This window comes from Alkalihalobacterium alkalinitrilicum, assembly GCF_002019605.1.
Lineage (GTDB): Bacteria > Bacillota > Bacilli > Bacillales > Bacillaceae_F > Alkalihalobacterium > Alkalihalobacterium alkalinitrilicum.
Window position 1 is genome coordinate 262494 of record NZ_KV917368.1, and the last position, 56628, is coordinate 319121.

Here is a 56628-nt window from a genome sequence, read left to right on the forward strand (position 1 = left end):
AAATTAGTACATGGTCGTTATGATCACAGTTTACTGAACGATTTTACAGACGATTTTAATAATCAAAATTCAGAGCAATTTCCAACAACAGAAGTTGTCGCACGTACAATTTGGGAAAACCTTCAAAAATATCTCAACCAATTATCAAATAAGCCAAAGTGTGTCCAAGTCGTTGTTCGAGAAACACCAACGAGTTACGTTGTATATCGTCCTAAAAAAGGTGATTTCGATGACGAATAGTATTCCAGTAATTGAAATATTTGGTCCTACCATCCAAGGAGAAGGGATGGTTGTTGGACGTAAAACGATGTTTGTAAGAACAGCAGGTTGTGATTACCGTTGCTCATGGTGTGATTCTGCTTTTACTTGGGACGGTTCTGCTAAAGACCAAATTAAACAAATGAGTGCAGAACAAATCTTTGAGCAGTTAATTACGATTGGTGGCAACCGCTTTGACCATGTTACTATATCTGGTGGAAATCCAGCTTTATATTCTTCAATTTGTGAATTAATTGATGTGTTGCAAAAAAACAATATTCAAATCGGACTTGAAACACAAGGAAGTAAGTGGCAAGAATGGTTTACAAAAGTGGATGACTTAACGATATCTCCGAAGCCGCCAAGTTCAGGCATGGAAACGAATTTTGATATCCTAGATGAGATTATTGAACAGCTACAAAAGAGTAATAGAATTGCATCTAACGTCAGTATAAAAGTCGTTATTTTTAATAATCAAGATTTTGATTATGCAAAGAGAGTACACGAGCGTTATGAAAATGTACCGTTCTTTTTGCAAGTTGGAAATGAAGACTTAGGGGATGAAAATCCAAATCAATTAATGAAAAAACTGATTAACAGTTACGAACAACTAATTGAAAAAGTTATTGCCTCTGAAGAATTGAACGATGTAAAAGTATTACCACAACTTCATACGTTATTATGGGGGAACAAACGTGGGGTTTAAAGGATTACGCATGAGAAAGGATATCTCGTGCGTTTTTTTTTTTAGTTTAAATTCATCAGAAAATAGTGTTTAAAACGTGACTTTCTATTAAAAAGTGACGTTTTTTTTCATATTGTATGTTTTTTTGCGCTCTATGAATAAGTAAGGAGAGGATAATTTAGTAGTAGAAGCGAAAGTATAAAAGAGTAGATTGTCGAATGGAGGTTTATAGTGAATACGCTCTTAAATGACTTACAAGTTTTTTTTCTAAACCTTTCTTTTGTCTTCTTTCTTTATTATACCTATCATAAGTTTATTGAAAGAGAAACTCACCGGGTTTCTCATGAAATATTTATAGGGTTAATCTCAGGAATCTCGATTATATTATGTATGTCATTTACGATTTCTCCTACTCCTGATTTTAATTTTGACATGCGCCCAATTCCTTTTATTATCGGAGCACTATATGGTGGCCGGAGGGTGGCCATTTCTTTATTAATTATTTTATTAGCGTATCGATATTACATAGGTATTGGCGATGGTTTTTATGCTTCTGTCATTATCTATTCAATTTTCTGTATATATTTACTGTATCAAATTCCTCGTTTTCAGAGAGTAGCAACGGTAAAAGGAAAAGTAAAACTTTCAGCGATTGCTTCTTGCTTTGGTATATTGTTATTAGCTAGTGTTGTAATGCTCTTTTCACCACCTTTAAATAGTATTCAACTTTTATCTTTAGTCGTTTTATACAGTATTCAGCTATTCGGAATCGTTTTTTTCGTAAACCTAATTGAACGGGCAAGAATGGAACGTTTAATCATTGAAGAACTCAAAAAGTTAGAAAAGCTAAAGATTGTCAGCGATATAGCAGCAAGCATTTCTCATGAAGTCCGGAACCCATTAACGGTAACAAGAGGATTTGTTCAGCTATTGAGAGAAAAAAGTATTCCTGCTGATAAAAAAGAATTGTATATTAATCTATCTCTTGAAGAGTTAGATCGGGCTGAAGAAATTATTACAGACTATTTAACATTTGCGAAACCTTCTCTAGAAAATATCCAAGTACTAGATGTTCAGGAGGAACTTATATATGTTATAAAAGTTGTCACACCGTTTGCGACAATGAATAATGTACATATTGTTTTTGAATCAAATGATGAAGTTTTGATTGCAGGAGAAAGGCAGAAGTTTCACCAATGCTTGATTAATATTGCAAAAAATGGAATAGAAGCGATGCCAGATGGTGGTGAGCTCTCGATAAAAATACAGAAAAGCGAAGATCAAGCTCTTATTACTATTAAAGATATAGGGGTTGGGATGACTGACGAACAGCTTAGTCGTTTAGGAACACCTTACTATACTACGAAGAATAAGGGAACAGGACTTGGAACGATGGTTGTTTTCAGTATTATCAAGGTAATGCAAGGTGAAATAAAAGTGAAAAGTAAAGTAGGGAAAGGAACAAGTTTTATGATTCACCTACCTTTAGTCAAATAAATACTCCGCATTTAATTTTTTGAAAATTATTAAAAATAGTATATTATAGTCTTATAGATAAAGAAGCTATAGAAAAAGGATATTCGAATTTTAAAGGAGGTTTTTTTATGGGGAATAGTGAGATTACCTTACCTAAGTTAATAAAGGAATTTGAGTTTGAAGTAGAGAGAGGGAAAATTGCAGAGTTTGCAATAGCGACAGGAGCAGAGAATATTGAAGTATTTATGAGTAAAGCGGCTGCCAATAAAGCTGGATACCCCGATGTCCCTGTGCCATTAACATTTGGCACTGTACCTGAAATGTGGAAAGGTCTTGATTTTGAAGATATGATTGATGATCTAAATTTAACTTTAACTCGTGTATTGCATGGCAGTCAGTCGTATACATATCACCAACCTATATTTGCTGGCGATCAGATATATGGGAAGACGTTTCTAGTCGGAAGTAAACAAAAGAAGGGACTTTCCATCTTTTCATTTGAAACGATGTTCTACAACGATAAAGAAGATTTGCTATTAGAATGTAAGTCCGTTGTTATCGAAAGAGGTGAGGGCAGATGAATAACGTAAACAAGAGTGAGTTCATTATGATTACCCGTGAACAACTTGTCCGTTATGCGGGAGCATCTGGGGATTTTAATCCTATTCATACGAATATGATATTAGCGAAAGAAAATGGACTTCCAGATGTAATTGCGCAAGGGATGTTTATTATGGGGTTAGCAGGTACACAACTGACAAAATGGTTTGGTTTGCATAAAGTGAAGCAGTTTGATGTACGGTTTACATCGATGACTCTACCAGGTGAAGAAGTTCAAGTAACATGTACTTTAAATGAAGATCAAACTTCAGGCGAAGTTATTGTCTTTAATCGAAACGAAGAGGTAAAACTTAAAGGTTTTATTAAACTAGCGTAGAAGTATAGTGACTTAATTTTTGAGAGGAGGTTATCAAGTTGAAAAAAGTACATATCCCTTCAATGGTAAAAAATAATCAAAAAATCCGCAAACGCAGGAACCAAATATTAGAAGCGTCGATTCAACCGTTTAAAGAAAAAGGATTTCACAGGACAACTACAAGAGAAATTGCAGAAAATGCAGGGATGAGTTTTGGTGCTATATACGAATACGTAGAAAGTAAAGAAGATATTTTATATTTGTTCTTTGAAGCACTCTATGATCAGCTTAATAACATACTAAAAAGTAGAGTAAGTGATCAGTTTAAGGGTCTCGAACGATTAAGGTCTTTTGTAAAACAATATTTTCAAGTTATTAATGAAATCGGTCAAGCGACAAGCATTATGTATAGTGAGTCACGTTCATTACCGAAACCTTATTTAGAGTATGTTCTTACGAAAGAAAATGATTTTGTACAATATGTTATGGACATTTTTTCAAAGTCGCTTGAAGAAGAAAACATTTCATTAGATGAGGAAGAAATTTATTTACTGACACATAATATTATCGTTCAAGGACATATGTGGGCATTTAGAGGTTGGGCATTGAAAGATCGTTTTACACTAGAAAAATATACAGATGTGCAAACGAAAACATTAATTGGAAGTATTTCAGCGTTGACGGAATAGTAACGATTGGGAGCTCATACGATGGGCTCTCTTGTTATGTTTTCTATGCTTGAAATAATGAAAAAGTAAAAACCATAGGCTTGCCATGACTTATAATCGAATACTTTGGTTTTAATTTATTGTAATAAAAGTGTGCTAACACATGAGTTTTGTAGGATGGGAATAGATAGACAAACAATAATAATGTATGGTGGTGTCGTTTAAATGAGAGTATGTTCGTTTCTACCAGCAGCGACGAGTATGATTGCTGAATTAGGTCTTGAAGAGTATTTATATGGAGTGACTTTTGAATGTCCAAGTGAAAAACCCAGGGTCGTTCGTTCACACCTTGAAGGAAGAAAATTATCAAGTTCAGAAATTAATGAAACCGTAAAACAATATATGAATGATGATAAAAACTTATATTATGTCGATATGGAACTTCTTCAGAAAATTGAACCCGATATTATTTTTACACAACATGTATGTAATGTTTGTCAAATTGGAACGAGTTACGTAGAAGAAGTAGTAAAACATTTGCCAAAACAACCGAAAATAATACCACTTATCCCTCATCGGTTAGACGAAGTTTACAACAACTTACTTATGATTGCTCGAGAGTTAAACGAAGAGGAGAAAGGACTAAAAAGACTTGAAGTTCTTAAAAGACGAACGTCGAAAATCTCAAATAAATTGCAACACCAAAACCTTACACTAAAAAAAGTGATGGTGATGGAATGGCTGGAACCTATATTTAACTGTGGACACTGGATACCAGATCAAATTGAACTAGCTGGTGGTTATGATCCGCTTGGGAACCCAGGTGGACATTCACGCCCAATTGAATGGAACGATGTTTTAGCATCCAATCCAGAAGTTCTCGTCATCGCACCTTGCGGCTTTACTCCTGAACGAGCAATGAAAGAAATTGAATTACTAGAAAAACAAGAAGGTTGGCATGACTTATATGCTGTACAAAATAAGCAAATTTATATTGTTGACGGAGATTTGTTTACCCGTCCAAGTACAACATTAGTAGATGGTATAGAATTACTCGCAGCCCTTTTTCATCCACAACAATTTAGCATGCCTGTGGCGGTGCGGGATAAGGTAGTTTCCTATTATAAATCGTAAGGCTTATATTTGAATGATTACTAGAACAAAAGAGACAGGTGAACAGAAAAACATTTACAGTCAATGATTAAAAAAACAACCCTCAGAAGGTTGACAATCGTACCCCTGAGGGATTTCCATCTAAAAAAACAGTTTCGGTTGAGGTAAGTCGATCATCTCTATTTCCTTCTTTTGAGCTGTAGTATCAATTGTTAAAGAATCGCAGGATGTATCAAACTCATATGGTATCGCCTGCTCGTATGGAGGGGGCATTAATTTCGCATTTCTATATTCAAGATAAGGTATATCGATCGATTGACCGCTTGAATTGTAATCCTTCCTAAGTTCGTTGACAACGATTTGCCCGATTTGCCTTCCTAAACGTAAACCTTGTTCATTGTCGATTGGGAAATGAATTCCTGCATAAAGCCTTGATAAGGCAGCTTTTTCAGCGAGAGCATCTAGTGAGCATCTAGTTTTTTGCTTTCAGCTGGAAAGAAGTAACTTAAAATGACTGAGGCTGCCCCTGAAACAGTCGCGTGTCCAGATGGGTATGCGGGATGTTTTGGAGTACAAAAAACAGTTGCTAATTGTGGGTCCAATTGATTTGGCCGTGCTACATTCAATCTGTATTTGATTTCCCATGTGATAATAAAAGCATCATTAAGTCCTGTAAATAATGCTGAAAGTATTCGAGCTGCTCGAGGGGCTGAAACACCATACGTATCAATTAACCGATCGGCAATGGGTAGCCATTGTTTTGGAGGTGCTCCAGACCCCCAATATTTTGCAATTGCTATTCGTTCGTCGGTTATATGTGCTAATTCATGTTGAACAACTTTTAATTGCTCTGTCCAATTAATAGTATTTGGGTCTCGAAGAGCAAACCTTATGTTTCTTCCATCTAATGTTTCAAAACCCCCGCCTTTTTTTCTTCTAATAAAATTCGTTTTCCAAGAGCCTGCATATCGTTCAACTGGATTGTCCGGTGGACGACTCTCACCAGCATATGGTACGTCTGTCCACTGAAGGTAACCTCGTTTTCTCGTTTTCACAATCTCACCTCTTCTTGATTATATAAATAAGTTATGTATATCCAACTACATTTGTCTAAACGCCGTGGGAAATTAGGTAATAACACAGAAAAACGAAACCGAATTTACCAGTCTCGTTAAGGGTTCAATTTTTCAGTTATCTTATCTGATGACTCACTTTTAAAAAACCATTGATAATACATTCTAGAAAGATAAAATGTTACTCCTAATGTAAGAAAGCTATAATACCATTCCCACCTAACGTATTTTATTAGGTTGGTGTATTTTTCGGCAATTTTGTAAAAAGTACTATACACTCATTATTTATTTCCGAAACAACGATGTTTCATGAATGAATACCCCGAAGAGATGGTAAAATAAAAAAACTTACAAATAATTACAATTAACTAAAAGCTAAATTTTGAAATTCTGAAAAATGAAAGTAGGGGAAATATGCATGTTATATTGGCTACTATTTTGATATTACTTAATATAAAAAATAAGACATGGAAGAACGTTAACAAGCATTATATTAGCGTCTTATATGTAGCTTTTTTTAATTTACTTTATTACTACATCTGTAAGCATTTTATCCTTTGGGATTACAAGTCGAATTACTTAAATGTAAGGTGGGTTCGGGGAATTCATCTATTTGCCATTATGCCTTTATTAACTTTGTTATTTCTATCTAATATGCCCAATAACTTGTTTAAACAAGTGTTTTATTTAAGTAAATGGATATTAACTTCAGTTGTGGTTGAATGGTTTGGGTTGAAAAAGTTCAATGCGATTTATTTTTTACATGGTTGGAACTTAGCTTGGTCTTCCTTGATGTATTTATTAATGTACATGTTTAGCTATTTAATATTAATAAATCCCGTTTTAGTTGGTATTCTGTCGGCTTGCTCTGTCGTTATATTAATGGTAAAGTTTAAAGTTCCATTTCGATCCGATTATTTAATGGGGCCTATCATTTTAGCTATAAGAAAATGGAATGTAATAAAAAAAGACCAAAACTTAATGGGTTTAATGGAGAAAAATCAATAGATAATAAAAAAGAAGACGCCCATTAGGACGTCTTCTTCGCGTATTGAGGCGATAAACTGCACTCCACATAGTGCATTACCAGTTATGGCGTGTTTATCGACTTACACAATGAGCTCATCGCTTTTCTAATATAGCATTAATATTACAGAAAGTAAACAAGTTTTTATGGCCATATGAAAAAAAGTGCCTTATAAGGAATTTATATTAATAAGTTATATCTTTTAACTCATCCGTTTTCAAAGGATTGTCAAATTAAGTTATTTAACTTTATTTTATGTTTGAAAGTTTCAATTATAATAAAAGAGGTATTTTATAAAGATAAAAAGAAATAAATTAATGAGTACTTAGTGAAAAAATTGTACGAGGGGAGAACTAGATGCAAGATATAAAAGATACGGTAAAAGAAGTTGTGTATGCTATTTTACCCATTACACTTGTAATTGTTATCTTACAATTTACTTTGATATGGTTGCCTATGGAAGTGTTTTTTCAATTTTTGGCAGGCGTTGTCATGGTAAGCTTAGGTTTAATATTATTTTTATTAGGTGTACATATTGGATTACTACCAGTAGGGGAAATGGTAGGATCAGCATTACCAAAAACGAAGAAAATTGGTTTAATTCTCTTCTTTGGCTTTCTACTCGGTTTTGTCGTTACAGTTGCAGAACCAGATGTCCGAGTGCTTGCATTACAAATTGACCAAGTATCGAACGGTGAAATTTCCCGAAATATCTTAGTTTACTCCGTAGCACTGGGTGTTGGGATATTTGTAGCATTAGCAATGTTAAGAATCGTTTTTAATATTTCAATTAAGTGGTTACTCTTAGGTGGCTATGGTCTGGTATTTTTATTAGCAGCGTTTACTCCAGCACATTTTATACCAATATCATTCGATGCTGGTGGGGTTACAACTGGTCCTATGACCGTACCATTTATATTAGCTCTTGGAGTAGGAGTGGCCTCTGTACTAAGGGGGAAGACGTCTTCTAGTGATAGTTTTGGATTAGTTGCACTTGCCTCAATTGGTCCGATTTTGGCTGTTTTGTTATTAGGGGTGATATACGGGTGAAAATTAATGTTTTCGAAGGTTTTGGCCATGTGCTGTTTGAAGTCACGTTTGCCTTACTACCATTAATTATTTTCTTTCTTATTTTTCAATTTTTCTTTTTGAAATTAGAGAAACAGAAAATTATTAACATCGGGAAAGGCTTCATTCTTTCATTTTTTGGGCTCGCTCTTTTTCTACAAGGGGTTCATGTTGGTTTCTTTCCTGCTGGAGAGTTGATCGGCGAAACGTTAGGCAGTCTCTCATATAACTGGGTCCTTATCCCAATCGGATTTGTACTTGGCTTTGTTGCTACATTCGCCGAGCCAGCTGTACGAATCTTAAATCATGAAGTTGAAAAGGTGTCTGGTGGTTATATCTCACAAAAAGTGATGCTTTATACGTTATCGATTGGTGTTGCTGTTTCCATTGCTGTTTCGATGGTTCGTATATTATTAGGAATTCCTTTATGGTATTTTATTATTCCTGGTTATTTAATTGTTATTATTATGATGTTCTTTTCATCAAAGACGTTCACATCGATTGCATTTGACTCTGGTGGTGTTGCTACGGGACCGATGACGGTTACTTTTATTTTAGCAATTGCTGTTGGGGTAGCTTCTGTAATCGAAGGAAGAGACCCACTTATTGATGGATTTGGTATGATTGCACTCGTTGCGCTATCACCCATTTTATCGGTATTAACATTAGGTGTCCTCTATGAGCGTAAGGGAGGTAGAAGTAAAGATGAAGTTAAATCTGAAGCATAAGCTAATGATTACTGTAGTTAAAAAAGGACAAGCAAAAAATATTGTTAAAGCGACTAAAAAAGCTGGGGCAGAAGGTGGTACAATCCTGCTTGGAAAAGGAACTGGAATTCATGAAAATAAAACATTTTTAGGAATTCCAGTTGAACCAGAAAAGGAAATTATTTTGACACTTGCTTCGACTAATATAATGAACAATGTTGTAAATACGATTGTTACTGATTGTAAAATAAATGAGCCTGGAAAAGGTCTCGGTATGGTTATTGATTTAAAGCATGTTGGTGGGATCTGTCACTTATTAAATGTACCAATAGAAAATAATACAGTACGAGAGGAAGAGAGGAATATACCTATGCCAGAACAAACTATTCATTATGAACTAATCGTTACTATAATTAACAAAGGTGATTCCGATAAAGTTGTGGAAGCCTCAAAGAAAGCTGGTGCAGAAGGAGGAACAATCTTAACAGGTCGAGGCACGGGTATCCATGAACAAGCTAAATTCTTCAATATATTAATTGAACCTGAAAAGGAAATCGTACTTACGTTAATTGACCGTGAAAAGACAGATGATGTCTTAACGATGATTATGAAAGAAGCTCATTTAGATGAGCCTGGTAAGGGAATTGCGTTTGTCTTAGATGTCGAACGAACCGTTGGAATTAATCATATATTAAATGAAATGGTCAACGAGAAGTTCGGTCGATAAAAAAGAGGGAATGTAAATAGAAATCCAGTCAGTGAGTCAACTGACTGGATTTTTTTACACGCTTTTTATTAGACAAATGTCCAGAAGAGTGTGTACATGGATTTAGTCTGGAAAAACTTCTAAACCTAAGACAAAGTGAGCGAATAAAAACACAACGGTCATTAAAATGATAGAAATAACAATGCTACGAATGGGGTCCTTTATTTCAGGTGGCAATTTTTCTTTCTTTTTAGATTCCATTAATTCATCTCCTATATTCAATTTCTTTTCAAATATTTTGGAAAGACGATAGGGAGATGAATGTACTTTGAAATTTAATTGGAAAAAGGGTACCGATGATTTTACTTTTCTGTACATCGCCTAGAAATAGATCATGGGTTGGTAAGGAAAAAGTGAAATTTTCCATCGAATTTGGAAAAAAGAAAGATATTCTTCGTAAATCTTGTTTATTTCCAGAGCTACCTGTACTCAATTCAAATGAGCTCGGCGATGTATATGAATATACTTGATCATTTTCATCCATTACATGGTGATCATGACCGAGGTGTAAAGAAATGACCAAATAGAACAAACAAAAAAATGTAGTTATTTTAATGATATTTTTCATATAAACACCATCGATTTTTTATAAAATAGTATAAGTGTTTCCATAATAAAAAGCAACTTTGATAATAGGGTGTTTTGAGCTAGCAATGATGTTTGTTTAATTGCTATTCAATTGATAAAAAATCGAGGTTTAAATCTTTGTAATGTTACATAGTTATATAATATAATAGGGTTATGTTACATTTGTAATTTGGAGGAACCGATGCAATATGTAGAAGCGATTCAAGATAAAACTAAGATAGATGAAATGAAGAAAATATTACTAAATCAATCTAAGAGAGATTATCTTTTTTTTGTATTCGGTATTAATACTGGTTTAAGAGTAACGGAATTATTACAACTTAAAGTGCAGGATATTTTAACAGAAGATAAATCTGTGAAGGAATACTACGAATTTAATGATGAAAAAAAGAGGTACATTTATCTTAATACTAAAGTTAAAGAAGCAATAGAGCTGTATATGGACCATCACAATACAAAAAAGGAAGACTTTCTTTTTAAATCAAAAAAGGGGAATCAACCGATTACTCGCCAGCAAGCGTATCGAATTATAAATAATGTTGCAAGATCTGTTGGGATTGAGCAAAACATTGGGACACATACATTACGAAAAACATTTGGTTACCATGCTTATGTAAGAGGAGTGGCGATTTCAATCTTACAAAGACATTTCAACCACTCAACTCCATTAGAAACGTATAATTATTTAGGAATTGATAAAAACAAAATAGAGAAAAAAATTAAAATTGACGTTAATTTATAGATAGTATAGAGAGGAGAAACATAACGAAATGGGAGGTACCTTTAATCTAGACTATTTTATTTTGTTAACCGCACTTTTACTCATTATTGGTGTGTTAACGACGAAGTTTTCTACACGAATTGGCGTACCAGCGCTCGTGCTTTTCATACTCGTTGGAATGGTCGCAGGAAGCGATGGTCTCGGACTCATATACTTTGATAATGCAAAACTCGCTCAGTTGATCGGTATTTTAGCGCTAGTCATTATTTTGTTTGAAGGTGGTTTGCAAACGAAATGGTCAAATGTTAAGAGAGTCGCAGTTCCTTCACTTTCATTAGCTACTTTCGGTGTAATTATTACAACGGCTGTTGTAGCTGGAGCGGCTAAACTTGTCCTTGATGTGTCTTGGTTAGAGGCGTTATTATTTGGTGCGATTGTAGGGTCAACCGATGCTGCAGCTGTATTTGCCGTTTTAAAAGGGCAAAATATTAAAGCGAGAATGGGAGCCACTTTAGAAGCTGAGTCAGGTACGAATGATCCGATGGCCGTTTTTTTAACGCTATCTTTTATTCAATTAATTCTCGCAGATGAACCCAATTATCTATTATTAGTTGGAAGCTTCTTCTGGCAGATGGGAATTGGTCTTGTGATTGGGTTGGCCTTTGGAAGGCTCGCAACTTATGCAATCAATCGAATAAACTTAGACTCGAGTGGTTTGTATCCCGTATTTGCGCTAGCATTTGCTTTGTTAACTTACAGCGTTACTGCTCTTATTGGAGCGAGTGGATTATTGGCTGTTTATGTTGCGGCACTAGTCATCGGGAACTCGGAAATTACGTATCGTCATTCCATTTTCCGATTTAATGAAGGTTTTGCGTGGATGATGCAAATTTTAATGTTTGTTATCTTAGGATTACTCATTTTCCCAGGTCAGCTTTTTGCCGATTTAATCTTACTTAAAGGGCTGTTAATTTCATTTATTTTAATTATAGTAGCCAGACCTGTAGCTGTGTTTATTTGTACAATCGGTATGAAATATAATTGGAAAGAAAAAATCTTCTTATCTTGGGCAGGTCTAAGAGGTGCGGTACCGATTGTTCTAGCGACGTTCCCGATGATAGCTGGGCTTGAAAACAGTCAGATGTTCTTTAATGTTGTATTTGCCGTTGTTTTGACGTCGGCTCTTGTCCAAGGATCATCCATTTCTTTCTTTGCAAAAAAATTAGGTTTAACGGGTCCACCTAAAGCGAACTCGCCACATTCATTAGAACTTGTGTCGATTGGAAAGGCCAATGCTGAAATTATTGAATTTGAAGTGAATGAAAAACATCAAATTAATGGAAAGAGAATTATGGAAGTAACATTTCCGAAAAAGGTATTAATCAATGCTGTTATTCGAGAAGGTGAGTTGATTACGCCACGAGGAAAAACGAGGTTGAAATCAGGTGACATTTTATATATTTTAACGTCAAGAGAAAGTAAAGCTCCATTAACCAAAATGTTAAATGTAGAAGTTATAGAAGATGCAGAGGAATAGAAGAAGAGTGAGTGCCGTAAAGGCCCACTCTTCTTCTATTGAAGATTACAGAAATGACAATAGGAAGCCACCGATGGCACCAGTTAACACAATGACCCAAGGAGGCAGTTTCCAAAACACTAGCATGCTGAACAAGACTGCTGCAAACGCGAAATCGATTGCTGTTAATATCGAATTAGTCCATATCGGGTGGTATAAGGCTGCAATTAAAATGCCGACAACGGCAGCGTTGACACCCATTAAAGCCCCTTTAATTTTCGGGTTGCGGCGTAATGAAGCCCAAAATGGTAAAGTCCCTAAAATGAGTAGGAAGGCGGGTAAAAAGATCGCCACTGTTGCTAATAAGCCACCTTGCCAACCGTTAATAACGGCTCCAATGTAAGCGGCGAAGGTAAATAAAGGTCCTGGTACCGCCTGTGCTGCACCGTAACCAGCTAAAAACTGTTCTTCCGTTAACCAACCTGTCGGAACAAATTCGCGCTCAAGTAAAGGTAAAACAACATGCCCACCACCAAATACGAGGGCACCAGAACGATAAAAACTATCAAACATTGAAATCCAATTGATCGCGGTAGCCTCCCGCAAAATAGGAAGTAGAATCAATAAGCCGAAGAAAAGGGTTAAACAGCCGTATGCAAAACGACGAGAAATCGGGAACTTCTCACTAGATGGTGGATCATCCATTGCCTGCTGTTTATATAGTAAGTACCCGACAAAGCCAGCTAGTATGATAATGGCTACTTGTGTAAATGCCGTTTGCCAAAGTAAAGTAAGGACAATTGCAAATAAAGCAATCGTTCGTCTATGTAGATCTGGAGTTAAGTTTTTCGCCATCCCGAGAATGGCATGTGCTACGACTACGACTGCAACGATTTTTAAACCGTGGATCCAGCCATAGTCTCCAAAACCTAATTGATTGAGGACGACAGCAAAAATAATGAGCGCGATAACAGAAGGAAGAGTAAATCCAATAAAAGCTAAGATTCCTCCTAATAATCCAGCACGCATTACTCCAATGCCGATCCCAACTTGGCTACTTGCAGGGCCAGGTAAAAACTGACACAAGGCAACGAGGTCTGCATAACCTTTTTCATCCATCCATTTTCTTCTTCGAACATACTCGTCGTGAAAATATCCTAAATGAGCAATAGGTCCTCCAAATGATGTGAACCCTAGCCTAGTTGAGACGAGTAACACTTCCAAGAGGGTATTAAGTTTGCTTTCTTTTTGATTAGACATCATTTCCCACCTATCTTGTTAATCTTTAATTTCTTTGAAAAGTTCATACGCCTTGTTTCTTGCTTCAACGAGTACAGCTTCACCTTTTTCCGTCGTTGAGTAATACTTTCTAATTTTCCCCTCAACATTTCGGTCCTCTTTAAACAATAGACCGTCCTTTTCCATATTGTGAAGGATAGGGTATAATGTTCCTGCACTTATGTTATATCCATGTTCTTTCAGTTCCTCGAGCATCCATAAGCCAAAAATCGGATGTTGCTTTGCATGATGCAAAATATGTATTTGGATAAATCCTAAAAATAATTTCCGTAAAATTTTATCTTCCAATTGTGATCTCCTTTCAGTTTAGGTGTCAATATCGAAAAACGATATTATAAAAATAACAAAATTTTAGTAAAGAAACAATCCGTGTGACTAATAAAACACAGTAAATTTACATTATTAATAAGAAATTAACAAAGTTATATGACCATTAGAAATTAATGAAAAATTATCTATTACAAACTTAAAAAAAGTCCAAATAAACGGTTAGTCATCGAAAGAAAAAAAGAGTGACGTATGTTACCACCTTTGGTATGATGAGTATGTTGATAATGATTATGATTATCAATTAGTTGCTACTAAAGGGTGGATGCCAGATGAAGAAGATCTACTTTTGTAAAGAGAACGACGTATCCAAAAAGGTACTTAAAAATTTAAAAGAAATGTTTCCCGAATTAATCGTAAAACGGAAAGGCTGCGTGGGAGAGTGTAAAACGTGTAAACGTTGTCCTTTTAGTTTACTTGACGGGAAAAAAGTGATTAAATCTGATACGGATGAAGAACTATACAAGAAAATAAATAAACAAATCTTAAAAAAAGCCAAGTAATATTTGAGTTTGATTTTTTACTTAACTTATTTGTGAAATAGTTGACGACAGTGTGTGCTGTCGTTTTTATTTCGTGCAAAAAACTTTTTAATTAGGAAAACCAAATGAAGGATGGGATCGTCTATTATGTTGTATGGAAATGAGGTGAAACTAGAATGGATGAGACAAACGCAGTACTAATTATAGATACGGATAAAGATAAAGAAGCAGTGCTAGATTATTTAATGATGGAATATGGAACAGATATAGTTCGTTTAGCTTATACATACGTGAAGGACATGACGCTAGCAGAGGACTTAGCACAAGAAATTTTCATAAAATGCTATAAAAGTTTACATACTTTTAAACATCAATCGAGCTATAAAACTTGGCTTTATCGAATTGGTAGTAATCACTGTAAAGATTACGTAAAAAGTTGGCATCACAGGAAAGTAACCATCGCTGAAAAACTATCAGATTTACTTACAACATCGAATAATATTGATGAAGAGATCATCAAAAAATCAGAAGACGAAGAATTAGTTGAAGCTATTTTTCGACTAGAAGTAAAGTATCGAGAAGTCATCTACCTGCATTATTACGAAGAGTTTTCGATGAAAGAAATTAGCCAAGCCATAAAGATAAATGAAAATACTGTAAAAACAAGATTAAAACGAGCGAGACAATTATTGAAGGAAATGATGAAGGAGGGATGAACATGGAAGATCGATTAAAAGGATTAAAAAAAGCGTTGAAACATAACGTATTTCATAATGTTTCTTTCTCTGAAGAGCGTCGTCAGGCTGTTAAAGAAACAATTCAAGCGGAAAAAGATCCATTCAAATGGGATGAGACGACGGTACTCGTTCTGTTGAATACCATTAACGACCGATCGTTAACAGGATTCCAAATAGCAGAGAACATGAGTGAAAAAGACGATCATACCTTTAAAGATCAAGAGGGAAGGTTATATACACTGCTCCATCGACTTGAACAGAAGAGAATTCTTCGTTCTGAGTGGAAAATAGAGGATGATAAAAATAGAAAATATTATTCTCTTTCCTCCATAGGAAAAAGAATTTTAGCTAGTAAGGCAAAAGAAGAATCGGGCAAGTCGTTCGTACTGAAAGAAGTGCTTGAAGGAGGCTCAGCGTGATGCCCGAAAATCGCGAGTTACTTCAATCCTTTATAAAAAAAGTAAAAACAGAAATAAAATCAAAAGAAGCGCAAGCTTTAGTTGAACAAGAATTATTAGGTCACATCGAGGAACAAAATGATTCTTTGAAACGGAAGGGGCATACGGAAGAAGAGGCTTGCAAACTAGCGATAGAACAAATGGGTAACCCTATTATGCTTGGGCAAGAGATGAACCAATTGCATCGACCGAGAGTAGATTGGTCTCTTTTCTTTCTTTTTACGGCAATCATTGTGATGAGTTTAATTCCAATGTATACACTTTCAACAGTGATTGAAGGGTTGTTTGAAAGGAAAATGGTTTTTAATGTAATTGGAATCGTGATTGTGTTAAGTGTTATGCTTTTTGATTACCGAAAGCTAGAACGATTAGGGGTTTTCTTATACGGAAGTACTACCTTACTCCTTATTTATATTTTTTTTTATGGAGCAGTGGTAGCTGGGAAAAAGTTTTTAGTAATAGGGAATTTTAGTCTAGATATAACATTCACTCTATTTCTTTTATATGTAGCATGGTCAAGTCTGCTTCAACAACTTCAATTTAAGCGAATGTTTATGTTAACGATCTTGTTTTTGGCCCCAATCGGACTTTATATCATAAATGGTTATTACATTTTTTCGATAATGTATTTTATCGCTGTACTTGTGATGCTGAATGTGAATGGCCGTAACAATTTAGTACATAAGAAGTTTATCTGGCTGTCGATGATTGGGGCGTTCATTTTGTCTAATATCTATTGGGTTATTGCACCCCCGCATCAAAAAGAAAGATTTGTAGCCTTTTTAAATCCAGAACAATATCGGGATACTTGGGGGTATGTGACGAGCATAACTAAAGAAATGATTGCGGGGGCTGGTTGGTTTGGTCAAGGGAATGTGTATGAACAAGTAAGAAGGTTACCAGAAGCTCACACCGACTTGATTTTTCCTTATATCATATATGTTTTTGGTTGGGGAGGAGGAATTCTATTAACTTTTTTATTAGGTTTATTAGTATTTCGTATCGTCAAAGTTTCGTGCAAAACGAAGCATTCTTTCGGAAAAAACATAGTCATTGGTGGGGGAATACTTCTTGCCTTTCCTATACTTGTAAATACTTTGATGTCTTTAGGCTTTTTACCAGTCGTTAGCATTCATTTACCGTTTATGAGTTATGGAGGGACACATTTACTCTCCAATTCCATCATTGTTGGACTGATTTTAAGTGTATACCGACGAAAAGATCTCATTATGGAGACTAAAAATTATTAACGAATATGATGGCGAAGCAGAAATGCTTCGCCTATTTTCTTTTACAACTATTGACAATTAACCATATTGGTTGTATGGTTAATTACATGAGTAACTAACCAATGAAGTAGGTGACAAGATGGAATCAAACTTACAAGAAGGTAAGCCAATATATCAACAAATTGCAGAAAAGATTGAGTCCAGTATTTTGGATGGTTCAATTAAGGAAGGAGATCGAGTGCCATCTACTAATGAATTTGCAAAGTTTTATCAGATTAATCCAGCAACTGCAGCAAAAGGAATCAATCAGCTTGTGGATCAAGAAATTGTTTATAAAAAGAGAGGGATCGGTATGTTTGTAGCTGAGGGAGCAAGGGAGATTATTTTAGGAAAACGAAAGCAAGATTTTTATAAAGACTATATCGTCCCTTTAAAAAATGAAGCTGAAAAACTAAGCATTAGTGTAGGTGAATTAAAAGACTTATTAGAAAGAGGGGAAACGAATTGAACATTCATGTAAAAGAGGTAACGAAAGAATTTGGGGCAAAAAAAGCGTTAGATCAATTATCTGTTACGTTTGAAGAAGATAAAATATATGGTTTGTTAGGGCGAAATGGAGCTGGCAAAACAACATTGATGCAATGTACAACAGTTGATGGTTTATTTGACAGAAGAAAAAGGAGGAAAGATACATGCTTAAGGAACTAAAAGGAAATTTATCTTTTTTCGTGTATGATCATCGTTATAGTGTGACGATTTTTTGGTCGGTATTACTGTTATCATCAGTTGTATTTTTTGTGATAGCTGCATTAAATTCAGATATGTATGTAGGATTCTCCATGAGTTTTGCCGTTTTTCTTTTTTGTGCTATTAGTGGCTTTTTGATGACGAAGGAAACGTTTCCATTTCTAATCAAGCTCGGTTCCACGAGAAATCAATACGTTTTTTCGGCGCTTGTTTTTAACTTAATCTTAGCAACTTTTATGTCAGCTCTCGCAGTAATCGTTAACCAACTCTCGATCGCTATGAAAAGTCTGACCAACGTAGATAATTTTAATCATTTTATGGTATTAGAAGGAACCACGATTGCAGCTACTTGGTATAATGAGTTGCTGTTTAATATCATTATCTGTTTTCTTTTATTGCAGGTAGGCTTTATGATGAGTTCACTCTTTTACCGCTTAGGTTTAGTTGGTGGATTTAGTGGAATTGTCATGTTTGCGCTGATTTTAATTATCCCAACAACTAGAAACATTCTCCTAGATATATTTGTAGGAACGAATGGAACCTATATTGATATAAACTATATTTCTATCATACTATTATCGATCTTAGCAATGTTACCAAATTGGTTGCTATTAAAAGACGCACCGACCACAGGTGTAGCAACGAGATAAAGAAAGAGAATCTATCTATTTCATAGATCAAATAAGGTCATAAATACTAGAACCGCTACTGCCTGTTACGCTCTAAAATAGCGTGACAGGCTTTTGTAGGTCCATTTATTTTCAATTGTTATTGTAAAGTAACCTTGACAGTAAAGTGACCTTTACATTAAATTGGGGTGTAGAGAGGGTTGGTCAAATGAAAAATCGGATGAAAGAACTACGGCAAGAAAAAGGAATTTCACAAGAAAAAATGGCAACATTACTCGGCGTTTCAAGGCAAACCATTATATCGATTGAGCGTGGGAAGTATAATCCCTCTTTACCACTAGCGATCCAAATTGCCCGCAAGTTTGACACGATAGTGGAGAATGTTTTTTTGATGGATGAAGACGATCTTAGAGAGGTGTAAGTATGATGATAACGAAAAGTTTTAAAAAAGGTTCAAGAGGATTATATTTCTTCTTTGGATGTATGTTTTTAGTGTATACAGCTTTATTTACGTTTGCGACGATTTATACTGGTGCATTTCCAGTAGGGCATCGAAACGTAATTAACCTATTAAACTACTAGAATAAATGGGAATGCGAAGCTAGAATTGTAGCTCGCAACTTTTATTTCTAACGCTTTAAAACATTCATCGCATACTCCAAGACAATACGAAACAAAATACAATAGAATTAATTAACCGTTGACATGCAACCAAAAAGTTTCGTAAAATAAATACGAAACCATTTGGTTGCATAAATACATATTGGAGGAAAAATGATGCCATCTACTTTAGATATTCGTAAACATGCTGTATTTAATGCAAAAATTGACAAGGTTTGGAATGCTGTTGCAACTTCAGAAGGGATTGACTCATGGTTTATGCCGAATGACTTTAAAAAAGAGCTCGGATATGAATTTACAATCCAATCACCGTTTGGCCCGACCCCGTGTAAGGTTTTAGAACTAGATCCGCCAAAACGACTTGTTTTTTCTTGGGGGGAAGCTGGTTGGAAAGTAAGTTTTGAGCTCAAAGATTTAGGAGATCAGACCGAATTTACGCTCATCCATTCTGGTTGGAGAGAACCTGATGAAGTTATACCTGGACCTGGACCAAAGCAGACGAATGCCGAAATTAGCGACCGCATGAATCACGGTTGGGAGTCGATTGTTCATGAAGCATTACGTAAAGTAGTTGAGGGATAATGTCTGCAGAACAAAAACATGATGTGTTTCAAGCAATAGCAGACCCTTCAAGACGAAAGATGTTAAAGCTGTTAGCTAATGAAGAAATGCCAGTCACGATGATTAGTAAACACTTTCCGATGAGTCGAACAGCTGTTTCAAAACATTTACGGATCTTATCAGAAGCGAGCCTCGTTAGTGTTGAAAAAGTTGGACGTGAAACTCGCTATAAACTTCAAGCAGAAGCTCTCATGGAATTAAAGCAGTGGTTATCTTTTTACGAGCAGTTTTGGGATAATAAAATGGAAATGTTGAGGCATGTAGTTGAAAATCAAAATGAAAACTGAGATTAGCTAAAAAAGGATGGCATACTCTATAGATGTCATCCTTTTTTGTGTGTAGACCCCTTAATTATCGAATGAGCATTAACGAAAGGACATTTTGTTGGGGATCTTTAGGAATATGAATGGGCCATTCTTTTTCATCGTGTTCAGTTAGTTGGTTTATCAATTTCCAATGAATTTTTTCGTAGTGTTCAACTTTTAAATTATCTGAGGATGATGTCTTTAAGAAAATAACAAGAGTTGAACACTTACCGAATTGACGAGAGTTAATCGAATATTCTTTTAATATTTGCGCTACAAATTTGTAGGTCCTCCATATAATAAAACAACGTTATGAACGGGAGGAAAATTAAATGTATCAACATATTGTAAAGCCAGGAGAGACGTTGTGGGGGATATCTGAAGATTATCGAGTGCCGTACGCTACTTTAGTTCAAGTGAATCAAATTGTTAGTCCAGACATGATTTTTGTAGGGCAGGCGATTATTATTCCAGGTTTACCAGACCCAAGTTTACTTCCATATTCGATCGTTGTTTCAATATCTAATCGTACGTTAACATTATTGGAAAATGGAATCATCGTAAAAGTATATCCGATTGCTGTTGGCGCGATCCTTCATCAAACGCCAGTTGGTGAATTTGTGATAATCAATAAAGCACCTAATCCTGGTGGACCATTTGGAACAATGTGGATGTCATTATCGAAAAAACATTACGGAATTCATGGAACAAACGATCCCGCATCAATTGGAAGAGCTGTTTCTAGAGGATGTATTCGCATGTTTAACCCTGATGTTGAAGAACTTGCTCGTACAGTTCCTATTGGGACTCGTGTAAGTATTCGACCGTGATCTGTAGGATAACGGATCTTTCACAATGGGTTGTATTGAGTTTGTTATTTTTTATCCGCAACAACTGGCAGTAATACCCCCACTTCAAGACTTCGAGGGATAAAAGAAGGATAAGTGGGGGATAAACTGCGAGTAAAAGCTTAATGAACACAGACTAAATGCGCCACGTCCTGTGGCAACGTCTGTATGACCCACATCGTGTAGGCATCAACCAAACATCGTTGGGGGAAGAGGAGAACCCCTCACTGATGGAAGTTTCATTTTATTCTGAATGAGATGGATTAAAATTTATTTTCTCTAAAAATTTGTCTGTACTGCCTTTAAAGGTCAAGAAAATCGGTGAATTTTTCTCATTGAACAAAAGCAAGTAAGGATCCTCATTATCTGGGAAAATGATAATAACTTGGTCTACAAAGTCATTAAACCATTGATTTTCTACTTTATAGCTGGGTTCTAAAGGCACCTTTACCATATAACCTCGATTTGGAATCGGATCGAATTTTTTGTGAATATTTGTAACTCCATCGATAAAGGATTTGGCTTCCTGTTGAATTTCTTCATTAGAGGGAATAATTTTGATTACTTGTTCGTTCTCTATATGAAATACTTCTATTTTATTATTTGTTTGTGCATTAGCACTTGTTGCGATTGCGAGTACTATTAGTAAACTTGCCAAGATTTTTTTATTCATTATTACCTCCTCATTTTACTATGTCCAAAGGTAATGTTTTTGATTGTGCTCATCCTAAAAGAAAAATAGTTAATTATTAACACAGTGATTGTCAAATAGAAGTCAAGAATCTTGTTTATAATAGTAAAAGGGATTCCGTTGAGAGAGATCAGATAAGGAGGAATTTGGGGTGGAACAAGAAACAAAAAAAAGTGAAGAGCAAAGTACTTCTGGTAAGGCGGATGAGGCATCTGTTGAAGATTTAATACCACTTCACGGTAATTTAAAAAAAATGCAATCGACTTTAAGTGAACTGCAATCAACGCAACAACAAAACCAATCAGTAAATTCGTCGTCCTCAGATCAACATGTTAGCCAATTGTTACAGCAAATGCAACAATTTAGTAGACAAGCACAACAAGAACAGCAAAAAATATTTCACCAATTAGAACAATCTATACAGGAAGCAACTCAGATGTTAGGTAATGTAAGCCAAGCCCTCCAATCGTTTAAAATTCTTAATCAAATGACTCAACAAATAAATCAGTCTCAGGAGCAATTACAACAAATGCAGCAACAGAAGAGTCTTCCTCAGTTCAATAATAGTCAAAAAAATGACCAACAGTCCCAAAATGGTCAATCACAGAGCCAAGAAAGTCAAAGTGGTCAGGAACAAGATAAACTAAATGGCCAAGGACAAAGCCAGGGTTTTACTACTTTTAATGGAGTCCAAATCAACTAGATTTGGTCCTAATAGTAGAGGTGCATTAATAAATGCCGAACAATGCGGGTACTCTGGATCATTTGTACAATAATTAATTATGGTAATTTTATCCCTGACCTTGACAATAGGTAACTCTTAAATGAAAAGCAATTTATTAAATAGACCTTGCCAAAGGTTTATTTAGTTTTAATATGAGGAGTGCCAGCATTTTAGAGTCAGCCTCTCTTTTTGTAAACCTACTTCATCATTCCACGAGCATCCACCTTCCATTTAGCCACTATTTTTTCATGACGGTGTACCACATATTCATAAAAGAGGTTAGCAACAACACAAGCGTGATTTGGAATGATTTCAACGGTATCATTCATCTTTAGTGTCGTCTCCTTAAATACACCCACACCATGTTCCTCAGAAAGTCGTTCAATTATAATTTCTGGATGATTTTTCACTTTTCCATACCCCACAACACTTTTGTTACCATGAGCCCCTTGGTCTAATGATAAAGCTTTGCTTCCTGCATCTAATATGATACGATCTTTCTTTTTACTAACGACACTTGCAAGGACGGTAAGTGCACATTGAGAAGGATTAGTGACACCAAGCCCAACTTGACACATATCATAGAAAGCAGCATTTCCAGGACGAATTTCGGTAATTCCTTTTATGCTTGCGGCATACTTAAAAGTTGGTGTTGAACCCACACTTCGATGTTTAATCGGGATGCCTAATTGTTCACAAAGTTCAGCACTACGAATGACTGAGTAGGCTTCTTCGTGTGCAATGTTTTCGATTTGCTCTAGGGAAGTCGCAGCATATGAATGCCCAGCGTGTGTAAAAATTCCAGTTAAGGATAAATGTTGCATCGTTTGTATCGTTGTTGCTAATTCTGTAATTTCCTCGATTTCAACACCACACCTGTTAAGCCCAGAGTTCACTTTAATCCAGACTTCTAACGGATTTATAGTTCCTTTAAAGATGTCGTTTACTATTTCAGCTTGTTCGATTGAGTCAATTGCTAGTGTGATTTGAGATGTCGAAGTTAATGTTTTAAGACGTTCAAGTTTTTGCGGTTTAGCAATAGGGTAGGCAACTAAAATATTCGTAATATTAGCTGCTGCCATTATTTCTGCCTCTTCAAGTTTAGCAACAGTTATTCCGCATGCCCCTTTTTCGATTTGCATTCTGGCTATGTTAATACTTTTATGTGTTTTTATATGTGGACGCCACTTTATTCCATTCTTATTAGCAATATCCCGAATATCATTTAAATTTTGGTCTAATTTGTTTAAGTCCAGCAATAATGTTGGAGTATCAAGAGTTTGTATAGATTTCATCGTTACAATCACACCTCATTTTTTTGAAGTTAATGAAACTTTTATAGGATCCATTTCGTCTATTATGACAGAAAATGTTGGAAAAATATGCGATATATTTTCAAGGTTTGTGATTGTTAACTTTAGTTACTTTCAAATCTAAAGGGGGGAGAACATGTATGTAAAAAAAATAAGGCATATTTATAATCTGTTTTCAGGTGTAGTAGTTTTGTTGTTTTCGCTATGGATGAGTGGACCTGGAATTGCCGAAACGGATTCAGAGACGTACAGATGGTACTATATGTTGTTTTTTGTTTTATGGTTAGTCGGATTTATCATGCAGTTCAATATGCGTGCTAGAAATATAGGGATTATACTTACTTTTATTCCTGTGGTATTTATTTTCACACTGCTAATTAAAGCTGTTTTTATGTAAGTATATGAATAGGAGATCATATAATGGAGCTCGTTCATTAACGATCTCTTTTTTGTCCATAAAAAGTAAATTCTCCAGTCGTAAGTCCCAACTCAGCTGAATACAATGTACAAGTCATATAGTTTGTCCTTTGTATGAAACATGGGTTGGTCTGGAGGGTGAGACGTTGAGTGTATTTATTAGTTATATTATTTTAGGATTGTCCTTAGCAGCACCGATTGGTCCTGTCAATGCAGCTCAAATCGATAGAGGCATTAAAAATGGTTTCTTTCATGCGTGGCTTGTTGGATTAGGAGCAACGGTAGCGGATGCATTTTACATGTTGTTAGTATTTGTTGGTGTTGTCCATTTTTTAGAAATTCCCTTTATGCAAACATTTTTATGGATCTTTGGTTTCTTCGTACTCGTGTATACAGGGATTGAAAGTCTTTCTGGTGCTAGTCAATTGGATGTAAGTCATATGCGGAGCCAAAAGGAATCACATTTAAAATCATTTATGTCAGGATTTTTTATGTCTTTATTTAATCCATTGACGATCTTATTTTGGCTTGGTATTTTTGGCTCCATTTTAGCGAAAACGGTTACGACTTATGGGACCGGAAAAGTTATTCTGTATAGTGCCGCCATATTTATTGGTATTACAGTGTGGGACTTAACAATGGCAGGTCTTGCTAGTACGATGCGCAAGTTTTTAACAAATCGTTTGCTTACAATTATTTCAATTATTTCAGGGTTATCGTTAATTGGATTTGGGATATATTTTGGCATTCAAGCAGCTATTGTTTTATTTTCGTAAAAAGTGTGCTTGGGTTATTATCATCATCATTCGATTTCTTGTTCCAAAAATGTTTCATTATTAATGTGATGACCCCGATAATGACGATAAAACCTAAACTAACAAAGAAACCAGGTCGACTCGTTTGGTGGAATATCGTTCCAAACACACCAAGAAAAACGAGTGAAAACCCTAGTAGCCGTTTTATTTTAGACATTAAGGTCATTTCCAATATACGACCGTATGATCCAAGAATGAAAAACCAGTTATAAAGCAACATGAGTCCTGCTGCGGTCGTAACATATTCATAGATCCGCCCAGGCATAATGAGAGCTAAAACAATGGAAATGATTATCCCTCCTGTTGTTAATGCAATTGCAGGGAGGGCGATATCTTTTTTTACACGTTTTGATAGAACAGCTGGAGCATCACGATCTTCAGCAAGCGTGACAAGAATACGAATAATGGCAAACAAAGAAGCGACCATTGTTGAAAAGCCTGCAATGATAAAAACCCCATTAAATACGTGAGGAACAAACTGTAAATTATATTGATTCAGCGCGGTCACAAATGGACTTTTTTCAGTTGTAAATGTATCCCATGACACCATCATTAGAGCTAGTCCAATCGAAGAGATATAAATAATAGCTAATAACAACAACATAATTTTCCCTGATTTCGGTGCTTCATTCATGTCCTTCAAGCGAACGGCCAATAACCCCATAATTTCGATACCCGCATATCCATAAAACCCATAAATAAGAGATGGTAACAAGCCACTGATACCATTCGGAAACACCGTATCATATGTTCTTGGAATTCTTACCGCTTCTGCATCTCCTGCGCCTAATAACCCAAACAACGCAAGGATTGCTAAAATAATAAACATTAAGATCGCTGCGATTTTTAAAACGGCTAATAGGTTTTCCACACGGTCAAAGCCTGCTGGCCCCATTAAGATAACGAGAAGTCCGAGAACCGCATATATCGAAGCAAACACCCATAAAGGGATGTTAGGAAACCAAAACCTCGAAAAGATAGACAAGGCAGTCATCTGACTACCGATAATTAACATTTCAGAAAGAAAGTACACCCAGCCACTTGTAAAACCAGCCCACCGTCCGTATGCGTGTTTGGCATACGTTCGAAACGAGCCTTTCTGAGGATCATTTATCATTAATTTAGCTAGTGCTTCGTATACGAAGTACGTTCCAATCGCAGCTAAAAGATAAGAAAAAATAACCGATGGACCCGCCATATTGATGGCGATACTCGACCCAAGGAAAAAGCCTGTTCCAATCGTACAAGCAACACCTAAAAGCGATAGTTGCCACCACTGTAACGGTTTTTCTTTTTGTTCAGCGGAATTTGATTTCATGTGACATCACCACTCCTTAACCATGATTGTATTGTTCGAAAATATCGGTAAGTTTATGTAAGATATTTCTATAATGATGGGTTTTTAAGCTTTTATGTAGAAAGATGGATAGTGAGTAAAAAATATGTAACACTACTCAGTGACAAAGGTGTAAAATATTTCACCATAAATTGAGGAGGAGTTAATATGAGCCAACAAGTTGTAGCAGTTCGAAAAAATAATGATGGTGATATCGTGGAATTAAAATTAACGAGCGGACAAGTTGTTGATTATAAGCAAGCACAGATGATGGCCCAAAACGGTGAGATAGAGCATGTAAATGTTTTTAAAGGCCGTGATGGCGATATGCATTTAAGAAGTGATGCTGATGGCGATCCAACGAATAATTTAGACAATTTACCGACGTTTTAATAATAATACTGTTAAAAAAGGGTATTAATCGTAATTGATTAATATCCTTTTCTATTCATTTATAATGTCAACTAAAATAAATTAAACGTTTACATAATTGAGTTGAAGATTAATAGTATAAAGTAAATGAAGGTATTAAAAGGTTTGTTGTCGAAGATATATAAACTACTTTCGTTAAATGTAAACTTATTCTATTATCTTTGAACGAAAGGGTATTTTAGTAGATAACCTTGTAGCTATGCATTACTCCTGTACCATTGGAATATTATGAACCATAAACAGTACATACATTTAGAAACCGAGATGAGAGGAGTGGGGCGGTTGGATTTACGTGGACACCACTTATTATGTTTATTAGGCTATAGTGGCCATGGATATTCTCCATCCTTTATCAATAAAATGGAGCACCTTGCACCATTATACCGAAAACTAGATTTGGATTTTGATATATATATAAATGAACATACCGATGAAATTTGTGAGCATTGTCCAGCAATGGTCCAAAATAACTGTACTACTTTTAGTAAGGTCGACCATGAAATCCGTGAGCTAGATCGCAGAATCAATGAGAAATTACAAGTTCGATCAGGCTTTTTTTACTCGAAGAAAGTGATATTCCGAAAAATACGAGAAAAAGTAGAGCCAGATGATCTAGATATTCTTTGTAAGGGGTGTAAATGGCTTTCCTATGGAGTTTGTAAAGAAGCGATTCGAAAGTTGAAAGCTACGGATAATTGAATAAAGTTCGGGTGGTGTTTAGGTATAGTGAGTTAAAAATATTGGGGTTTGAAAGAATATCCATTATCCTTGTTTTAAATCACATGATAGAATATTTGAAATTTTTAGAAAACAGATATAAAATAATAGTGGATTTCATATTATGGGAGGGTATGTATGTATAGGGAGACAATGCAATCACTGTTTGAACAGGCTTTTGCGAACTATAAAGATCGGACAGCCATTAAGTTTAAAGAGAGAGAATATACGTATGCACAAATCGAACAAATAGCCAACCAATGCAGTTGGGCAATGATTGAATTAGGAATTGAACCAGGTGAACGTTCCGCGCTGCTTATGTCAAACTGTCCAGAATTTATTATGGCGGATTTAGCAATTATGAAAACGGGTACTGGGAAGGTGCCGTTAAATGATATGTTAGTTGAAAAAGAGATTCAATATATTTTACAAGATTCTGAAGCAAAAATATTATTTGTTGGACCTAACTTTTTCGATGTAATCCTTAAAATTAAAGCAAACTTACCTCATCTAAAATATATTGTAGCTATTTGTGAAACAGAAATTTGCCCACCACAATTTATACCTTGGTCACAATTTATTTCTCAACAACCTAGTGAAAACCCACAAAGAAATACACAACCAGATGATTTATATTTACTTGCTTACACGGGCGGAACGACTGGTTTACCAAAAGGTGTTTATCACACGCAAAGAAATGGATATATAAATATTTGCTCACACATCATTGAAACAGAAATCGTCGATGGAGAAAAGATGTTATTATCAACACCACTTTCTCATTCTGCAGGTTTGTTTACTCAAACAGGGTTACTCCGAGGTGCAACCATTGTTCTAGAACAAAAATTCAATCCAACGGAAATCCTTAATATTATTGAAAAAGAAAAAATTACATTTACCTTTATGGTTCCAACGATGATCTATCGGATCCTCGACGAATTGAAAGAAAATACTTATGATGTTTCTTCCATTAACACAATTATTTACGGTGCAGCACCAATAACTGAGCAGCGACTAAAAGAAGGATTGGATCGATTTGGACCTGTATTCCTGCAATTTTTTGGACAAACGGAATGTCCGAATTTTGTAACCAAGTTATCTAAACGAGATCATTCCTTAAATTCTGAAACGGTACACCGTTTAAAAAGCTGTGGTCGTCCAGTGTTAATGTGTAATGTAAAAGTAGTTGGTCCAAACGGCGAATTGGTTTCTTTAGGAGAAGAGGGAGAAATTGTCGTTCAGTCTCCATATGTTATGAATGAGTATTATAAATTGCCAGAAAAGACAAAAGAAACTGTTCAGAATGGTTGGTTATACACGGGAGATGTAGGAAAGATTGACGAAGATGGCTATGTCTATTTACTCGATCGCAAAAAAGATATGGTTATTAGTGGTGGTATGAACGTATATACAACTGAGGTTGAAAATGTGCTTCAACAACATCCAGCTGTAAGTCAAGTAGCTGTGATCGGCGTTCCTCATGAAGATTGGGGAGAAGCGGTGTTAGCACTCGTTATCCCAGCTGATGATCATGCGAACAAGGATGAGATCTTATTCCATTGTTCACAACTCTTATCTAAATATAAACGACCAAAAGACATTGAATTTGTGAAGAGCTTTCCATTAACACCTTATGGAAAACTAGATAAAAAAGCACTTCGGGCAAAATATTGGGGAACTGTAGAACGAAGCGTGAACTAGTATTAGCATGTTACTATTAGTCCGACGATAATAAAAAGAGTTTTTATCCCGCAACAACTGGCAAAAATACCCCCACTTCGAGACTTCGAGGAATTAAAGAGGATAAATGGGGGATAAACTGCCAGTAAAAGCTTATGAACACAAACTAAATGCGCCAGGTCCTGTCTCATTTAGTCTGTGTGACCCACATCGTGTGGGCCTCAACTAACCATCAGTGGGGGAAGAGGAAAACCCCTCACTGAAGGAAGTTTCACTTTATAATCATAAATGTTCAGGGATTAAGGTAGCATTGCTGCCTTCTTTTTTTTGTAAGAAATCCTTTCATTAGAAGCTACATAGAAATTAAGTCATTTACCGTCCTCCATATGCCTTTCCAATCGTTGTCCATTCTTAATAGTATATAACATCACTATTAGAAAGGAGGGGCAAGAAATGAGTGACAAGTATAGAGACTTACTCGAATCTCTCGCAGAGTTAATTTTTGATCATGAAAAGAAGAGAGATGATGATCGAAAGAAGAAAGACGATGACGATGATAAAATTTTCTTAGTATGCAGGGAAGTAGAAGAAAAGAAAAAGGAAAAGAAAGACGATGATAAGATCATTTTAGTTTGCAAAGAAGTCGAAGAAAAAAGAAAAAAACATCACGATGAGGTTGTTCTTGTCTGTAAGGAAGCTGAGAAGAAAAAGAAAGACCATCATCACAGACACAAACACGATTTCAGGCACAAAAAGTTTGATGAGAAATGGGTTGTTAGAAGAAAACGCAAGTCTTGTTGGGATTAGTTTTTATTTAGATTAGACTCCCCACTAAAATAAATTTTAGTGGGGGTCATTTTTTTGTGAGTTAATTCGTTAATAGTATAGTAGATTTAACGGTATCCAACATGTAAATGAATATGCCTGTCTCCTTATGCTTTCCTACTTGTTATCAGCAAGTAAGAACTAATTTTTACAAATAAAAAAAGAAATAGTATAGTAAATTGGTACAGAAGTGATAGGGAGTTGGGCTAGTTGGATTTGAAATATAAAGAAAATAGTTTATGGAAGTCCATGGGAATTTTATGGTTGGTCGTAGCGGTCTTGCATTTTATCTGTTTATTTTTCATCTTTAATATGGGATTTAACGTGTTTACGCTTATAGTCTTTCTTATTATGGGATGTAACGTAACCCTTAGTATTACAATAGGAACATATTATTTACGGTTAAGCGATATCACATATATTCAGCTAGAAAACGATATGCTTTTAATACATAAAGGGCTCATTTGCATGAAGAGAACAATAAACTATCAGGATATTGAAGAAAGTAGAATTAGTGACAACAAATTGGTCTTAATATTAACGAATGGAAAAGAAGTCGAAATTAATCTCGATCTATTAAAGATTAAAGATTTTGATAAGCTAAATATTAAATTAAACAAGCATATCGAAATTAGAGAACTAAATTGATTTATGGACTTATCAAATATAAAAGACTGCTGATAGATGGAGATCGACCAATAAGGGGTAAAGACATGATAAGAATTGAAACCGAACGAATGACGTTAAGAGAAATGAACTTACAAGATGAAAAAAGACTCATGGAGATTTTTTCAGATCCGATAGCTATGCAATACTATACGTCTACGAAGACGAAGGAAGAGGCCCAAAAATGGATAAACTGGAATATTAAGAACTATGAAAATTATGGAGTGGGCCTTTGGATTTGTGAGTTGAAAGAAACAGGTACATTCGTAGGGCAATGTGGGATTGTGCCACAAATGGTTGATGGCAAAAATGAAATGGAAATTGGTTATCTATTTGTTCGAAATTATTGGCACCGAGGATTAGCAACGGAAGCCGCATTAGCAGTGCGTGATTTTGGCTGGAAGAAGTTACAGTTGTCCCGATTGATCTCAATGATTTATGAGAGGAATATCCCATCTATTAAAGTTGCGGAAAGAATAGGAATGTCTTTAGATAAGGAAACGCTAATAAAAGATCGACCAACCCTTATTTATTCGATTGAAGTCTAGAATAGTGTGCAATTAAAATAGATAAGGCTAAATTTTTTATAAATGGAGGAAGTTTTATTGTTTTGGCAGATCGTTCTACTCGTTGTTGCTTCTAATCTTGATGATCTGGCGGTTGGTTTTTCCTTAGGGATGAAAGGGCTTATTCCTTGGAAAGTCATTGCGACTATTGCAGTTTTTTCAGGATTAACGATGGCAATAGGCTTATTTTTTGGAGGTTTAACCTCTGGGTTCTTCCCAGATTATGTCTTGATTTATGCTTCTTCTCTTGTGTTCTTTTTGATCGGACTTTGGTTTTTGTGGGATGCAAAAAAATCAAAAAATGAGAAATCAGAAGAAAAGAGCTTCGATTTAGGTTGGAAAGCTGCGATAGTATTAGGAATTGCATTAGGTATTGATTCTTTAGCCGTAGGTTTTTCAGGAGGGTTAGTTGGTTATCCAATCGTAGCCACGAGTGCGTTAGCATTTATAACTAGTTTGATATTTATATGGGGAGGCTCGCGTTTTGGTCATTTGGTTGCATTAAAGGTATTTAAAGACTATGCGGGTTGGATTTCTGGTTTGTTGTTCATTCTTTTAGCGTTAATCATTTTGGTGATATAGAAACTTGGTCGTATGTTTGCGATCGAGTTTTTTTATATTTACAGATATTTATCTTCTTTAGAGGAGTGGAATCATTATTAGAAACGGTTTAGTTTTTTGTGTTTTTCTAATCCATTTATTCTATAGGAGTTCATTTCTGCATATTAATTTATATTCGTTGAAAATAACGTTGACTTAAATGAAGGGAGAAGTTTGGTCAAGGGAGGGATTAGATGGGTCAAATGAAAACGAAAACGCTTGACCGATCCTATTCTGTAATGACGCTTGTCCTATTTTGGTGTGGTCTTGTTGTTTTGTCTAGTATGTATATAACAATACCACTTATTTCTGCTTTTAGCACAATCTTTCAAGTTTCATTACAACAAGCGGCATGGGTTGGAAGTATATTTTCACTTTTTTATGCATTAGGTTGCTTAATGTTTGGAGCACTGTCTGACAAGTATGGGCGGAAAGTTTTTTTGATAATCGGTATGTGTTCCATTACCATTGTAACGGTATTTATAGGTTTTGTTGAAAATTTTTATTTGCTGTTAATTTTTAGAGCTATTCAAGGCGCTGTTGCTTCTGTGTATGCTCCAATTTCTCTTGTCTATGTTGGAGAAGTATATCCTGTTCATAAACGATTGACGACGATCGGATTTATTACATCAGGTTTTTTAATGGCGGCTATTTTCGGGCAAGTGATGAGTAGTGCTATTCATGAATATTTGGGCTGGGAATTTGTCTTCTTTATTCTTGCATCACTTTATTTCCTTTCATGTATTTTAGTAATATGGGTTCTTCCAAAAGATGAGCGAAAGATGAGTGATGAAACCGTTTGGAATAACTTTAGAAGGATGGCCATTTTACTTAAAAATAAACAGTTAGTACTCACCCTTATGATTACCTTTATAACGTTGTTTTCGCTAGTTGCAATGTATACCATTCTAGGAAGTTATTTAAGTTCTAGTGTTTATGGATTTTCAAGTCATGAAATATTATCGATTCGAGCGATTGGGATTGTTGGAATTTGTCTTGCTCCATTTGCAGGTCGGCTTTCGGCTAAATATGGTATTACGTTTATTTTGCGTACGGGATTAGTACTAGCGACAGTAGGGGTAACGATGTTGGGTGCCGTCTCAAGTATGTTCAATATCGTATTGATGAGTATAATATTTGTCGCGGGTATAGCGTTAGTTTGTCCCGTTACGATATCGATGGTTAGTGTATTAGGAGAGAAGGTAAGAGGAACAGCCGTGACATTCAATGCTTTTATTTTATTTATCGGAGCAAGTGTAGGCCCTATATTAGCAGTGTTTTTAATTGAGAAAGTAAGTTTTAAACTAAGTTTCATTGTACTGGGAACGATTCTTTTTATAGGATTACTAGTATCGTTTTTTATTAAAGTCAATGAAAAAACATAAATAAGATGAAGTGCTGGGATAATATAATTTTTTACTTGAGGAATTTTCTTAGTGTTTTTAAACGATAAATAATGATGAAAATAGGAAACGAATAGACGTAAGACTCATTCTGCAAAGGGGAATAGAAGGAAAAACGAACCTATTGTCGTGAGAGACGGTGAATAGTTGATTCTACAGAATAAAGGTGTTTATTTAGAGCAGATGTTTTGGCGTCAACATGTTCAATAATATGATCTGTAAACTCACCAAGACTACTGACGATATTTTTTTGCATTGTTTCTTGTCCGAATTCTAATTGTTTTTGTCTGAACTCATGTTGTTCTTGACGATGTTCTAATCTTTCTTGGTGGTGTTCTAAACGTTCTTGACGGCCCTCTAATTTTTCTTGACGGTTCTCTAAACGTAAAATGCCTTGCTCTAAATTTCTCTGTCCTTTTTCTATTTTTTTCTGCCCTAGATTTAATTGGTTTTGTCCATGTTCTAATCCACCTAAACGACTATCCACTTGCCTTAATGTACTTAAAATTTGTTTTAGTGTTTCTTCCATATGATCACCTCCATGATATGGAATATCATATCATGTACATCAAGGTTTTTGGATATTGTGAAAAAAACTTAACATTATTTTAATAATAGTAAATGTATTTTTTTTCCACAATGAATGGATACAAGGGTCTTTCGCATTTGAAAAAATAGCCGTGCTTTCAGGAGATAATGAAAGGATGGCTTTCACTTTTTCTTTTCCTTCTATTAAATGGGTTTGAAATCCTAGGTGCCCATAAATCATATTAAATGATATTTTAGATAAATTGCGCTCGTTTTATTGTTCATTCATAAAAATGTCTTTTGATTTTCGCTTCATTTTTCGGAACACTTTTTTCATAAACATTTTGACGTCCTTATGCGTTTTTACACGTTCATACGTCGCTTCAAAAATATCTGCTCTAATAGGATATTGATCGCCATTTGCTTCAGTAATTAAATAATCTCCAGGAAGTCCTTTTACAGCACCTTCAGATGTTTCGATTGTAATGGTTCGTGTGATTTTTACCGCTTCTACGGTAACAGGTATTTTTCTATACTTTGGCATGAAATCACTCCTTCCAAAAGTGTAATTTATGAAACTTATTTCCGATAACAAGCTTGTAATGAAAGCCCTACTTTTCTATTTGTTTTCTAAAGATGACAGAGTATTGCTCAGAAAAATAAGGGTTGATACCTACTTCTTAAATCCATCGTATGCAGCGTGTCAGCTAAAAGTGACAAGGTAGGACTAATAAACCAAATGCTTGTAATATAGGTTTTGAAAAAATTTGTAATTATTGTGAAATTATTAATGTTTTGAGATATTGTTACTGCTCTTCTGTTAGTATGGCAATATAGTGTTCTACGAGGAGTGATAATATGTGTGCAGTGAACATTGAAACTTTTTTAAATCAACAAAATGAAACGATCAAGCCTCTCTATCAATCTGTCCTGTTTAACCATTGGATGGCTGCTACGACAGGTCAAAGAGAATGGAATGAAAAACATGAAACTGCATTAAACGATTACTTTAGTCATTTTGCTAATCCAGAGCTAATCCAAAAGGTCCTTACTTTAAGAAAAGAGAATAATCATCCTAACATTCAACACCGTCAGCTAGAAGATCTTTATCGAAAGATGGTTAAAAATCAGTTAAGCAAAGAAACCTTAGCCCAAACGTTAAAAAAAGAAAAAGAACTTTCACAAACTTTCAATTCTTTTCGCCCTGTCATCCAAGGGAAAGAAACAACAAACAATGAGATTCATGATATTCTCAAAACTTGTCAGGATTCTCAAACTAGAAAAGAAGCTTGGTTAGCCAGTAAGCGGATTGGGAAAAAGTTAGAAAAACAAATTCTAGAACTAATACATAAGCGAAATGATGATGCACGTGCATTGGGGTATGATAATTTCTATCAAATGAGTTTTGAAACTCAAGAATTAGAGATCGATCATGTGTTTAGTATTTTTGAAAATTTGAAGAAAGAATCGGATGAACCATTCCAAAGAATAAAGGCGGAAATTGATGAAGAAATGGTAGGTAAGTGGGGAATTCCAAAACATGAACTTCGCCCTTGGCATTATACCGATCCATTTTTTCAAGAAGCACCACCCGTTGCTGGAATTGATCTTGACCAATGTTTTGAGCGAAGAGATTTAGTAGTAGTTGCTAATGAAACATTTCGGGCCATGGGGCTAGAGGTAGAAGATGTTCTAAAAAAAAGCGACTTGTATCCACGGGAGAATAAAAACCCGTTTGGATTTTGTACAGATATTAACCGAGAAGGCGATGTTCGGATTCTCGTAAATCTTGATCCAAGTTTATTTTGGTGCACTGCATTATTACATGAATTAGGGCATGCAACCTATTTTAAATACATTGACCGAAATCTCCCTTTTATGTTGAGGTTTCACTCCCATACGTTGACGACGGAAGCTATTGCTTTATTGTTTGGACGTATGACGAAGATGTATAGTTGGAAAGAACGTTTTCTTGGGATTGAACGTAATCAATTAGATGAAATGCGACCTTCGATTAAAAAAATGCTACAACGTCAAATGCTCGTATCTGCACGTTGGATCATGACATTTACTTATTTTGAAAGACAACTGTATGAAAATCCTGATCAAGATTTAAATGGGTTATGGTGGAAATTAGTCGAGGAGATACAGTATATTCATTCTCCTGAACATACAAATTATCCAGACTGGGCTTCTAAAATGCATTTCTCCTTAGCGCCTGTTTCTTATCAAAATTACTTATTAGGCGAATTAACAGCATCCCAGTTACAAAGCTATATTGAAACTCATGTATCGAAGGATTTATTCACAAATGAAGTCGGTTCATATTTGATCAAGGAGTTTATTGAACCAGGTGCCTCATTACATTGGAACGATAAGATAAAAAAAGCAACAGGCGAATCTCTTAATCCTAGTTACTTTGTTAAACAGTTTTTATCCAATTAAGCTGGCGTTAAGACTTCCACTTCAAGATTTGAAAAAGAACAGAATCTACTTTGGTTTCCATTTATTCCGAAGTTTAAACGAAACAATATAGTTGACTTCCAGTAAGTCTACACTCTTTATTTTTGAAGATTACTGATGAAATAGGTAGTAATTCTTCATTATAGAAGTGTTTGACTTTTACTGAGAAGTCAGCTTTTTTTATTTTAATATGACTAAGTTTCGATTAAGAAAAAAACGGTTGCAATCTCCTAAAAGTCATATATAATAAAACTGTAATACGGTAAATAGTACAGTTAGTGAACATAATACGAAATGAGCTCGAAAGAAAAATTTCTAGAAAGGAGGAAGTCATGTTTCAATTAGACATCCGTAGTCGAAAGCCAATCTATGAACAGTTAGTTGAGAAGCTAAAAGAGTTGATTATCCATGAGGTTTTTCTACCAGACCAACAACTTCCGTCCGTTAGAGCTTTAGCGCAAGAGTTGACTATAAACCCAAACACAATCCAAAAAGCATACCGCGAGTTAGAACATCAAGGATACATATACTCGGTTCCAGGCAAGGGGAAATTTGTGGCCCCTCAATCAGAAACGATAAATGATGAAAAGGTGAAAAAAATGAAACAAGAATTAATTAAGCTTTTATCTGAAGCTATGTATCACGGTATGAAAAAAGAAGACATCTTATCGCTCATTGCGATCGCTGAACAATCCGTGAAAGGGGGAGAAGAACGTGATTAAAGTAAATAACCTTCGTAAAGAATTTGAAGGAATTGAAGCGGTAAAAAATTTAACTGTTCAAATTCCAAAAGGCTCTATTTATGGGCTGCTCGGTTCTAATGGTGCAGGTAAAACGACACTATTAAAAATGATTGCGGGCATTTATAAACAAGATTCGGGCGAAGTCTTAATTGGTGACGAATCTGTTTTTGAAAATGTACAACGTAAGCAATCGATTATTTTTTTAGCTGATGCCTTATTTTTCTTTCCTAATACGACGATCAAACAAGCTGCAGATTTTTATAAAAGTATCTATGAAAATTGGAATGAGGAACGGTTTCAAAGATTACAAGACGTTTTTCCAATTGATATCAATAAGAAAATTCATCGTCTGTCTAAAGGGATGCAAAGACAAGTAGCCTTTTGGTTAGTTTTATCAACTATGCCAGAAGTGTTGATATTGGATGAACCACTCGATGGACTAGATGCTGTCATGCGTAAAAATGTAAAAAACTTACTGATCCAAGATGTAGCGGAGCGGGAAATGACGATTATGATTTCCTCTCATAACTTAAGGGAAGTGGAAGACCTTTGTGATCAAATTGGAATATTGCATCAAGGACAACTTATCATCGAAAAAGACTTAGATGATTTAAAATCGGACATTCATAAAATCCAAGTCGCCTTCAAACATGATGTTCCACCTATCTTTTTACATGGTTTAGATGTGCTGTATAAAGAAGAGCGGGGGAGTGTAAGGTTATACATTGTAAGAGGTAACGAAGAGAAAGTGACTTCACATATTCAATCATTTCATCCTGCTATATTTGACGTATTACCATTAACGCTTGAAGAAATATTTATTTACGAAATGAGGGATGTCGGCTATGCTATCGAAAACATTATCGTTTAATCGAGGGATTTTCATCCAAGATTTAAGAAGTGTCGGCTGGGTCGGAATTGCTTATTTTTTGTGCTTACTGTTTGCTTTGCCGTTACAGCTTCTTATGGCATATACAAGAGATGGTAGCGACCATCACTATTTTGGAAACACAACAACGAGTTTGTTTTCCATTTCTATAGAATTTCAAGTATTCTTAATGTTTTTATTACCCGTATTACTTTCGATTTTCATCTTTCGCTATATGCAAGTAAAGCTCTCTAGTGATTTTATACATAGCTTACCGTTGAATAGAGAAAGTCTTTTTAATCAACATGCGTTGCTTGGTATCGTCATATTATTTATCCCTATTTTCTTAACAGGGGTTATCTTACTCGTATTAGCAACGATGTTACCTCATGTAGAATACTTGTCCATTCAATCTGTTATGAGTTGGGTAGGCACTACATTGTTGTTCAATTTATTTGTTTTTTTTGCAGGTGTATTTGTAGCGATGTTAACAGGGATGTCTGTTTTACAAGGGGCACTTATATATATCATGTTTATATTCCCAACAGGAATATCTGTACTCACTGTTATGAATTTACAATTTTTTTGGTTTGGTTTTGCAGGTGAATATTATTTAACGAAAAACATAGAAAGAATACTTCCATTTGTTAGAGTGACAGAATTATCTCATACGCCACTTACAATGAGTGAGATTGTAGTTTATTTCGTGTTTATTATCGTTTTTTATGTTGGAGCGTTATTGATTTATAAAAATAGGGATGTAGAAAGTGCGACTCAGGCAATTGCTTTTCGATCACTTCGTCCCGTCTTTAAGTACGGAATCACTATATGTTCCATGCTAGTTGGTGGATTATATTTCGGTGGAACTCAAAATGGTCAGTTAGGTTGGATCTTATTTGGGTATATTGCAGTGTCTCTAATTGGATACTTCATTGCCGAAATGATTTTAGAGAAGTCATGGCGTGTATTTGATAAGTGGAAAGGCTATGTTGCGTATACAATGGCAATTATCTTTGTTGGGTTTGTCATGCAATTCGATGTTTTGGGTTATGAGAAAAAAGTACCAGATTTCGAAGAAGTTAAAAAAGTATATATGGCTGATGGTCTTTATTATTTAATGGAAGAAAATCGAGTGGTTGAGAGGGAGACTGAAAAAGAAATAAGACCAAGCTATTCCTATCAACAAGAAGAAAATATTAAAAATATTCGTCTTTTCCATGAACAAATTGTTCGAGATCAGAATGCTATAGAAAATTATAGTGGGGATACAGGGTTTGTCGTTTTGGGTTACGATTTAGAAAGTGGAGAGACGTTAGTTCGCCAATATCGTATTCCAGTTGAAGTGTATGATGATTTTTACAGACCAATTATTGAGTCGGAAGAACATAAATACAATCAAAATCCTGTTATGTTGGTGGATGATTTATCTGAGTTAGATCGAGTCACCATACATGCTAATCTAGGAAAAAGAGTTGTTTTAACCGATCCAAAGGATATGTTGGAATTCCATCAAGTTTTAACGTCAGACATTGAAAAGGAAACGTATGCAGATATGACAGATATTCGTGAACCTTGGGCTCAAGTTGAATATTTGTGGGCGAATGATAAGCGTATAAGTACGCAATGGAAAAAGTCTTATGTTGAGGTAGAGCGTTGGTTAGAACAAAAAGGGTTAAAGGATCAAGCAAGGGTAACATCAGAGGATATTTCACATGCCATTGTATTTAAAAACGAATCAAACAGTGATATCTACGAATATATTCATAGATATGAATTAGATCGGAATTTTGAATTGAAACAAGATGGGATGAGAATTCAAGATCCAATGCAACTTGAGGAAGTGTTGCAAACTTCAGGGTGGGATAATCGCGGAAAATATATTATTGCTTATTTCTATCATCAACATTCTTACCCTGATTTCTATACTTTTCCTGAGGGAGAGGAACCTGAATTTATTAAAGAGTATTTTAAGAACTAAATTGTAATAATAAGGAAGAGGCTGACACGAAATAGTGCAGTCTCTTCCTTATTATTGTACAAAACATAAATAAGTTTTGACAGAAACGGTTATTTTTGTTTTTATTAATATACGTATTAGAAAATTTAGTTGACGTAGAGTGGTGACAATGAATGCGATTTACGAAAAGCATCCCGAATCTTGTTACATTGGGGAATTTGTATTGTGGTTTCTTATCAATCGGGTATGCCGCGAGTGGAGAGTACAAAAACGCAGCAATTTTAATTCTTATTGGAATGATGTTAGACAGTATGGATGGAAGACTCGCAAGAATGTTAAAAGCGGATAGTGCTCTAGGAAAAGAATTAGATTCATTAGCAGACATCGTAACGTTTGGGGTAGCGCCTTCATTTTTAGTGTACTATACATATTTTTATCAATTTGAATTGTTAGGTATTATAATTGCGGGTCTGTTTCCGTTGTTTGGCGCGTATCGATTAGCGCGGTTCAACGTAAGCACAAAATCTTCAATGAACTATTTTGTTGGTGTACCGATAACAGCTGCTGGTGGAATTTTAGCGATTTTAACTTTATTTGGAGAGCTTATTCCAAATATTATCACCACGGTTGTATTCACTGCACTTTGCTTTTTAATGGTAAGTAAATTAAAAATCCCAAGTTTAAAAGAAGTACCACTTCCTAAATACGGGACAATCGTAACCATCTTTTTAGGCTGTGCTATATTTGTTATATATCAAGGGTTTTATGGACAGTTTCCTTACTTAATCTATATCGCAACCCCATTGTATATTGCATATTTAGCCTATCGGTTTGTTCGCGGGAAAAATAAAAAAGAGCTTGATTAGAAATTTTGTAGTCTTTAGCTAACAGCTCAAGTCGAACTTTTAGCCTTTATGATTTTGACTTTGTTACTTAACAGGTAGAACTTTGTTTATTTATGTCGAGAAATCGATAAATAAAGTGAAGATGAAAAAAAATAACGGAAAAATGAAAATAAGACTTCCGAAATTGAAAATAAAAAGTCCAAAGTTGAAAAAAACTCAAAAATCCCATTAGAAAAGAACCGCAGAGGTAATGATCTGCGGTTCCTTCGGTTACTTATCCTCTTTTTGTTCCGTTCTAGGGACATGTTCAAAGATTTCTTGGGAATCAAAGAACTCTACTAAACGAGTAAGCCAGTTATAAAAACCTAGTACTTCATTCGTTTCTGTTAAATATTCCTTCGCTTTTTCAACCGTTTCTTTATCAGAATTTTCGTCTTCTATTATTTGTTTTAGCTCGGCAATTATTTTCTTTTGGAACGTCTGATTCATACTAATACCTTTACGCCAGTTTGAACTGAAAAGACTAATAAAGGTTTGGTAATAGTCTTGTTCAACGGTGTAGATATCTTTACGAACACCTTTCTCAAAGACTTTTTCAGCTAAGTTAAGTTCGGTTAATTCTCGAATGGCTTGACTCATCCGCGTTTTACTCATGCCGATTTCTTCGGTCATTTCATCTAATGTCATCGGCTTCCGATTATAGTAAATTGTTCCCAATAACCGCCCAACAGTAGATGGGACTCCATATAATTTCATGTTAGTTGTGATTTGTTCAATAATTCGGTAGTGTATGTTTTCTAATCTTTCTTTATTATCCAATCTTATCACTCCCCCAATCGCTCTACTTTTCAATTATCCCAACTTTATCATGTAACAAAAAATACGGAAAGAGAGGATTGTCTATTAAATATAGAGGAATATAGAGCATTTTTATGCATAAACAATATAAACTTTGTAAACTTTAAAGTTTACGAAGTTTATTAGGTGTATTAAGTTTATACGAACTTTGTCAAAAATATACTTTGTTCTATATAATTAATCTTGTGATTGAGACGCAAACGATTAAATTTGTAGCGGTTAAAGAGATTTAGAACGCTCAAATAAAGGAGTGGAACAAAGAAAATATGATTCAATTAGAAAATGTAGAAAAAATTTATGATGACGGGTTTCAAGCATTAAAGAACATTAACCTTCATTTTAGAGAAGGTGAAATTAATGTTTTGATCGGTCCTAGTGGTTGTGGGAAAACGACAACTATGAAACTATTGAACCGTTTAAATGAAGTCACTTCAGGGACTGTCTATGTAAATGGTGAGGATATTTCTAAAATTGATCCTGTAGAACTAAGAAGAAAAACAGGTTATGTTATTCAACATATTGGATTGTTTCCACATATGACAATCGCAGAGAACGTTGCAGCTGTTCCTAAACTACTTAAATGGAATAAAGAACGAATCGATCAACGTGTAGATGAACTATTAAACTTAGTAAATCTAGCTCCAGAAACGTATAGAGATCGTTACCCTTCTGAATTAAGTGGCGGACAGCAACAGCGGATTGGTGTTATTCGTGCATTAGCTGCTGAGCCACCAGTCGTGTTGATGGACGAGCCGTTTAGTGCGTTAGATCCGATTAGTCGTGAACAGCTTCAAGATGAATTAATTCGTCTACAAAAAGAAATTAAAAAAACATTTATCTTTGTAACACACGATATTGATGAAGCATTAAAGATTGCGGACCAAATCATTCTCATGAAAGACGGAGAGGTTGTACAATGTGGGTCTCCAGAAGAGATATTACGTCATCCTGCGAATGATTTTGTCGTAGAATTTATTGGGAAAAAAAGATTAGAACAACAAAACGGGAATGTGCCGACTGTTGACGAAGTCATGGTAGAAAACCCAGTAACGAGTTACCCAACAAGAGGTTTGGCTCAAGGCTTGAGATTAATGGAGCAAAAACGAGTCGACTCGTTAATTGTTGTGGATGAACATGGTGAATTTTTAGGCCATGCACCAATCTTTAATGTTTTAGCGAAGTATAGGGAAGAAGGCAAAACTTTAGCTGATGTAATGGTACCGATTAAACATATTGTTTCAAGCGGAACATCATTGAAAATCGCTTTAGATTTAATGAATGAATATGACCTCAGATATGTTCCTGTTGTAAATGGCAAGACATTTTTAGGTGTGATTACAAGAGGAAGTGTCGTCCGCCTGCTAGCTGATGTCTATTCAGACAATGGAAATGAGGGAATAGCGAATGACACTGCTATTTGATTATATCGAATTTTGGCAAGAGCGCTATGATACAATCCTTGGTTACTTTGGGGAACATATTTTTATTTCATTAGTGTCGGTTTTTCTAGGATCATTATTAGCTATACCTTTGGGTATCTTTTTATCGAAAACAAAGGTGAGAGCTCTTCAATCTATCGTATTTAATGTTTCGAATATATTCCAAACCATTCCAACGGTGGCGCTTCTTGCCTTGCTCATTCCCCTTTTTGGGATTGGAATGACTCCAGCGATCGTTGCACTATTTCTGTATTCTTTACTACCTTTACTAAGAAATACGTATGCTGGAATTAATTCAATTGACCCAGAGATTATTGAAGCAGCGAAAGGTATGGGGTATAACACGTTTCAACGTTTATATCAAATTGAGTTAAGATTAGCTTTCCCATACATCATGTCAGGAGTTCGAATTACGACCGTTTATATCGTGAGTTGGGCAACGTTATCTGCGATTATTGGTGCTGGTGGATTAGGTGGTTTAATCCTTGCAGGTCTAGGATTTAATGATAAGTTTTATATTTTCACTGGTACACTATTAGCGGTATTGTTAGCTCTAGTTGTTGATTTAGTTTTAGGAAAAGTTGAAAAGAAAGTTGCTTTTAAATAGGTTGGTATAAGCTTGGTGTTGGTTCTTGTTGTTAGTCTGATGGTACATGAATGATGTTTCATTCAATGCTTTTCTTTGCTAAAAGCAAGTCCAATCAAGACCAACATATACCTTAACCCTTATATAAAAAAGAACAAAAAAAACAAAGAACTGAGGAGAATTGATTATGAAAAAGTTATTAATGACAGGTGTTGCATCATTATTGTTAGTCCTTTCCGCGTGTGGCGGTAACGATGAAGGTACGATTAAGGTGGGTACACAGTCCTACACAGACCCTAAAATTATGGCTCATGTGATTGAAGCTTTAGTTGAAGATCGAACTGATTTTGAAGTCGATATTACGAAAGATATCGCAGCAAGTCCACAAATTATTTCAGCGATGACTCAAGGTGAATTAGATGTAGCTGCTACATTATTCTCTGGTGAAGTATATAATAACCATTTTGATGTGGAGTTTAATTATGATCCGCAAGTAACAATGCAAATGGCGCAAGAAGGTTTTGATGAGCATTTTGATTTTAAATGGTATGACTCAATTGGGTTTGAAAATGCTTATGCAATGGCAGTAAGTAAGGATATTGTCGATAAATACAACCCTACAACGATTTCGGACTTAGCACCTTACGCAGATGAATTGCGATTTGGTACGGATACTTCATGGTTAGAGCGTCCGAACGATGGGTATAGAGCATTTCAAGACCACTATGATTTTTCATTTGGTGATGAGCGAGGTATGGAAGTTCGCTTAATGTATGAAGCAATCGAAAATGACCGACTTGATATTATAACTGCACATACGGTTGACCCGCAAATTCTTGAGTTAGAAATGAGAGTTTTAGAGGATGACAGAACATTCTTCCCACCTTATGATGCGTCTTTAGTTGTAAATAATTCTTTAGTAGAGGAAAATCCTGAACTTAATGAAGTATTTGATTTAATTGTTGGTTTAATCGATACACAAACGATGACAGAACTTATTGCGAAAGTAGATATTGAGGGACAACGTGAAGAAACAGTTGCAGTAGAGTTTTTAAAAGAAGCTGGTTTATTAGAATAAACTAAAATTAATGACCATTCTATCAGAGATATATTATTGATAGAAGAAGGAATCTACCTTGTTGTACAGGCAGTCTATTCTTTAATACAAAATGATTATAGATGCTGCCTGTTCTTGAAAGGTAAATTTTTAACCAATAAGGTGTGAAAATATGGAGTTCTTTAATTTTATAGTAGAACTATTTAGCTATATGATAAGTGATTGGTCCTATTTATTGGAATTAACATTTGACCATCTATTAATGGTTATTTACGGCCTATTACTCGCAGTAGTTGTAGGGGTGCCATTAGGTATTATTTGTGCGAAGTTTGAAAGAATTGCCCCTATTATTCTTTCATTAGCGAATATTATTCAAATTATTCCTAGTTTAGCATTGCTAGCAATCTTAATGCTTTACTTTGGACTCGGTTTTACAACGGTAGTAGCTGGTTTATTCTTCTATTCCTTATTACCAATTATCCGAAATACGTATGTTGGATTAAAGGAAGTTGATGCTCATATTTCTGAAGCAGGCAAAGGAATCGGAATGACAGCTCTTCAGTTATTAACAAAAGTGCAAATACCGTTAGCTTTACCTTTTATGATGGCAGGCTTTCGTGTTGCAGCTGTTATTGCAATTGGTGTTGCTTCCATCGCGCCATTCATTGGTGGAGATGGACTAGGTAGAGAAATTATTTCTGGAATCAATACTCGAAATGACCTTCGAATTTATGCAGGTGCAATTCCAGCTGCTGGCTTAGCGATTTTGGCAGACGTAACATTAGGAAGAATAGAAAGAAGGCTTAAGAGTAAAACAGCTTAGAAATTAGGGTGAAATAAATGTTAAATAAAATTTTCGCAAGATTAGAAGCAATCTACCCTGAAATGGTAGAAATCAGAAGAGATTTACACATGCATCCAGAGCTTTCATTCGAAGAAGTTCGGACACCTAAGTTTATTGCGGATTACTTACAGAATCTTGGATTAGAAGTTAGAACGGGTGTAGGTGAACGTGGTGTGGTTGGGAAACTAGTTGGTGGTAAACCAGGAAAAACGGTGGCGATTCGTGCTGATTTTGATGCGTTACCAATCAATGAACAAACCGATGCACCGTATAAGTCCAAGGTACCTGGTGTCATGCATGCGTGTGGTCATGATGCGCATACGTCAATTGCACTTGGAATGGCTAAAGCGCTCAGTGAAGTGAAAGATGAAATTGAGGGGAATATTGTATTCATTCATCAGCATGCTGAAGAGATGGAACCTGGTGGCGCGATTGCCATGATTGAAGATGGTTGTTTAGAAGGGGTAGATGCGATTTTTGCTCCTCATATGGAAAACTATATTCCTGTTGGAAAATTAGCGTATCGTAGTGGCTATATATTAGCAGCTTCTGACCGCTTTGAAATCGAAGTGATTGGTGAAGGGGGACATGGTGCCTTCCCTCATGATACAAAAGATGCAGTGCTGATGGGGAGTCAACTCGTATGTAATTTACAACAAATCGTAAGTAGACGTACAGATCCGTTAAAACCAGCAGTGTTATCTATTGGTTCAATACACTCTGGTGAAGCGAGCAATGTAATTGCGGATCGAGCGACGATCAAAGGTACAGTCAGAGTTTTTGACGAAGATGTGAGAGATAGAATTGAACAAATGATAGAAGATATCACAGCGAGTACGTGTCAAGCTGTTGGTGGCTCGTATAACTATGTATATAAACGTGGTTATCCTGCAACATGGAACCATCCAAATGAAACAAATCTTTTATTAGAAGCAGCACAAAAGGTTGTAGCTAAAGAAGATCTCGTTGAAATTCCACCTAATATGGGTGGGGAAGACTTTTCATATTTCCTACAAAAGGTTCCTGGATCTTATGTTTTTATTGGGTCAGCAAATGAGGAGATTGGTGCAATTTATCCATATCACCATCCTAAGTTTGATATCGATGAGAGATCGCTTCTTATTGCCGCAAAAGTGTTATCTTCTACAGCCTTACATTACTTAAGTAAGGACTAATTTCAATAAAACAAGAGGCTGGCTCAAAAAATGGTGCCAGGCACCTCGAACTTTGAAAGTAACTGCTACTTAAATGGGGTAGTAAAGTGTTCGAAGTTGGAGGAGTCTACCATTTGAGTCAGCTTTTTTTAATAGAGGTGCTATGATGAAAATCGTAATTGGACAAGTGGCTCATGAAACGAATACGTTCTCAACTATAAAAACGACCAAAGAATTCTTCCAGTTATGGGAGTGGGATCACGGACATCAAATAATTGAAAGACATCAAGGTGTGGAAGATTATTTAGGTGGGATGATAGATCGTGCAAAAGACTTGAAGATTGAAATTGCTCCTTCTTTTTCTGCTTATGCCAACCCATCGGGGCTCATAACGAAAGAAACGTATTTACAGTTAAAGAAAGAGTTGATTTCAAGTATTAATAGTATAGGTTCATTTGATGCAATTTGTATTATGCTTCACGGGGCGGGCGTTGCTGAAGAAGCGGAAGATTTAGAAGGGGAGTTATTAGTAGCTTTACGCAAACAATTTGGTTATGAAGTACCAATCATCGTTGTTTTAGATTTACATGCCAACCTATCTCAAAAAATGGTTGATGAAGCAGACTTAATAATCGGGGATAATTTATATCCACATATTGACTCCTATGATCGGGGGAAAGAAGCAATTGATTTAACAGCCAAAATACTAACATCGGATCTAGACCCTGTCATGTATCTTGAAAAACTACCACTATTAATTCCGACGTCTACGACTGATCACTATCCTGCTAAAGAAATCAACGAAGTTTGTTGGCAATGGGAAAAGAATGAACAAGTGATAGATTGTACGTTTTATCATGGATTTCCCTATTCTGACACAATAGATACAGGGGTTTCAGTGCTTACAGTGACCAATAATAATAGTAGATTGGCAGAAAAAGTTTCAAAAGATGTAAGTAGGAAAATATGGAGATTGAAAATGAGGTTTACGAGAGACTACCCAGCACCAAAAGCAGGGATACAAGAAGCATTAAAAGAACAAATGTTCCCAATCGTACTCAATGAAACATCCGATAATCCTGGAGCGGGGACCCCTGGGGATGGGACACGATTATTGGAAGCGCTCATTCATGCAAATATAGAAAAATCTTGTTTTGCCGCTATTTATGACCCAGATGTAGCGGAAATCGCTCATGATTTTGGGGCTGGTTCGGTAATTAACGTTCACTTAGGTGGAAAATCGGACTCACTTCACGGGAATCCTTTACCGATTCGAGCGTATGTAAAAAGTGTCACCGATGGAAGATTTACGCAAACGTCCCCCATGTGGAAAGGAATTCAAGTTGATCTAGGAAAATCCACGCGACTTCAAGTTGGTGCAGTGGATATTATCGTTTGTTCTGTAAATACACAAGTGATGGATGAACAAGTATTTTTGTTGCATGGAGTAGATATAAAGGATTACAAAGTAGTTGCTCTAAAATCAAGTCAACATTTTCGCGCAACTTTTGAATTAATCGCTAAGAAAATTATTACGATAGATTCTCCTGGTTTAAGTACTTGTAATCTAAAATTATTTCAATATGAGAATGTAAGGCGTCCTATTTACCCGATGGATGAAATGAAATAATCGATCCTTTAGGATTCATTTCACGTAGTTTTCACAAAATGATTAGAACACTTAACTAATATTGAAAAATTATGGAAAATATAATAATCTTATAGTATATAGCAAATAGGAACTCGATCAAATATCCTAAGGTGATGTGGATGAAAAAGAAATGGATACAGGGGATTGGTAATACTTCAGGTAAAGTCGTTGGAACGGTATTAGGTGGAAGTATTAAGCTAGCAGGAAAAGCCGTTAGAAATGATTATGTACAAGATATTGGTGAAAGTGTGTATAAAGCGAGTCATTTTACTTGTCATACCATCGGTGGACTAAGTCAAGGAGTAGTAGATACGGCTAAGGGAATTGTAAAAAAAGATAAGTCCGAAGTACACGAAGGGCGGAGTGAACTTGGAGGCACGACGTGGAATGCAACCAAAACGGTCGGACGTGGAATAAAGTACACGGTTAAAAGTTCTGTAGATGTAGCGACAGGTGTTGCAAAAAAGGACTTGAAACAAACAAAAGAAGGCCTAAAAAATCTAGGTAAAGTGGCTGTCGTTGGTACAGTGGCATTTGGCGTGTTTGATGCAGTTGATGGAATGAGTAATACGGATACAGTACTAGCAGCAGAACCACAACCAATTGAGACGATTAATTCAGAACTTGCAGGAACAGTCCACCCGATCAGTGGAGTGCCGTTCGAAACAAACATTGTCGAACTTCCTGACGGATATTTTGTAGAGGGAGTTTTCCCTGTGTTTGATTCAGCTTTTGATGCTGAAATTCCAAGTGATCAATATGAATCAACAGATTATACTCATGCTAAAATTGCAAATGAACAAATAGCGTCAGCTTTAGATACTAATCCAATATTAGAAGCACAATTTAACGATATTCAACTTGAACAAATTCGTGATGGAGAGACACCTGATGGATATACATGGCATCATCATGAAGAAATGGGTAAAATTCAATTAGTAGAAACCGAACCTCACGATCAATCAGGACATTCTGGCGGACGAAGTTTATGGGGCGGCGGTTCTGATATGAGATAGGGGAGTTTATTTTGAGTGAGATTAATTGGCGTTATAGTAAAGGAACCGTATCAGAAACAATGATTTCCGAATTAGAGCGTTATTTTAATATCGTTTTCCCTTCCGATTACAAGGAAATTATTCGGCAATATAATGGTGCACGACCTAAGCCGAATCTCGTTCAAATGAGCTCAGGAAAAGAACGCTATATAAGATCTTTTTTAGCAATCGGGAGACAACATCCTGATAATATGATTGCTGTAAATAAAAGGTTACCACTTCCAGAAGGGGTAATTGCGTTTGCAAACGATGATTTCGGAAATTACTTTTGTTTTGACTTTCGAGATCAAATAAATATTCTAGTCGTCTTTTGGAATCATGAAAGTGGAAACCTTGAAAAGGTTGAAAAACTGTTATCATAAAATGTAGAGAATGTAACGGTTAGACAAGGACTAAAAAACTTTAATAAAAAAAGCAGTTCGCTAATTAAATGGTTTGTGGCGAATTGCTTTTTTATATTATCCCCATTTTAAATTCATCGTTAAAGTACAACATTGTGGGAAGTCATCAGCATCAGCGTATAGGGTAAAGGTAACAGAATTAGGTGTATATGAGGTGTCGACAATAGTTGGTACCCCAGTGGCTCTAATGATTCGATCCACCTCTTTGTCGTCACCTGCTTGAGCTGAGTACATCAACTGATACATAAGCTCCTTTGAAGCAGCCAAACGATTGATTACTACTGTTCCATGTTGAACTAAAATTCGGTAAGCATCCAAAGATTGTTCAAAAAAAGTTATATCAATTGGGGGATAAGGATAGTCTTCAGGACGGTAATAGTAAGGGTAATACGGTCGATGATAATACATTGGATCACACCTTAAAAACTGAAGTTGTTCTTACACTATATGACATTAACCTAGGAGAAGTGCTTAAGAGTTGAATACACAGGTTACCGCCTGTAGTAAAAAACTTGTCAGAGACAAACAAAAAAGTCAGATGCTATACTTAGAGCATTAGCTGTTCTTTGAAATGAATCACCTGCAACAGAAGAAACCCAAGCTACGGTTAAGAATGGTATGACTTTGTGAATGATAATCAACGTATATTTTATAAGCTTGGCAATTCGACTATCGAAAAAATCGCGAGAACCGATTTATCACTAAATAGAAAATCAAATTTAATAAATACTAAAGAAGTGTAGATAACGAGGAGGACCAAAGAAATGAATGAAACATTAGGATATGTGATGGCATTTTTATTAGCAGCGACACCGTTTTTTGAAATGGTTGCTGTCATACCGCTTGGTGTCATAAGTGGTCTTGAACTAGTCAGTGTAACTGTAGTTGCTTTTCTAGGAAACTTATTAACCGTATTGATTGTTGTAATAATGATGACTCAAATTAAAGCTTGGTTACAGAAACGTCGAGAAGCTAAGGGGAAAGATGTCTCAAGTAAGCGACAAAATCGTGCAAAACGTATTTGGCAACGGTATGGTTTGTTTGGCCTATGTTTTATTGGTCCAATCTTAATTGGAAGCCACTTGGCTGTTATTATGGGTATGACTTTTGGTGGAACAAAAAAACAAATGTCTATTTTTATGACGGGTAGCCTATTTCTATGGGCGATCGTAACCGCTGTTGCCACACATATGGGTGTCGAATGGTTTTTTTAATAAAATATTATATTAGATTAAAAAACAATAAACAATTTATTCATATTTAGTTCATATTCGTGTGTTATTGTATGGATAGCATAGCAAACGGAAAAGGTGAGGTTTATATGAATGTGGATGATAAATCAAAAGCTAATCCAAAAGAAAGTATGAAAACCGTAAAACCTATTCAGCAAATCGTAAGTGAGCTGATACAACAAGGAATAAATGCATCGATTGTCCAAAAGCCACCAGGAATTCAATTTTATTGAGTTGTAATGATCGTTGTGGTTTGATATTTTTTTATTTTGTAATTGAACCTATGTTTTAATAAGGTTAATGCAATGTTATAAACTTGTGATTTTCTTGCAAAAGTTGTTCTTGCATTTTTACAATTAGTTCTTTTCCTTCAATCGTTTTAGGTATGAAATCAAAGTGGTCATTATTTTGGCCATCTTTATTATATGTAATTTGCATATGATTGTTGTCGGCAATGATCCAATCCTTTTCACTTGAATGGTCAAAAATAATATCGGCTTCAAGGATCATACCGATTTCATGAAGGAATTCAAAGTAAATTAATCCGTAAGACTTATCATTTTCTTCGCTCATGATGTATTTTGCATAAGGGCTCTCGGTATAAAAGGAAGGTTGAATAACTAACGTTGTTTTCTCCATTTTAAGCTCCTTCAACAAGGTTTTATATGTACCATAAGCAAGAACACTGAGCATTTAAAGCTTAGTGTTCTTTTTTATGTACATCGCTTATTAATGTTAATAACAGTACATATACGACTTATGGAACTTCCGTAATAACAATATTAGTTGTTGTTATTATTGTTGTTATTGTTATTATTACGGTTGTTACGGTTGTTTAAATTTTGAGCATCATTTTCATTTGCAAATTCAGTATTTGCATTGTCAACGTTTAGCTCTTCGTTGTTGTTATTGTCATTGTTGTTGTTGTTGTTGTTGTTGTTGTTGTTGTTGTTGCGGTTATTGTTATTAGCCATATGTCTCACCTCCCTAAAAGTTAGCCTAACCAACTCAGTATTTTAAATACAGTTTTTTTATTATTTTACATATTTTAGGCAAGTTATTCTAAGTTTCCTTTTAGACTAATACTATTTGCTATGGAAAGAGGAGGGGTTAAATGAGTGATGATAAAGTAAGACCCTATTTCACAACGAGAAAACTAGTTCCAGAAAATCAAGAGGCACCGATTCACTTTTTGCGAGGATCTATTTTTAACAAAGAGTTTTGGTTTCTACGGAACCACTTTCAATACCCTAACGTAACAGCAGGTAGCAGGAACTTGTATATTACTGGAAATGTTATACAAGCTTGTATGATAAAGCTAGAGGACCTTAAAAAATTACCATCTAGAACAATCACTGTGCCATTGATTTGTGCGGGAAATCAACGGGGAAAATTTAAACCAAAAGTGTTTGGAGAGCAATGGGAAGAAGGGGCGGTAAATCAAGGTGTTTGGACAGGAGTCTCACTTAGATACTTATTGAGTTACGTTGTACCAAACAAAAATTCAACTGAAGTCGTATTTACAGGGAAAGACGCTGGAAAGAAACATAATGTAGAAGGGGTTGTTCCCTTTGAGAGAAGTTTGCCTATAGATAAAGCGCTCCATCCTGATACGATTGTAGCCTATGAATATAATGGGGAATCGCTTCCGTATAAACATGGGTACCCACTTCGTTTAGTTGTTCCAAATTGGTACGGGATGGCGTCTGTAAAATGGCTTCAAATGATAACCGTCCTCGACCATTCATATGAAGGACCTTTTCAAACAGACGATTATGTCTATTATCCAATTCCTCATTCGGACGAGGGAAAAACGCCCGTCACAACAATTCAAGTTAATTCAATCATTCAACAACCGTTAAACTATTCGATTATTGAGGAGGCTAGTCATGAGATTGTCGGTCTCGCCTGGAGCGGTGCTGGTAAAATTACTGAGGTAGAAGTTTCCTTTGATGAAGGAAAGACATGGGAACAAGCGGTATTAAGGGTGGACTTTGAAAACCCATATGCTTGGACTGAATGGCGGTTGGTCTGGAATCCGCCAGGGAAAGGAAATTATAAGATTAAGAGTCGAGCAAAAGATGTGAAAGGGCATGTTCAACCACAGGAAGAATATTGGAATCGTAAAGGATATGGATATAATGCGATATTTAGTATAGATGTTAAGGTAGAGTAACACATATGAAAATTTAAAACTTTTGTAAAATCCCCACTTTAGTTCGCGAATTTAAGAATTGCGAACTAAAGTGGTTTTTTTATAATATGAATTGCTAATATTGGTTATTTTATATACAGATACAATATGTTGGATTCCGAGGTGAAGCTTGTGACATTAATCTATGAAATAGCCCATACTAATTTATTATCTCCAATGATCTTATTTTTTCTAATAGGGATTGTAGCAGTAGTTGTGAATTCCGACCTAAAGGTTCCGACTGCTTTTTATACTGGATATACTATGATTATTCTATTAACGATTGGAATTAAAGGGGGAGTTGAACTCCGAAATGTCACTTTAGCAGATATGCTCCCAACGATTTTAACTGCAATTATATTAAGTATTTTAATGTTTGGCATTTCTTATCTAGTCGTAAAGGGAATTTTTAAATTCTCGTTAACGGATACTTTTGCTATATCAGCTCACTATGGTTCGGTGAGTGCAGTTACATTTATTGCTGGGATCGCCTTTTTAGAAAAAATTGAGGTTTACTATGAAGCTTATATGTCAGCAATACTAGTGATCATGGAAGGACCTGCAATTATCTTAGCCATTATCCTTTACAAAGTTTACTCTCAAAAGCAGGGTGAGGTTGCATCCAATCCAGAAGCTAGTTTAAAACATGTTGTTAAAGAAGCGTTTTTCGGGAAGAGTATTTTTCTTCTACTGGGCGGAATTTTCATTGGCTTTGTAGCTCATAAAGACGGGCTCTTACAAATTACACCGCTATTCGGTGATTTATTTTACGGTATTTTGTGTATTTTCTTGCTTCACATGGGGATGGTTGCAACACAAAGCATAAGGCAAATTCAAAATCTTAAGCTTATATCCTTTCTCTTTGCGTTTATTTTACCTGTGATCGGGGGAACGATCGGTGTATTATCGGGTCATTTTATTGGGTTATCTCTAGGAGGGGCCGTTGTTCTTGCCTTTTTGACAGGAAGTGCTTCCTATATCGCGGCGCCAGCAGCGGTTGCTCAAGCTATTCCCCAAGCAAATTCAGGTATTTATATTGGGGCGGCACTTGGCTTAACACTGCCATTCAATTTAATTGTTGGTATTCCATATTTTTATTGGTTAGCAAGTTGGGTATATTGAATTTAATTTAACTCTGTAGTTAAATTATTTAAAAAAACGGAAAACACCAAATGATATTGACATATTTTATTTCAACTATATAATCTATAAATATATTATTCCGATTAAATAACTCAGGAATAAGAATAAAGGAGATGAAGAGGTATGAGAAAAATAGGGTCAGTACTCTTTGCGCTTGTGTTAATGGTTGTACTTGCAGCGTGTGGAACTGCCGATGATGCACCTGCAGAAAATACAGAAGAAGCAGGAGCTGGAAGTGGAGCAGATACAACAGAAGAAGTTGAAGCTGAAGATACATCATGGGCGGATGTTGAAGCAGCTGGTAAGTTAGTTGTAGGAACACAAGGAACTTACGCACCGATTACATTTTATGATGAAAATAATGAATTAACAGGCTTTGACGTAGAGCTTGTCCGCGAATTGGGTGAGCGTCTTGGTCTTGAAGTAGAATTTAGCACAATGGATTTTGATGGAATTTTACCTGCGTTACGTAATGGTCAAATTGACATTGCAGCTAATGATTTCTCTATTACAGAAGAACGTAAAGAAACATTTGACTTTGTAATTCCACATAAATACTCTTACGGTTCAATCATTGTACGTACAGAAGATGTGGATAATTTTGAATCAGCTCATGATTTAGAAGGAGTTAAGGTTGCATTAGGGTCTTTAACGAGTAACTACGCGATGTTTGCAGATAATATTGGTGCTGATGGAGTAGCTTATGACGGTGGTGTAGAAGCCATTCTTCGCGATATCATTAACGGAAATCGTGATGCCTATTTAAATGACCGATTAGTACTTCACCGTACACTTAAAGGTTTTGATGATGATCGTCTTGCAGTTGCTGAACAAGTGAAATACCATGCAACAGAAAGTGCCATCATTATGTTAAAAGGAAATACGTCTTTAAAAGAACGTTTAGATGAAGTCATGCAAGAATTACTAGAAGATGGCACAGTTGCACGTATATCTGAAGAATTTCTTGGTGAAGACGTGTCTCAGCCTGTTGATACCTCAGAAGTTATTGGCTTAGACGGTAAGTAAATCAGGGTGCCAGGCACCTTATTAACATTCGAGGATGGCTTGACGTTGTTGAGTCAGCCTCTTTCTTTTTCAATACATATTTAGGAAGGTGTCAACATGTTTGAATGGTTCAGCGAAATTCAGTGGGAACATTTGTATGATCCACAATTAGCTTTGGACTCATTGCCGTTCTTACTAGAGGGTTTAAAAATCACGATGATTATTGCCTTATTTAGTATGTTTTTTGCCCTAATTCTTGGTATTTTACTGGGGATCGCACGAATGTCTAAGTTCTGGTTTCTACGTTGGCCAGCTCGAATATATATTTCTTTTATGCGTGGAACACCACTACTCGTATTTATTTTTATTCTCTACTACGGTGTGCCAGTATTAGGCGTTCAGTTTAGTAGTGCGATTGTTGCTGGTATTGTCGGTATTAGTTTAAATTTTGCCGCTTATAATGCAGAAGTTGTTCGATCAGCGATTATGTCTGTACCTCGTGGCCAATGGGAGGCAGCTGCATCCTTGCAAATGGGGTATGTGCAAACTCTACGACGAATTATTATTCCACAAGCGACACGTATTGCGCTACCGCCAACTTTTAATATATTCATGGATGTCGTCAAAGGAACGTCGCTCGCTTCAGTCATTACAGTACAGGAATTACTATATAGTTCAAGACTCGTAGCTGGTCGAACATTTGATAGTATGACAATGTACATAACCGCAGCACTCATTTATTGGGTGGTATGTATAGTAATTGGTCATTTCCAAGAACGGTTAGAAAAACGGTATAATCGATATTTAAGTCGACGGTAAATGAGGTGAGACTATGATAGAGGTAATAAATCTAAAGAAAAAGTTTGATGATGTTACTGTACTCGAATCGATTGATTTTTCAGTAAAAAAAGGTGAAGTCGTCTGTTTGATAGGTCCGTCTGGATCAGGGAAGACGACATTGCTAAGGTGCTTAAACTTGCTTGAAACTCCAAATGGGGGATCTATTACGATTGGTAATAAAACGGTACCTTTTGATGGAAAACCTCCACGTAAAAAAGATACACTAGAACTTCGAAACTATTCAGGGATGGTGTTTCAGGGATTTCATCTTTTTCCACATAAAACCGTCATGGAGAACATCATTGAAGCTCCATTAACGGTAAAGAAAAGGAAGAAAAGTGAATTAATTAAAGAAGGGGAAATATTGCTTCAAAAGGTTGGGATGTATGAGCATCAGAATAAATACCCTGATTCACTATCAGGTGGGCAACAACAACGTGCAGCGATTGCTCGTGCGCTCATGATGGAACCAGAAGTCATGTTGTTTGATGAGCCGACATCTGCACTCGATCCACAACTTGTCGGTGAAGTTCTAGGTGTAATAGAAGACCTTGCGAAAGAAGGTCAAACGATGGTCATTGTAACCCATGAAATGAACTTTGCCCGCCGAGTTGCAGACAAAGTGTTATTCATGGATGGCGGTTATATTGTTGAAGAAGGACCACCTAAACAAATCCTTGAGAATCCTAAAGAAA

70 protein-coding genes (2 of these 70 running past the window's edge) are annotated in these 56628 nt (G+C 35.7%); 56 read left to right on the forward strand and 14 right to left on the reverse strand.

The window, feature by feature from the left end; translation table 11 throughout:
- The 7 genes from queD to BK574_RS01285 form a co-directional block, all read left to right on the forward strand.
- Positions 1-240 carry the 3' portion of a 6-carboxytetrahydropterin synthase QueD gene (gene queD, locus BK574_RS01255; RefSeq protein WP_078427145.1) on the forward strand. The gene continues 207 nt to the left of window position 1, outside the view, so 240 of the gene's 447 nt are visible here — the last part of the coding sequence; its start codon lies beyond the left edge, outside the window; its stop codon occupies positions 238-240.
- Positions 230-964, forward strand: a complete 735-nt coding sequence (queE, locus tag BK574_RS01260; RefSeq protein WP_078427146.1) for a 7-carboxy-7-deazaguanine synthase QueE — start codon at positions 230-232, stop codon at positions 962-964. Before queD ends, queE begins: the two co-directional genes overlap by 11 nt.
- A gap of 210 nt (positions 965-1174) precedes the next feature.
- Positions 1175-2440: an ATP-binding protein gene (locus tag BK574_RS01265; protein WP_078427147.1), complete on the forward strand. Its 1266-nt coding sequence runs from the start codon at positions 1175-1177 to the stop codon at positions 2438-2440.
- Between the two features lie 107 nt (positions 2441-2547).
- On the forward strand, positions 2548-3000 hold the full coding sequence (locus tag BK574_RS01270; RefSeq protein WP_078427148.1) for an FAS1-like dehydratase domain-containing protein: 453 nt from the start codon (positions 2548-2550) through the stop codon (positions 2998-3000).
- Entirely contained in the window at positions 2997-3356 is a 360-nt protein-coding gene (locus BK574_RS01275; RefSeq protein ID WP_078427149.1) for a MaoC/PaaZ C-terminal domain-containing protein, read from the forward strand. Before BK574_RS01270 ends, BK574_RS01275 begins: the two co-directional genes overlap by 4 nt.
- Positions 3357-3394: 38 nt before the next feature.
- Entirely contained in the window at positions 3395-4024 is a 630-nt protein-coding gene (locus BK574_RS01280; protein WP_078427150.1) for a TetR/AcrR family transcriptional regulator, read from the forward strand.
- A gap of 204 nt (positions 4025-4228) precedes the next feature.
- Complete coding sequence (locus BK574_RS01285) at positions 4229-5137, forward strand: ABC transporter substrate-binding protein (RefSeq protein ID WP_078427151.1); 909 nt, start codon at positions 4229-4231, stop codon at positions 5135-5137.
- 440 nt (positions 5138-5577) lie between these two features.
- Here the strand turns inward: BK574_RS01285 and BK574_RS28150 are convergent, their stop codons facing one another.
- Positions 5578-6171 carry a phosphatase PAP2 family protein gene (locus tag BK574_RS28150; protein WP_238457912.1) on the reverse strand — a complete coding sequence of 198 codons (594 nt, stop codon included), beginning with the start codon at positions 6169-6171 and terminating at the stop codon, positions 5578-5580.
- 639 nt (positions 6172-6810) lie between these two features.
- On the opposite strand from BK574_RS28150, the gene BK574_RS01295 reads away from it, so the two are divergent.
- From BK574_RS01295 to BK574_RS01310, 4 genes are all read left to right on the forward strand, one after another.
- The gene (locus BK574_RS01295; RefSeq protein ID WP_218970523.1) at positions 6811-7197 is read left to right on the forward strand and encodes a hypothetical protein; all 387 of its coding nucleotides are present in this window, start codon (positions 6811-6813) and stop codon (positions 7195-7197) included.
- A 376-nt stretch (positions 7198-7573) separates the two neighbouring features.
- Positions 7574-8266: a DUF1538 domain-containing protein gene (locus tag BK574_RS01300; protein WP_075386297.1), complete on the forward strand. Its 693-nt coding sequence runs from the start codon at positions 7574-7576 to the stop codon at positions 8264-8266.
- Positions 8263-9012 (forward strand): DUF1538 domain-containing protein, encoded by a 750-nt coding sequence (locus BK574_RS01305; RefSeq protein WP_075386298.1) that lies wholly within the window; start codon positions 8263-8265, stop codon positions 9010-9012. Before BK574_RS01300 ends, BK574_RS01305 begins: the two co-directional genes overlap by 4 nt.
- A complete protein-coding gene (locus BK574_RS01310; protein ID WP_142247850.1) occupies positions 8990-9718 on the forward strand; it encodes a P-II family nitrogen regulator in 729 nt (242 codons plus the stop codon). Before BK574_RS01305 ends, BK574_RS01310 begins: the two co-directional genes overlap by 23 nt.
- Before the next feature lie 102 nt (positions 9719-9820).
- Here the strand turns inward: BK574_RS01310 and BK574_RS27255 are convergent, their stop codons facing one another.
- A complete protein-coding gene (locus tag BK574_RS27255) occupies positions 9821-9958 on the reverse strand; it encodes a hypothetical protein (RefSeq protein ID WP_158211477.1) in 138 nt (45 codons plus the stop codon).
- A gap of 568 nt (positions 9959-10526) precedes the next feature.
- Between BK574_RS27255 and BK574_RS01315 the strand changes: the two genes are divergently transcribed.
- Both BK574_RS01315 and BK574_RS01320 read left to right on the forward strand, forming a co-directional pair.
- Positions 10527-11087, forward strand: a complete 561-nt coding sequence (locus BK574_RS01315; RefSeq protein WP_078427154.1) for a tyrosine-type recombinase/integrase — start codon at positions 10527-10529, stop codon at positions 11085-11087.
- A 28-nt stretch (positions 11088-11115) separates the two neighbouring features.
- Positions 11116-12603, forward strand: a complete 1488-nt coding sequence (locus tag BK574_RS01320) for a potassium/proton antiporter (RefSeq protein ID WP_078427155.1) — start codon at positions 11116-11118, stop codon at positions 12601-12603.
- A gap of 45 nt (positions 12604-12648) precedes the next feature.
- Here the strand turns inward: BK574_RS01320 and BK574_RS01325 are convergent, their stop codons facing one another.
- Together BK574_RS01325 and BK574_RS01330 are read right to left on the reverse strand one after the other, a co-directional pair.
- Positions 12649-13842: a chromate transporter gene (locus BK574_RS01325; RefSeq protein ID WP_142247852.1), complete on the reverse strand. Its 1194-nt coding sequence runs from the start codon at positions 13840-13842 to the stop codon at positions 12649-12651.
- Between the two features lie 18 nt (positions 13843-13860).
- Positions 13861-14169, reverse strand: coding sequence for a PadR family transcriptional regulator (locus BK574_RS01330; protein ID WP_078427157.1), 309 nt, complete (start codon positions 14167-14169; stop codon positions 13861-13863).
- 311 nt (positions 14170-14480) lie between these two features.
- Between BK574_RS01330 and BK574_RS01335 the strand changes: the two genes are divergently transcribed.
- The 11 genes from BK574_RS01335 to BK574_RS01380 all read left to right on the forward strand — a co-directional run bounded on the left by BK574_RS01335 (position 14481) and on the right by BK574_RS01380 (position 20019).
- The gene (locus BK574_RS01335) at positions 14481-14711 is read left to right on the forward strand and encodes a DUF1450 domain-containing protein (RefSeq protein WP_078427158.1); all 231 of its coding nucleotides are present in this window, start codon (positions 14481-14483) and stop codon (positions 14709-14711) included.
- A 155-nt stretch (positions 14712-14866) separates the two neighbouring features.
- Positions 14867-15406, forward strand: a complete 540-nt coding sequence (locus BK574_RS01340) for a sigma-70 family RNA polymerase sigma factor (RefSeq protein WP_078427159.1) — start codon at positions 14867-14869, stop codon at positions 15404-15406.
- A gap of 2 nt (positions 15407-15408) precedes the next feature.
- A complete protein-coding gene (locus BK574_RS01345; protein WP_158211478.1) occupies positions 15409-15846 on the forward strand; it encodes a PadR family transcriptional regulator in 438 nt (145 codons plus the stop codon).
- Complete coding sequence (locus BK574_RS01350; RefSeq protein WP_078427161.1) at positions 15846-17135, forward strand: FtsW/RodA/SpoVE family cell cycle protein; 1290 nt, start codon at positions 15846-15848, stop codon at positions 17133-17135. The genes BK574_RS01345 and BK574_RS01350 overlap by 1 nt, the downstream gene beginning before the upstream one ends.
- Positions 17136-17253: 118 nt before the next feature.
- Entirely contained in the window at positions 17254-17622 is a 369-nt protein-coding gene (locus tag BK574_RS01355; RefSeq protein WP_078427162.1) for a GntR family transcriptional regulator, read from the forward strand.
- Positions 17619-17822, forward strand: a complete 204-nt coding sequence (locus tag BK574_RS01360; protein ID WP_078427163.1) for an ATP-binding cassette domain-containing protein — start codon at positions 17619-17621, stop codon at positions 17820-17822. Before BK574_RS01355 ends, BK574_RS01360 begins: the two co-directional genes overlap by 4 nt.
- Positions 17807-18511 (forward strand): hypothetical protein, encoded by a 705-nt coding sequence (locus tag BK574_RS01365; protein ID WP_075386311.1) that lies wholly within the window; start codon positions 17807-17809, stop codon positions 18509-18511. The genes BK574_RS01360 and BK574_RS01365 overlap by 16 nt, the downstream gene beginning before the upstream one ends.
- Positions 18512-18698: 187 nt before the next feature.
- Positions 18699-18911 (forward strand): helix-turn-helix transcriptional regulator, encoded by a 213-nt coding sequence (locus BK574_RS01370; RefSeq protein WP_075386312.1) that lies wholly within the window; start codon positions 18699-18701, stop codon positions 18909-18911.
- Positions 18912-18916: 5 nt separating this feature from the next.
- Complete coding sequence (locus BK574_RS27260; RefSeq protein ID WP_218970524.1) at positions 18917-19072, forward strand: hypothetical protein; 156 nt, start codon at positions 18917-18919, stop codon at positions 19070-19072.
- Between the two features lie 192 nt (positions 19073-19264).
- Positions 19265-19693 carry an SRPBCC family protein gene (locus tag BK574_RS01375; RefSeq protein ID WP_078427164.1) on the forward strand — a complete coding sequence of 143 codons (429 nt, stop codon included), beginning with the start codon at positions 19265-19267 and terminating at the stop codon, positions 19691-19693.
- Positions 19693-20019, forward strand: coding sequence for an ArsR/SmtB family transcription factor (locus BK574_RS01380; RefSeq protein WP_078427165.1), 327 nt, complete (start codon positions 19693-19695; stop codon positions 20017-20019). The genes BK574_RS01375 and BK574_RS01380 overlap by 1 nt, the downstream gene beginning before the upstream one ends.
- Before the next feature lie 64 nt (positions 20020-20083).
- Here BK574_RS01380 and BK574_RS29100 read toward each other — a convergent pair whose 3' ends face one another.
- Entirely contained in the window at positions 20084-20338 is a 255-nt protein-coding gene (locus tag BK574_RS29100; RefSeq protein WP_078427166.1) for a YqcI/YcgG family protein, read from the reverse strand.
- Between the two features lie 31 nt (positions 20339-20369).
- Here BK574_RS29100 and BK574_RS01390 point away from each other — a divergent pair, with 31 nt between their 5' ends.
- Complete coding sequence (locus BK574_RS01390) at positions 20370-20867, forward strand: L,D-transpeptidase family protein (RefSeq protein WP_078427167.1); 498 nt, start codon at positions 20370-20372, stop codon at positions 20865-20867.
- 262 nt (positions 20868-21129) lie between these two features.
- Here BK574_RS01390 and BK574_RS01395 read toward each other — a convergent pair whose 3' ends face one another.
- Complete coding sequence (locus BK574_RS01395) at positions 21130-21558, reverse strand: hypothetical protein (RefSeq protein ID WP_078427168.1); 429 nt, start codon at positions 21556-21558, stop codon at positions 21130-21132.
- A gap of 169 nt (positions 21559-21727) precedes the next feature.
- Between BK574_RS01395 and BK574_RS01400 the strand changes: the two genes are divergently transcribed.
- Positions 21728-22279: a hypothetical protein gene (locus tag BK574_RS01400; protein ID WP_078427169.1), complete on the forward strand. Its 552-nt coding sequence runs from the start codon at positions 21728-21730 to the stop codon at positions 22277-22279.
- Positions 22280-22497: 218 nt separating this feature from the next.
- On the opposite strand, the gene BK574_RS01405 is transcribed toward BK574_RS01400, so the two are convergent.
- Positions 22498-23595: an alanine racemase gene (locus BK574_RS01405; RefSeq protein ID WP_078427170.1), complete on the reverse strand. Its 1098-nt coding sequence runs from the start codon at positions 23593-23595 to the stop codon at positions 22498-22500.
- A 154-nt stretch (positions 23596-23749) separates the two neighbouring features.
- On the opposite strand from BK574_RS01405, the gene BK574_RS01410 reads away from it, so the two are divergent.
- Together BK574_RS01410 and BK574_RS01415 are read left to right on the forward strand one after the other, a co-directional pair.
- Positions 23750-24010, forward strand: coding sequence for a hypothetical protein (locus BK574_RS01410; RefSeq protein WP_078427171.1), 261 nt, complete (start codon positions 23750-23752; stop codon positions 24008-24010).
- 166 nt (positions 24011-24176) lie between these two features.
- Entirely contained in the window at positions 24177-24806 is a 630-nt protein-coding gene (locus tag BK574_RS01415; RefSeq protein ID WP_078427172.1) for a LysE family transporter, read from the forward strand.
- Here BK574_RS01415 and BK574_RS01420 read toward each other — a convergent pair.
- Positions 24787-26163, reverse strand: coding sequence for an amino acid permease (locus BK574_RS01420; protein WP_078427173.1), 1377 nt, complete (start codon positions 26161-26163; stop codon positions 24787-24789). The two genes, BK574_RS01415 and BK574_RS01420, sit on opposite strands and share 20 nt — an antisense overlap.
- Positions 26164-26349: 186 nt before the next feature.
- Here BK574_RS01420 and BK574_RS01425 point away from each other — a divergent pair, with 186 nt between their 5' ends.
- The 8 genes from BK574_RS01425 (at position 26350) to BK574_RS01460 (ending at position 33052) form a co-directional block, all read left to right on the forward strand.
- Positions 26350-26574: a DUF3892 domain-containing protein gene (locus BK574_RS01425; protein ID WP_075386321.1), complete on the forward strand. Its 225-nt coding sequence runs from the start codon at positions 26350-26352 to the stop codon at positions 26572-26574.
- Positions 26575-26895: 321 nt separating this feature from the next.
- Positions 26896-27312, forward strand: coding sequence for a DUF1284 domain-containing protein (locus tag BK574_RS01430; protein WP_158211480.1), 417 nt, complete (start codon positions 26896-26898; stop codon positions 27310-27312).
- Positions 27313-27468: 156 nt separating this feature from the next.
- A complete protein-coding gene (locus tag BK574_RS01435; RefSeq protein ID WP_078427175.1) occupies positions 27469-29031 on the forward strand; it encodes a long-chain-fatty-acid--CoA ligase in 1563 nt (520 codons plus the stop codon).
- Positions 29032-29463: 432 nt separating this feature from the next.
- On the forward strand, positions 29464-29817 hold the full coding sequence (locus BK574_RS01440) for a hypothetical protein (protein WP_078427176.1): 354 nt from the start codon (positions 29464-29466) through the stop codon (positions 29815-29817).
- Positions 29818-30303: 486 nt separating this feature from the next.
- Positions 30304-30483, forward strand: a complete 180-nt coding sequence (locus BK574_RS26800; protein WP_142247853.1) for a hypothetical protein — start codon at positions 30304-30306, stop codon at positions 30481-30483.
- Between the two features lie 65 nt (positions 30484-30548).
- Positions 30549-31049 (forward strand): GNAT family N-acetyltransferase, encoded by a 501-nt coding sequence (locus BK574_RS01450; protein WP_078427177.1) that lies wholly within the window; start codon positions 30549-30551, stop codon positions 31047-31049.
- A 42-nt stretch (positions 31050-31091) separates the two neighbouring features.
- The gene (locus BK574_RS01455; RefSeq protein ID WP_078427178.1) at positions 31092-31649 is read left to right on the forward strand and encodes a manganese efflux pump MntP; all 558 of its coding nucleotides are present in this window, start codon (positions 31092-31094) and stop codon (positions 31647-31649) included.
- A gap of 212 nt (positions 31650-31861) precedes the next feature.
- Complete coding sequence (locus BK574_RS01460) at positions 31862-33052, forward strand: MFS transporter (RefSeq protein WP_078427179.1); 1191 nt, start codon at positions 31862-31864, stop codon at positions 33050-33052.
- Between the two features lie 139 nt (positions 33053-33191).
- Here the strand turns inward: BK574_RS01460 and BK574_RS01465 are convergent, their stop codons facing one another.
- Together BK574_RS01465 and BK574_RS01475 are read right to left on the reverse strand one after the other, a co-directional pair.
- Complete coding sequence (locus BK574_RS01465) at positions 33192-33599, reverse strand: hypothetical protein (RefSeq protein WP_078427180.1); 408 nt, start codon at positions 33597-33599, stop codon at positions 33192-33194.
- A 273-nt stretch (positions 33600-33872) separates the two neighbouring features.
- Entirely contained in the window at positions 33873-34142 is a 270-nt protein-coding gene (locus BK574_RS01475; RefSeq protein ID WP_180320574.1) for a hypothetical protein, read from the reverse strand.
- 314 nt (positions 34143-34456) lie between these two features.
- Between BK574_RS01475 and BK574_RS01480 the strand changes: the two genes are divergently transcribed.
- The 5 genes from BK574_RS01480 to pssA all read left to right on the forward strand — a co-directional run bounded on the left by BK574_RS01480 (position 34457) and on the right by pssA (position 40495).
- Positions 34457-36043: a M3 family metallopeptidase gene (locus BK574_RS01480; RefSeq protein WP_078427182.1), complete on the forward strand. Its 1587-nt coding sequence runs from the start codon at positions 34457-34459 to the stop codon at positions 36041-36043.
- 350 nt (positions 36044-36393) lie between these two features.
- The gene (locus BK574_RS01485; protein ID WP_075386330.1) at positions 36394-36783 is read left to right on the forward strand and encodes a GntR family transcriptional regulator; all 390 of its coding nucleotides are present in this window, start codon (positions 36394-36396) and stop codon (positions 36781-36783) included.
- Complete coding sequence (locus BK574_RS01490; RefSeq protein WP_078427183.1) at positions 36776-37675, forward strand: ABC transporter ATP-binding protein; 900 nt, start codon at positions 36776-36778, stop codon at positions 37673-37675. The genes BK574_RS01485 and BK574_RS01490 overlap by 8 nt, the downstream gene beginning before the upstream one ends.
- Positions 37650-39650, forward strand: coding sequence for a hypothetical protein (locus tag BK574_RS01495; RefSeq protein ID WP_078427184.1), 2001 nt, complete (start codon positions 37650-37652; stop codon positions 39648-39650). Before BK574_RS01490 ends, BK574_RS01495 begins: the two co-directional genes overlap by 26 nt.
- Positions 39651-39802: 152 nt before the next feature.
- Positions 39803-40495, forward strand: a complete 693-nt coding sequence (gene pssA, locus BK574_RS01500) for a CDP-diacylglycerol--serine O-phosphatidyltransferase (protein ID WP_078427185.1) — start codon at positions 39803-39805, stop codon at positions 40493-40495.
- 249 nt (positions 40496-40744) lie between these two features.
- On the opposite strand, the gene BK574_RS01505 is transcribed toward pssA, so the two are convergent.
- Complete coding sequence (locus BK574_RS01505; protein ID WP_420796924.1) at positions 40745-41293, reverse strand: GbsR/MarR family transcriptional regulator; 549 nt, start codon at positions 41291-41293, stop codon at positions 40745-40747.
- A 305-nt stretch (positions 41294-41598) separates the two neighbouring features.
- Here BK574_RS01505 and BK574_RS01510 point away from each other — a divergent pair, with 305 nt between their 5' ends.
- From BK574_RS01510 to BK574_RS01545, 8 genes are all read left to right on the forward strand, one after another.
- On the forward strand, positions 41599-42753 hold the full coding sequence (locus BK574_RS01510) for a betaine/proline/choline family ABC transporter ATP-binding protein (protein WP_078427186.1): 1155 nt from the start codon (positions 41599-41601) through the stop codon (positions 42751-42753).
- Positions 42737-43378: an ABC transporter permease gene (locus tag BK574_RS01515; protein ID WP_078427187.1), complete on the forward strand. Its 642-nt coding sequence runs from the start codon at positions 42737-42739 to the stop codon at positions 43376-43378. Before BK574_RS01510 ends, BK574_RS01515 begins: the two co-directional genes overlap by 17 nt.
- A gap of 166 nt (positions 43379-43544) precedes the next feature.
- On the forward strand, positions 43545-44435 hold the full coding sequence (locus BK574_RS01520; RefSeq protein WP_078427188.1) for a glycine betaine ABC transporter substrate-binding protein: 891 nt from the start codon (positions 43545-43547) through the stop codon (positions 44433-44435).
- A 151-nt stretch (positions 44436-44586) separates the two neighbouring features.
- Positions 44587-45237, forward strand: a complete 651-nt coding sequence (locus BK574_RS01525; protein WP_078427189.1) for an ABC transporter permease — start codon at positions 44587-44589, stop codon at positions 45235-45237.
- 17 nt (positions 45238-45254) lie between these two features.
- Entirely contained in the window at positions 45255-46433 is a 1179-nt protein-coding gene (locus tag BK574_RS01530) for a M20 metallopeptidase family protein (RefSeq protein WP_078427190.1), read from the forward strand.
- A 145-nt stretch (positions 46434-46578) separates the two neighbouring features.
- A complete protein-coding gene (locus BK574_RS01535) occupies positions 46579-48042 on the forward strand; it encodes a M81 family metallopeptidase (RefSeq protein ID WP_078427191.1) in 1464 nt (487 codons plus the stop codon).
- A 140-nt stretch (positions 48043-48182) separates the two neighbouring features.
- Positions 48183-49079, forward strand: a complete 897-nt coding sequence (locus BK574_RS01540; protein WP_158211481.1) for an HNH endonuclease — start codon at positions 48183-48185, stop codon at positions 49077-49079.
- Between the two features lie 11 nt (positions 49080-49090).
- The gene (locus tag BK574_RS01545; RefSeq protein WP_078427193.1) at positions 49091-49480 is read left to right on the forward strand and encodes an SMI1/KNR4 family protein; all 390 of its coding nucleotides are present in this window, start codon (positions 49091-49093) and stop codon (positions 49478-49480) included.
- A 96-nt stretch (positions 49481-49576) separates the two neighbouring features.
- Here the strand turns inward: BK574_RS01545 and BK574_RS01550 are convergent, their stop codons facing one another.
- Positions 49577-49927, reverse strand: a complete 351-nt coding sequence (locus BK574_RS01550) for a YuzC family spore coat inner layer protein (protein WP_078427194.1) — start codon at positions 49925-49927, stop codon at positions 49577-49579.
- Between the two features lie 356 nt (positions 49928-50283).
- Here BK574_RS01550 and BK574_RS01555 point away from each other — a divergent pair, with 356 nt between their 5' ends.
- Entirely contained in the window at positions 50284-50733 is a 450-nt protein-coding gene (locus tag BK574_RS01555) for a small multi-drug export protein (RefSeq protein ID WP_078427195.1), read from the forward strand.
- A gap of 107 nt (positions 50734-50840) precedes the next feature.
- Positions 50841-50984, forward strand: coding sequence for a hypothetical protein (locus BK574_RS26805; RefSeq protein WP_158211482.1), 144 nt, complete (start codon positions 50841-50843; stop codon positions 50982-50984).
- Positions 50985-51048: 64 nt separating this feature from the next.
- On the opposite strand, the gene BK574_RS01560 is transcribed toward BK574_RS26805, so the two are convergent.
- Both BK574_RS01560 and BK574_RS27265 read right to left on the reverse strand, forming a co-directional pair.
- On the reverse strand, positions 51049-51390 hold the full coding sequence (locus tag BK574_RS01560) for a hypothetical protein (RefSeq protein WP_078427196.1): 342 nt from the start codon (positions 51388-51390) through the stop codon (positions 51049-51051).
- 143 nt (positions 51391-51533) lie between these two features.
- Positions 51534-51725 carry a hypothetical protein gene (locus BK574_RS27265; protein WP_078427197.1) on the reverse strand — a complete coding sequence of 64 codons (192 nt, stop codon included), beginning with the start codon at positions 51723-51725 and terminating at the stop codon, positions 51534-51536.
- Positions 51726-51865: 140 nt separating this feature from the next.
- On the opposite strand from BK574_RS27265, the gene BK574_RS01570 reads away from it, so the two are divergent.
- From BK574_RS01570 to BK574_RS01590, 5 genes are all read left to right on the forward strand, one after another.
- A complete protein-coding gene (locus tag BK574_RS01570; protein WP_078427198.1) occupies positions 51866-52927 on the forward strand; it encodes a sulfite oxidase in 1062 nt (353 codons plus the stop codon).
- Between the two features lie 150 nt (positions 52928-53077).
- The gene (locus BK574_RS01575; RefSeq protein ID WP_142247856.1) at positions 53078-54067 is read left to right on the forward strand and encodes a sodium-dependent bicarbonate transport family permease; all 990 of its coding nucleotides are present in this window, start codon (positions 53078-53080) and stop codon (positions 54065-54067) included.
- 144 nt (positions 54068-54211) lie between these two features.
- Positions 54212-55114 carry a transporter substrate-binding domain-containing protein gene (locus BK574_RS01580; RefSeq protein ID WP_078427200.1) on the forward strand — a complete coding sequence of 301 codons (903 nt, stop codon included), beginning with the start codon at positions 54212-54214 and terminating at the stop codon, positions 55112-55114.
- Between the two features lie 96 nt (positions 55115-55210).
- A complete protein-coding gene (locus BK574_RS01585) occupies positions 55211-55912 on the forward strand; it encodes an amino acid ABC transporter permease (RefSeq protein WP_078427201.1) in 702 nt (233 codons plus the stop codon).
- Positions 55913-55925: 13 nt separating this feature from the next.
- Positions 55926-56628, forward strand: partial view of an amino acid ABC transporter ATP-binding protein gene (locus BK574_RS01590; protein ID WP_078427202.1) — the 5' portion only. Its footprint extends 38 nt past the window's final position; only the first 703 of its 741 coding nucleotides appear in the window; its start codon is at positions 55926-55928; its stop codon lies beyond the right edge, outside the window.

Bases quoted from the DNA above. Each gene is read 5' to 3' on its own strand.
- queE (WP_078427146.1), top strand. From the start codon at position 230: ATGACGAATAGTATTCCAGTAATTGAAATATTTGGTCCTACCATCCAA.
- BK574_RS01270 (WP_078427148.1), top strand. From the start codon at position 2,548: ATGGGGAATAGTGAGATTACCTTACCTAAGTTAATAAAGGAATTTGAG.
- BK574_RS01275 (WP_078427149.1), top strand. From the start codon at position 2,997: ATGAATAACGTAAACAAGAGTGAGTTCATTATGATTACCCGTGAACAA.
- BK574_RS01285 (WP_078427151.1), top strand. From the start codon at position 4,229: ATGAGAGTATGTTCGTTTCTACCAGCAGCGACGAGTATGATTGCTGAA.
- BK574_RS01295 (WP_218970523.1), top strand. From the start codon at position 6,811: ATGCCTTTATTAACTTTGTTATTTCTATCTAATATGCCCAATAACTTG.
- BK574_RS01300 (WP_075386297.1), top strand. From the start codon at position 7,574: ATGCAAGATATAAAAGATACGGTAAAAGAAGTTGTGTATGCTATTTTA.
- BK574_RS01310 (WP_142247850.1), top strand. From the start codon at position 8,990: ATGAAGTTAAATCTGAAGCATAAGCTAATGATTACTGTAGTTAAAAAA.
- BK574_RS27255 (WP_158211477.1), bottom strand. From the start codon at position 9,958: ATGGAATCTAAAAAGAAAGAAAAATTGCCACCTGAAATAAAGGACCCC.
- BK574_RS01315 (WP_078427154.1), top strand. From the start codon at position 10,527: ATGCAATATGTAGAAGCGATTCAAGATAAAACTAAGATAGATGAAATG.
- BK574_RS01320 (WP_078427155.1), top strand. From the start codon at position 11,116: ATGGGAGGTACCTTTAATCTAGACTATTTTATTTTGTTAACCGCACTT.
- BK574_RS01325 (WP_142247852.1), bottom strand. From the start codon at position 13,842: ATGTCTAATCAAAAAGAAAGCAAACTTAATACCCTCTTGGAAGTGTTA.
- BK574_RS01335 (WP_078427158.1), top strand. From the start codon at position 14,481: ATGAAGAAGATCTACTTTTGTAAAGAGAACGACGTATCCAAAAAGGTA.
- BK574_RS01340 (WP_078427159.1), top strand. From the start codon at position 14,867: ATGGATGAGACAAACGCAGTACTAATTATAGATACGGATAAAGATAAA.
- BK574_RS01345 (WP_158211478.1), top strand. From the start codon at position 15,409: ATGGAAGATCGATTAAAAGGATTAAAAAAAGCGTTGAAACATAACGTA.
- BK574_RS01350 (WP_078427161.1), top strand. From the start codon at position 15,846: ATGCCCGAAAATCGCGAGTTACTTCAATCCTTTATAAAAAAAGTAAAA.
- BK574_RS01355 (WP_078427162.1), top strand. From the start codon at position 17,254: ATGGAATCAAACTTACAAGAAGGTAAGCCAATATATCAACAAATTGCA.
- BK574_RS01365 (WP_075386311.1), top strand. From the start codon at position 17,807: ATGCTTAAGGAACTAAAAGGAAATTTATCTTTTTTCGTGTATGATCAT.
- BK574_RS01370 (WP_075386312.1), top strand. From the start codon at position 18,699: ATGAAAAATCGGATGAAAGAACTACGGCAAGAAAAAGGAATTTCACAA.
- BK574_RS27260 (WP_218970524.1), top strand. From the start codon at position 18,917: ATGATAACGAAAAGTTTTAAAAAAGGTTCAAGAGGATTATATTTCTTC.
- BK574_RS01375 (WP_078427164.1), top strand. From the start codon at position 19,265: ATGATGCCATCTACTTTAGATATTCGTAAACATGCTGTATTTAATGCA.
- BK574_RS01380 (WP_078427165.1), top strand. From the start codon at position 19,693: ATGTCTGCAGAACAAAAACATGATGTGTTTCAAGCAATAGCAGACCCT.
- BK574_RS01390 (WP_078427167.1), top strand. From the start codon at position 20,370: ATGTATCAACATATTGTAAAGCCAGGAGAGACGTTGTGGGGGATATCT.
- BK574_RS01395 (WP_078427168.1), bottom strand. From the start codon at position 21,558: ATGAATAAAAAAATCTTGGCAAGTTTACTAATAGTACTCGCAATCGCA.
- BK574_RS01405 (WP_078427170.1), bottom strand. From the start codon at position 23,595: ATGAAATCTATACAAACTCTTGATACTCCAACATTATTGCTGGACTTA.
- BK574_RS01410 (WP_078427171.1), top strand. From the start codon at position 23,750: ATGTATGTAAAAAAAATAAGGCATATTTATAATCTGTTTTCAGGTGTA.
- BK574_RS01420 (WP_078427173.1), bottom strand. From the start codon at position 26,163: ATGAAATCAAATTCCGCTGAACAAAAAGAAAAACCGTTACAGTGGTGG.
- BK574_RS01425 (WP_075386321.1), top strand. From the start codon at position 26,350: ATGAGCCAACAAGTTGTAGCAGTTCGAAAAAATAATGATGGTGATATC.
- BK574_RS01435 (WP_078427175.1), top strand. From the start codon at position 27,469: ATGTATAGGGAGACAATGCAATCACTGTTTGAACAGGCTTTTGCGAAC.
- BK574_RS01440 (WP_078427176.1), top strand. From the start codon at position 29,464: ATGAGTGACAAGTATAGAGACTTACTCGAATCTCTCGCAGAGTTAATT.
- BK574_RS26800 (WP_142247853.1), top strand. From the start codon at position 30,304: ATGAAGAGAACAATAAACTATCAGGATATTGAAGAAAGTAGAATTAGT.
- BK574_RS01450 (WP_078427177.1), top strand. From the start codon at position 30,549: ATGATAAGAATTGAAACCGAACGAATGACGTTAAGAGAAATGAACTTA.
- BK574_RS01455 (WP_078427178.1), top strand. From the start codon at position 31,092: ATGGAGGAAGTTTTATTGTTTTGGCAGATCGTTCTACTCGTTGTTGCT.
- BK574_RS01460 (WP_078427179.1), top strand. From the start codon at position 31,862: ATGGGTCAAATGAAAACGAAAACGCTTGACCGATCCTATTCTGTAATG.
- BK574_RS01465 (WP_078427180.1), bottom strand. From the start codon at position 33,599: ATGGAAGAAACACTAAAACAAATTTTAAGTACATTAAGGCAAGTGGAT.
- BK574_RS01475 (WP_180320574.1), bottom strand. From the start codon at position 34,142: ATGCCAAAGTATAGAAAAATACCTGTTACCGTAGAAGCGGTAAAAATC.
- BK574_RS01480 (WP_078427182.1), top strand. From the start codon at position 34,457: ATGTGTGCAGTGAACATTGAAACTTTTTTAAATCAACAAAATGAAACG.
- BK574_RS01485 (WP_075386330.1), top strand. From the start codon at position 36,394: ATGTTTCAATTAGACATCCGTAGTCGAAAGCCAATCTATGAACAGTTA.
- BK574_RS01495 (WP_078427184.1), top strand. From the start codon at position 37,650: ATGCTATCGAAAACATTATCGTTTAATCGAGGGATTTTCATCCAAGAT.
- pssA (WP_078427185.1), top strand. From the start codon at position 39,803: ATGCGATTTACGAAAAGCATCCCGAATCTTGTTACATTGGGGAATTTG.
- BK574_RS01510 (WP_078427186.1), top strand. From the start codon at position 41,599: ATGATTCAATTAGAAAATGTAGAAAAAATTTATGATGACGGGTTTCAA.
- BK574_RS01515 (WP_078427187.1), top strand. From the start codon at position 42,737: ATGACACTGCTATTTGATTATATCGAATTTTGGCAAGAGCGCTATGAT.
- BK574_RS01520 (WP_078427188.1), top strand. From the start codon at position 43,545: ATGAAAAAGTTATTAATGACAGGTGTTGCATCATTATTGTTAGTCCTT.
- BK574_RS01525 (WP_078427189.1), top strand. From the start codon at position 44,587: ATGGAGTTCTTTAATTTTATAGTAGAACTATTTAGCTATATGATAAGT.
- BK574_RS01530 (WP_078427190.1), top strand. From the start codon at position 45,255: ATGTTAAATAAAATTTTCGCAAGATTAGAAGCAATCTACCCTGAAATG.
- BK574_RS01535 (WP_078427191.1), top strand. From the start codon at position 46,579: ATGAAAATCGTAATTGGACAAGTGGCTCATGAAACGAATACGTTCTCA.
- BK574_RS01540 (WP_158211481.1), top strand. From the start codon at position 48,183: ATGAAAAAGAAATGGATACAGGGGATTGGTAATACTTCAGGTAAAGTC.
- BK574_RS01550 (WP_078427194.1), bottom strand. From the start codon at position 49,927: ATGTATTATCATCGACCGTATTACCCTTACTATTACCGTCCTGAAGAC.
- BK574_RS01555 (WP_078427195.1), top strand. From the start codon at position 50,284: ATGAATGAAACATTAGGATATGTGATGGCATTTTTATTAGCAGCGACA.
- BK574_RS26805 (WP_158211482.1), top strand. From the start codon at position 50,841: ATGAATGTGGATGATAAATCAAAAGCTAATCCAAAAGAAAGTATGAAA.
- BK574_RS01560 (WP_078427196.1), bottom strand. From the start codon at position 51,390: ATGGAGAAAACAACGTTAGTTATTCAACCTTCCTTTTATACCGAGAGC.
- BK574_RS27265 (WP_078427197.1), bottom strand. From the start codon at position 51,725: ATGGCTAATAACAATAACCGCAACAACAACAACAACAACAACAACAAC.
- BK574_RS01570 (WP_078427198.1), top strand. From the start codon at position 51,866: ATGAGTGATGATAAAGTAAGACCCTATTTCACAACGAGAAAACTAGTT.
- BK574_RS01580 (WP_078427200.1), top strand. From the start codon at position 54,212: ATGAGAAAAATAGGGTCAGTACTCTTTGCGCTTGTGTTAATGGTTGTA.
- BK574_RS01585 (WP_078427201.1), top strand. From the start codon at position 55,211: ATGTTTGAATGGTTCAGCGAAATTCAGTGGGAACATTTGTATGATCCA.